This is a genomic window from Chryseobacterium hilariae (assembly GCF_051400735.1).
Lineage (GTDB): Bacteria > Bacteroidota > Bacteroidia > Flavobacteriales > Weeksellaceae > Chryseobacterium.
Genome location: NZ_JBLFFJ010000002.1, coordinates 230,687 through 288,357 on the forward strand (window position 1 = coordinate 230,687; position 57,671 = coordinate 288,357).

43 protein-coding genes, 3 tRNA genes and 2 riboswitches (2 of these 48 running past the window's edge) are annotated in these 57,671 nt (G+C 37.9%); of the genes, 16 read left to right on the forward strand and 30 right to left on the reverse strand.

Going from position 1 to position 57,671, the window contains the following annotated elements; genetic code table 11:
- Positions 1-121: the final stretch of a hypothetical protein gene (locus ACMGDK_RS07910; RefSeq protein ID WP_436807431.1), read on the forward strand. It extends 461 nt beyond the left edge of the window; 121 of the gene's 582 nt are visible here — the last part of the coding sequence; its start codon lies off the left edge, out of view; the stop codon is at positions 119-121.
- On the opposite strand, the gene ACMGDK_RS07915 is transcribed toward ACMGDK_RS07910, so the two are convergent.
- Both ACMGDK_RS07915 and trhO read right to left on the reverse strand, forming a co-directional pair.
- Positions 70-645, reverse strand: a complete 576-nt coding sequence (locus tag ACMGDK_RS07915) for a 5-formyltetrahydrofolate cyclo-ligase (RefSeq protein ID WP_495849244.1) — start codon at positions 643-645, stop codon at positions 70-72. The two genes, ACMGDK_RS07910 and ACMGDK_RS07915, sit on opposite strands and share 52 nt — an antisense overlap.
- A gap of 17 nt (positions 646-662) precedes the next feature.
- Positions 663-2,015 (reverse strand): oxygen-dependent tRNA uridine(34) hydroxylase TrhO, encoded by a 1,353-nt coding sequence (gene trhO, locus ACMGDK_RS07920; RefSeq protein ID WP_436807433.1) that lies wholly within the window; start codon positions 2,013-2,015, stop codon positions 663-665.
- Between the two features lie 369 nt (positions 2,016-2,384).
- Here trhO and ACMGDK_RS07925 point away from each other — a divergent pair, with 369 nt between their 5' ends.
- Positions 2,385-3,911: a trypsin-like peptidase domain-containing protein gene (locus ACMGDK_RS07925; protein ID WP_436807434.1), complete on the forward strand. Its 1,527-nt coding sequence runs from the start codon at positions 2,385-2,387 to the stop codon at positions 3,909-3,911.
- A gap of 59 nt (positions 3,912-3,970) precedes the next feature.
- On the opposite strand, the gene ACMGDK_RS07930 is transcribed toward ACMGDK_RS07925, so the two are convergent.
- The 3 genes from ACMGDK_RS07930 to ACMGDK_RS07940 form a co-directional block, all read right to left on the reverse strand.
- Positions 3,971-4,426 (reverse strand): hypothetical protein, encoded by a 456-nt coding sequence (locus ACMGDK_RS07930; protein ID WP_111957020.1) that lies wholly within the window; start codon positions 4,424-4,426, stop codon positions 3,971-3,973.
- Positions 4,426-4,806 (reverse strand): RidA family protein, encoded by a 381-nt coding sequence (locus ACMGDK_RS07935; protein WP_062700765.1) that lies wholly within the window; start codon positions 4,804-4,806, stop codon positions 4,426-4,428. Before ACMGDK_RS07935 ends, ACMGDK_RS07930 begins: the two co-directional genes overlap by 1 nt.
- A gap of 145 nt (positions 4,807-4,951) precedes the next feature.
- Complete coding sequence (locus ACMGDK_RS07940; protein WP_436807435.1) at positions 4,952-7,537, reverse strand: putative LPS assembly protein LptD; 2,586 nt, start codon at positions 7,535-7,537, stop codon at positions 4,952-4,954.
- Positions 7,538-7,588: 51 nt separating this feature from the next.
- Here ACMGDK_RS07940 and ACMGDK_RS07945 point away from each other — a divergent pair, with 51 nt between their 5' ends.
- The 9 genes from ACMGDK_RS07945 to ACMGDK_RS07985 all read left to right on the forward strand — a co-directional run bounded on the left by ACMGDK_RS07945 (position 7,589) and on the right by ACMGDK_RS07985 (position 12,931).
- On the forward strand, positions 7,589-8,878 hold the full coding sequence (locus ACMGDK_RS07945; protein WP_436807436.1) for an N-acetylmuramoyl-L-alanine amidase family protein: 1,290 nt from the start codon (positions 7,589-7,591) through the stop codon (positions 8,876-8,878).
- A 58-nt stretch (positions 8,879-8,936) separates the two neighbouring features.
- A tRNA-Glu gene (locus tag ACMGDK_RS07950) sits at positions 8,937-9,011 on the forward strand.
- An 11-nt stretch (positions 9,012-9,022) separates the two neighbouring features.
- Positions 9,023-9,343 (forward strand): hypothetical protein, encoded by a 321-nt coding sequence (locus tag ACMGDK_RS07955; protein WP_111957012.1) that lies wholly within the window; start codon positions 9,023-9,025, stop codon positions 9,341-9,343.
- Between the two features lie 67 nt (positions 9,344-9,410).
- Positions 9,411-9,665, forward strand: a complete 255-nt coding sequence (gene rpsT, locus ACMGDK_RS07960; RefSeq protein WP_040993501.1) for a 30S ribosomal protein S20 — start codon at positions 9,411-9,413, stop codon at positions 9,663-9,665.
- Between the two features lie 10 nt (positions 9,666-9,675).
- Positions 9,676-9,747: transfer RNA gene (locus tag ACMGDK_RS07965), tRNA-Glu, on the forward strand.
- A gap of 94 nt (positions 9,748-9,841) precedes the next feature.
- Positions 9,842-9,913: transfer RNA gene (locus ACMGDK_RS07970), tRNA-Glu, on the forward strand.
- Between the two features lie 149 nt (positions 9,914-10,062).
- Complete coding sequence (locus ACMGDK_RS07975) at positions 10,063-10,719, forward strand: FadR/GntR family transcriptional regulator (RefSeq protein WP_436807437.1); 657 nt, start codon at positions 10,063-10,065, stop codon at positions 10,717-10,719.
- Positions 10,720-10,773: 54 nt separating this feature from the next.
- Positions 10,774-11,979 carry an MFS transporter gene (locus tag ACMGDK_RS07980; RefSeq protein WP_436807438.1) on the forward strand — a complete coding sequence of 402 codons (1,206 nt, stop codon included), beginning with the start codon at positions 10,774-10,776 and terminating at the stop codon, positions 11,977-11,979.
- A 178-nt stretch (positions 11,980-12,157) separates the two neighbouring features.
- Entirely contained in the window at positions 12,158-12,931 is a 774-nt protein-coding gene (locus tag ACMGDK_RS07985) for a T9SS type A sorting domain-containing protein (RefSeq protein WP_436807439.1), read from the forward strand.
- 126 nt (positions 12,932-13,057) lie between these two features.
- On the opposite strand, the gene ACMGDK_RS07990 is transcribed toward ACMGDK_RS07985, so the two are convergent.
- The 17 genes from ACMGDK_RS07990 to ACMGDK_RS08070 all read right to left on the reverse strand — a co-directional run bounded on the left by ACMGDK_RS07990 (position 13,058) and on the right by ACMGDK_RS08070 (position 34,912).
- Complete coding sequence (locus ACMGDK_RS07990; RefSeq protein ID WP_436807440.1) at positions 13,058-15,346, reverse strand: T9SS type A sorting domain-containing protein; 2,289 nt, start codon at positions 15,344-15,346, stop codon at positions 13,058-13,060.
- A gap of 38 nt (positions 15,347-15,384) precedes the next feature.
- Positions 15,385-16,593 carry a cell surface protein gene (locus ACMGDK_RS07995; RefSeq protein WP_436807441.1) on the reverse strand — a complete coding sequence of 403 codons (1,209 nt, stop codon included), beginning with the start codon at positions 16,591-16,593 and terminating at the stop codon, positions 15,385-15,387.
- Positions 16,594-16,608: 15 nt separating this feature from the next.
- Positions 16,609-17,742: a YncE family protein gene (locus ACMGDK_RS08000; RefSeq protein ID WP_436807442.1), complete on the reverse strand. Its 1,134-nt coding sequence runs from the start codon at positions 17,740-17,742 to the stop codon at positions 16,609-16,611.
- Positions 17,739-19,712, reverse strand: coding sequence for a TonB-dependent receptor plug domain-containing protein (locus ACMGDK_RS08005; RefSeq protein WP_436807443.1), 1,974 nt, complete (start codon positions 19,710-19,712; stop codon positions 17,739-17,741). Before ACMGDK_RS08005 ends, ACMGDK_RS08000 begins: the two co-directional genes overlap by 4 nt.
- A gap of 166 nt (positions 19,713-19,878) precedes the next feature.
- A riboswitch (cobalamin riboswitch) is annotated at positions 19,879-20,065 on the reverse strand.
- A 168-nt stretch (positions 20,066-20,233) separates the two neighbouring features.
- Positions 20,234-21,235 carry a transporter gene (locus ACMGDK_RS08010; protein WP_436807444.1) on the reverse strand — a complete coding sequence of 334 codons (1,002 nt, stop codon included), beginning with the start codon at positions 21,233-21,235 and terminating at the stop codon, positions 20,234-20,236.
- A complete protein-coding gene (locus ACMGDK_RS08015) occupies positions 21,232-22,278 on the reverse strand; it encodes a cytochrome-c peroxidase (protein WP_436807445.1) in 1,047 nt (348 codons plus the stop codon). The genes ACMGDK_RS08010 and ACMGDK_RS08015 overlap by 4 nt, the downstream gene beginning before the upstream one ends.
- Entirely contained in the window at positions 22,271-23,098 is an 828-nt protein-coding gene (locus ACMGDK_RS08020; RefSeq protein ID WP_436807446.1) for an MbnP family protein, read from the reverse strand. The genes ACMGDK_RS08015 and ACMGDK_RS08020 overlap by 8 nt, the downstream gene beginning before the upstream one ends.
- A 245-nt stretch (positions 23,099-23,343) precedes the next feature.
- A complete protein-coding gene (locus ACMGDK_RS08025) occupies positions 23,344-23,712 on the reverse strand; it encodes a hypothetical protein (protein WP_436807447.1) in 369 nt (122 codons plus the stop codon).
- Between the two features lie 2 nt (positions 23,713-23,714).
- Positions 23,715-24,389: a superoxide dismutase gene (locus tag ACMGDK_RS08030; protein WP_436807448.1), complete on the reverse strand. Its 675-nt coding sequence runs from the start codon at positions 24,387-24,389 to the stop codon at positions 23,715-23,717.
- Positions 24,390-24,494: 105 nt separating this feature from the next.
- On the reverse strand, positions 24,495-25,178 hold the full coding sequence (locus ACMGDK_RS08035; protein ID WP_436807449.1) for an SCO family protein: 684 nt from the start codon (positions 25,176-25,178) through the stop codon (positions 24,495-24,497).
- On the reverse strand, positions 25,165-25,440 hold the full coding sequence (locus tag ACMGDK_RS08040; RefSeq protein ID WP_436807450.1) for a YHS domain-containing protein: 276 nt from the start codon (positions 25,438-25,440) through the stop codon (positions 25,165-25,167). Before ACMGDK_RS08040 ends, ACMGDK_RS08035 begins: the two co-directional genes overlap by 14 nt.
- Positions 25,441-25,596: 156 nt before the next feature.
- Complete coding sequence (locus tag ACMGDK_RS08045; RefSeq protein WP_436807451.1) at positions 25,597-25,959, reverse strand: hypothetical protein; 363 nt, start codon at positions 25,957-25,959, stop codon at positions 25,597-25,599.
- Positions 25,960-26,238: 279 nt separating this feature from the next.
- Entirely contained in the window at positions 26,239-28,203 is a 1,965-nt protein-coding gene (locus tag ACMGDK_RS08050) for a heavy metal translocating P-type ATPase (protein WP_436807452.1), read from the reverse strand.
- Between the two features lie 44 nt (positions 28,204-28,247).
- The gene (locus tag ACMGDK_RS08055) at positions 28,248-28,667 is read right to left on the reverse strand and encodes a Fur family transcriptional regulator (RefSeq protein ID WP_436807453.1); all 420 of its coding nucleotides are present in this window, start codon (positions 28,665-28,667) and stop codon (positions 28,248-28,250) included.
- A gap of 172 nt (positions 28,668-28,839) precedes the next feature.
- Positions 28,840-30,090 carry an efflux RND transporter periplasmic adaptor subunit gene (locus ACMGDK_RS08060; protein ID WP_436807454.1) on the reverse strand — a complete coding sequence of 417 codons (1,251 nt, stop codon included), beginning with the start codon at positions 30,088-30,090 and terminating at the stop codon, positions 28,840-28,842.
- A gap of 1 nt (position 30,091) precedes the next feature.
- On the reverse strand, positions 30,092-34,453 hold the full coding sequence (locus ACMGDK_RS08065) for a CusA/CzcA family heavy metal efflux RND transporter (protein WP_436807455.1): 4,362 nt from the start codon (positions 34,451-34,453) through the stop codon (positions 30,092-30,094).
- Positions 34,454-34,588: 135 nt separating this feature from the next.
- Positions 34,589-34,912, reverse strand: coding sequence for a DUF6660 family protein (locus ACMGDK_RS08070; RefSeq protein WP_436807456.1), 324 nt, complete (start codon positions 34,910-34,912; stop codon positions 34,589-34,591).
- Between the two features lie 333 nt (positions 34,913-35,245).
- On the opposite strand from ACMGDK_RS08070, the gene ACMGDK_RS08075 reads away from it, so the two are divergent.
- The 4 genes from ACMGDK_RS08075 (at position 35,246) to ACMGDK_RS08090 (ending at position 43,778) form a co-directional block, all read left to right on the forward strand.
- Positions 35,246-36,049, forward strand: coding sequence for a cell wall anchor protein (locus tag ACMGDK_RS08075; protein WP_436807457.1), 804 nt, complete (start codon positions 35,246-35,248; stop codon positions 36,047-36,049).
- A gap of 4 nt (positions 36,050-36,053) precedes the next feature.
- Positions 36,054-36,530, forward strand: coding sequence for a T9SS type A sorting domain-containing protein (locus ACMGDK_RS08080; RefSeq protein WP_436807458.1), 477 nt, complete (start codon positions 36,054-36,056; stop codon positions 36,528-36,530).
- A 100-nt stretch (positions 36,531-36,630) separates the two neighbouring features.
- On the forward strand, positions 36,631-43,386 hold the full coding sequence (locus ACMGDK_RS08085) for an RHS repeat-associated core domain-containing protein (protein WP_436807459.1): 6,756 nt from the start codon (positions 36,631-36,633) through the stop codon (positions 43,384-43,386).
- Positions 43,387-43,391: 5 nt separating this feature from the next.
- Positions 43,392-43,778, forward strand: coding sequence for a hypothetical protein (locus ACMGDK_RS08090; protein ID WP_436807460.1), 387 nt, complete (start codon positions 43,392-43,394; stop codon positions 43,776-43,778).
- Positions 43,779-43,919: 141 nt separating this feature from the next.
- Here ACMGDK_RS08090 and ACMGDK_RS08095 read toward each other — a convergent pair whose 3' ends face one another.
- Both ACMGDK_RS08095 and ACMGDK_RS08100 read right to left on the reverse strand, forming a co-directional pair.
- Positions 43,920-45,413, reverse strand: coding sequence for a RagB/SusD family nutrient uptake outer membrane protein (locus ACMGDK_RS08095; protein WP_436807461.1), 1,494 nt, complete (start codon positions 45,411-45,413; stop codon positions 43,920-43,922).
- 18 nt (positions 45,414-45,431) lie between these two features.
- Complete coding sequence (locus tag ACMGDK_RS08100; protein WP_436807462.1) at positions 45,432-48,365, reverse strand: SusC/RagA family TonB-linked outer membrane protein; 2,934 nt, start codon at positions 48,363-48,365, stop codon at positions 45,432-45,434.
- A gap of 83 nt (positions 48,366-48,448) precedes the next feature.
- A riboswitch (SAM riboswitch) is annotated at positions 48,449-48,545 on the reverse strand.
- Positions 48,546-48,781: 236 nt separating this feature from the next.
- Here ACMGDK_RS08100 and ACMGDK_RS08105 point away from each other — a divergent pair.
- Positions 48,782-49,198 carry a type II 3-dehydroquinate dehydratase gene (locus ACMGDK_RS08105; RefSeq protein ID WP_436807463.1) on the forward strand — a complete coding sequence of 139 codons (417 nt, stop codon included), beginning with the start codon at positions 48,782-48,784 and terminating at the stop codon, positions 49,196-49,198.
- Positions 49,199-49,352: 154 nt separating this feature from the next.
- Here the strand turns inward: ACMGDK_RS08105 and pckA are convergent, their stop codons facing one another.
- The 6 genes from pckA to ACMGDK_RS08135 all read right to left on the reverse strand — a co-directional run.
- Entirely contained in the window at positions 49,353-50,969 is a 1,617-nt protein-coding gene (gene pckA, locus ACMGDK_RS08110; RefSeq protein WP_436807464.1) for a phosphoenolpyruvate carboxykinase (ATP), read from the reverse strand.
- Between the two features lie 127 nt (positions 50,970-51,096).
- Complete coding sequence (locus tag ACMGDK_RS08115) at positions 51,097-52,002, reverse strand: GYDIA family GHMP kinase (protein ID WP_436807465.1); 906 nt, start codon at positions 52,000-52,002, stop codon at positions 51,097-51,099.
- 11 nt (positions 52,003-52,013) lie between these two features.
- A complete protein-coding gene (gene fabD / locus ACMGDK_RS08120; RefSeq protein WP_426047740.1) occupies positions 52,014-52,889 on the reverse strand; it encodes an ACP S-malonyltransferase in 876 nt (291 codons plus the stop codon).
- A 70-nt stretch (positions 52,890-52,959) separates the two neighbouring features.
- On the reverse strand, positions 52,960-54,909 hold the full coding sequence (locus ACMGDK_RS08125) for a LysM peptidoglycan-binding domain-containing protein (RefSeq protein WP_436807466.1): 1,950 nt from the start codon (positions 54,907-54,909) through the stop codon (positions 52,960-52,962).
- A 38-nt stretch (positions 54,910-54,947) separates the two neighbouring features.
- Positions 54,948-56,534, reverse strand: coding sequence for a bacillithiol biosynthesis cysteine-adding enzyme BshC (bshC, locus tag ACMGDK_RS08130; protein WP_436807467.1), 1,587 nt, complete (start codon positions 56,532-56,534; stop codon positions 54,948-54,950).
- 13 nt (positions 56,535-56,547) lie between these two features.
- A protein-coding gene (locus tag ACMGDK_RS08135) for a putative porin (RefSeq protein WP_436807468.1) crosses the window boundary here: on the reverse strand, positions 56,548-57,671 show its 3' portion. The gene runs 814 nt beyond the window's last position; 1,124 of the gene's 1,938 nt are visible here — the last part of the coding sequence; its start codon lies beyond the right edge, outside the window; its stop codon occupies positions 56,548-56,550.

Below are 57,671 nucleotides of genomic sequence, written 5' to 3' on the forward strand. Positions count from 1 at the left end.
AAATGCTCAATATATTTTGCTTTCTACTCCGATGATTAAAAAGGAATTTAAATTTTATTTCTTAGATTTTTACTCAGATCCGTTAAAGAAAGACAGCACATCTGTAGGTGTCACCAAATAGTCCAGCGGAATATCATTTTCCCAGATGTCATCGATATTTTCATCGGGGTTAAAGTAATTAACTCCGATTTTTTTTGTTTCAGAAGGAACCATTTCAAAAAAAGCATCGTAAAATCCTTTTCCGTAGCCCACTCTATTTCCTTTTTTATCACAATACAGCAAAGGAGTAATGACATAATTAAAATCTAAAAAACCGGAATCTTCATTAGAAACAGGCTCTGAAATACCCCAATTATTAACTTCGAATTTTGACTCATTAAAAATCTCCACAGAAATTAATTTTGCATCAACAATTTTAGGGACAAAGACTTTGATATTCCGGCTTAAAAAATAAGTAATGAATAATTGAGTATCAATTTCTTTAAACTTCACAATCGGAATAAAAACATGGACCTTCTGGCCTGGGACAGGCATAAAATAGTTAACAAAATTTTCAAAAATTTTTTCAGATAACAAGAAAGCCTCATCATTTGACAAGGCTTTTCTGTGTTGCATATATTTTTTTCTAAGTTCTGCTTTTAACATTATTATTGAGATTAAACTTACAGAATCTTATATAATTTATCTGACAAACGAACTCTGAAGGGAAGCTGAAAAGTGATCTGATCTCCTTTTTTTGCTGTTTCGCAAGGGCCTCCATTTGCAAAAAGCTCAGTAATGGTCAATTCCTGCTCACCAGTGGTTGGCCCTGAAATCAAGACCTTATCACCTACTGAAAGTTCTTTATTTTCAATTAAGAACTGTCCTATTTTTGATTTCGTATAATAATGTTCGGCCTTACCGATCAATACTTTTTTGATGGCTATTTTTTGTCGGATATTCTTCGTTTCTGCTTTTGCTAAAGGCTTATTAGGCAGATCACCTGACTTTTTAAATTTCAGTGCATCAGATTTTCCTTTTCTGAAAACTTTATTTCCAACCTGCAATCCTTTTCTTAATTTCAACTGCTCTTCCAAAGGTAAATGAATGGTTTCCAAACATTCTGTAGAACAGCAGTTTTCCATCGCAGCTTTACATTCATCACATTGAATAAATAATAAATGACAGGCATCATTAGCACAGTTTGTATGGTTGTCGCAAGGCTTTCCACATTGATGGCACTGCGCAATAATATCATCTGTAATTCTTTCGCCCAACCTGTGGTCAAATACAAAATTCTTTCCGATAAATTTACTTTTTATCCCTTCTTCTTTGATCTGACGGGTATATTCAATGATTCCGCCTTCTAATTGGAAAACGTTTTTAAAACCCTGATGTTTGAAATAGGCACTGGCTTTTTCACAACGAATTCCGCCTGTACAGTACATTAACAGGTTTTTATCTTCTTTGAAATCCTGTAACTGCTCGTTGATAATCGGTAAACTTTCTCTGAAATTTTCCACATCAGGAGTGATTGCCCCTTCAAAATGGCCTACTTCACTTTCGTAATGATTTCTGAAATCAACAACAATAGTATTCGGATCTTCAAGCAAATTATTAAATTCCTGAGCTTTTAAATGAATTCCTTTATTGGTAACATCAAAAGTATCATCGTTCAAACCATCAGCTACAATTTTATGTCTGACTTTTATGGTCAGTTTTAAAAAAGAGTAATCATCCTGCTCAACCGCTACATTTAAACGGATTCCTTTCATAAAGTCGTAAGCTTCCAGCGTATTACGAAAAGCCTCAAATTGATCCGCAGGAACACTCATCTGCGCATTAATACCTTCATGGGCAACATAAATACGGCCAAGAGCATCAAGCGCATTCCAGGCTATAAATAATTCGTCGCGAAATTTTTTGGGATCTTCAATTTTGGCATACGCATAGAAAGACAACGTAAGGCGTTCCTTACCAGCTTCATCAATAAGTTGAGCTCTTTCTTCTGCGCTTAAGGTGTTATACAGTTGCATGCTATAAACGTTTTAAGTGAGAAAAATATTTTTGCAAATATAATCATTTTCATTTGAATAGATTGATGCCACAGAGTAAATGGAAAAATCCGAAAATTGATCAATGAAGAACTTTTGGATTAATTGTTGTACCTTAAACATGAAATTTCATTTTCTCTGTCGTTTACGAAATGTGACATTTTTTCTTTAATAATTTTTTAAGTTCTGTTAATACGCCTTTTAAAATTATGACATAATGTATAAAATGACATAATAGCCGTTAAATTTTAGTTAAAATTGAAACACAGCATGTTAATTGCTTACTTATTTAGCATTAAATTTGTTCGCGAGAAAACAAGAATCAATAAATAAAAAAAAGAAAGATATACAATGAAGAGTACTTTAAAAAAACTATTACCATTTGCAGTAGTGGGAGTTGTCTCAGGAGCTACTACCGTTGGGACACTACAATATTTCGGTCAGCATTCAAATAACGGTGACCAGTCTTACTTCACAGCAGCAGCCCCTAATGCTTCATTTGTAGGAATGAATACAGCAACTGTAGGTGATGATTTCGTAAAAGCATCAAAAACTACGGTTCCGGCTGTTGTTACCATCAAAAATTATCAGAGCAGATCAACGAGCAGAGCTTCAGAACAGGATCTGTTTGATTTCTTCTTCGGAGATCCTTTCGGAGGCAGAGGCCAGCAGAGACAGAAGCAGCAGGTCCCGGACAATATGCCATCAGGGATGGGTTCAGGGGTGATCATTTCACCGGACGGATATATCATCTCCAACAATCATGTTGTTGCAGGAGCAAATAAGCTGGAAGTTGTTTTAAGTAACAAGAAATCTTACATCGCTACTCTTGTAGGGACAGATCCAAACACGGACATTTCTTTACTTAAAATTGAAGAGAAAGGGCTTCCTTATCTAAATTTTGCCAATTCAGATAATATTGAAGTCGGACAGTGGGTACTTGCGGTAGGAAATCCACTTGGATTGAATTCCACAGTAACGGCAGGTATTGTCTCGGCTAAAGGTAGAGGAATTGGTATCCTGGGAGGACAGGGCAAAGCTACCAATCCTATTGAAAGCTTTATTCAGACTGACGCAGCAATTAATCCGGGTAACTCGGGAGGAGCGTTGGTTAATGTAAATGGTGATCTAATCGGGATCAACTCTGCGATCCAGTCTACCACAGGATATTACCAGGGATACGGATTTGCTGTTCCGGCTAATTTAGCGAGAAAAATTGTTGAAGATATCAAGAAATTCGGAATCGTACAGAGAGGATTCTTAGGTGTTTCGTCTTTAGATCTTTCTAATGATCAGCAGGTAACGGCATACAATAAGCAGTTTAAAACTGATATCAAGGCCGGTTCAGGAGTATACGTAACAGGATTTGGCGATAACAGCGGTGCAGAGGATGCAGGCCTGAGAAAAGGTGACGTCATCACTAAAATAGATGCTTACGATATCACCGATTTCGCAGATCTTTCCATGTCTATCGGAAGCAAGCGCCCAGGTGATAAAGTTCAGGTGACTTATTTAAGAAATGGCAAAGCAAACACCACTACAGTAACGCTGAAAGATCAGAAAGGAGGGACTTCCACAAGAACCAAAGCTGATTTGAGTGTAACTGAAAAAATAGGGGCCGATTTTGATCCGCTTAATGAAAGATTCAAAACAGAATATGGTTTAAACAGTGGCGTTGTTGCTAAAAATGTAAGTGAAGGAAGCGAGATGGCTAAAATCGGAATCGTGGATAATTATATCATTATTGAGATCAACGGTAAGCCTGTCAATTCACAGAAAGATGTAGAAAAGATCCTGGATAAATACCAGGGCAATGTACAGGTAAAATTTGTGGATGATTACGGAAGAATCTATACGAAAGGATTTAAGATGCCTTAATAGCCACAGACAATAGTCTTTTATATCAACAAAAAAACGCTGCAGATTTGCAGCGTTTTTTATTTTGTTTTATTCATTTTATCAGCGATCTTCTTTTTCTTATTCCGTTCATAAATAATCTCTACGATCTTACCCCCAATCCATGAAAATGGGAAAAACGTAAGAAAAATAGATATTTTATAAAAGGTAGGATGGTATGGAAATACAATAACATCCAGCATGGCTATGAACAGCATAATGAAACCGATAAGAATAGCATACGCCACCTTGGCATACTTTACAATAAGTGCAGTAGCCACTCCTCCTATGGTTGTTCCCAGCCCTGAAATAAACAGCAGAAATCCGAAAAATGCATTATCGCCTCTCATACTGTAAAGAAATCTCTGCCAGTGCTCAAAAGGAGCAAAAGCTTCGAAAGTGATCCATTGCGGAAAAACCCTTATACCAAGAGTAATAATAAGCCCGGCTATTCCAAGGCCTACAAGAACCGCAATTGTATTTCTTATAAAATTCATTAATCCTGATGTGCGATCATAGAAATTTCAATATCAACATTCTTAGGCAGGCAGGAAACCTGTACAGTTTCACGAGCCGGATAGCTGTCTGCATCAAGGTATGAAGCATAAATATCATTCATTACTGCAAAATCGTCCATACTTTTAAGGAAGATGGTAGCCTTCACTACATTCTTAAATGTCATCCCCGCTTCAGTAAGAATAGCCTCAAGGTTTTTCATCACCTGATGCGTTTCCTTTTCAATTCCCTCTACCAGTTTACCAGTTGCAGGATCTACAGGGATCTGTCCGGAAATATATAAAACTCCGTTGGCCATATTAGCTTGTGAGTAAGGCCCGATTGCTGCAGGTGCATTAACTGTGTTGATTATTTGTTTCATATGTGGATATTTATTTTTTTCAAAGGTCATCATGTAATTACCATCATCTGCATTTGTTGGTTAACAAATTTGGGCGACAGTGATTTCATGAGAATTTATTTTGGTTGCAAATATAAAATTTATATTTACAATTGTCAATCTGATATTAGAAAGGTGCACCTGGCTGCGTAAAACTTCTGTCTTTGTATTTCAATGCATCACTTAAGATGTTAGCTTTGATACCAATAAAGAAGTCATATACCTTATACTGCCCGAAAGGAACCCAGTTGAAGTTGATCGTGAAACTTCGCTGATCTCTGGAAAACCCAATTCTTGTATAGGCCAGATCTTTCGTCACAAGATCAAAGTGCGTACTTCCGTTGATATTCCAGTACGGAGTAAGCTTGATGCTGCCGTCCAGACCTATTGAAGCAATCTTGGTACCAAGTGCCGAGAGTCCCTTTGAATAAGCATAGTTGGCATTGATATTCAAAGTCCATGCCTGGTCGAAATGGGCATAATTATCATCATCAAAGTAATAATTTTCATTTCTTATTTCTCCTTTTGCCGGATACTTTTTAGCATAATCTGTTTTTTCGCCAAAGAGTTCGCTGCTTAAAGGATATGATAACTGTACATTGAAACCCTGCACACTGAAATGTCCAAACTGCTCCGTTCTCACTCCCTGTGTCGCACCCGGAGCAAAGACGATCTTATAAGGCTCCAGTGAAAGACTGGTATTCACATTTAATTTATTATTAAAGAAAGAAGACTGCCCGTTGATGCTGAATACGGACCATGGATGATCTTTTGCTGCAAAATTGTAGTTCCCTGAAAGGTTAAGAGATTCAAAGATCTTTATTTTCTTTACGCCGGTAGAATCAGTTTTAGACTTCACTTTCATTTCGATATTGTTTCCAATATTAAAACCTAAGGCTCCTACTACCCCGCTTGACGGGCTTCCCACAATTCCTTTTTCAAAGATAGAATAAGGGGTCAAAGCACCTTCTGCATTATAATAGTTTTTATAATACCCGAAACCAGGGCTTGAGAAATCAGGAGAATAAGTGAAGCTAAGACTTGGTGTCATCATATGTCTTACTGCTTCTACCGCAGAACCTTTTTTAAACTTAAGCATACCATAAAGAGTAGTCTGAAGACTGGCAGATGAAGAGAAGGTAGAATATCCGGCAATATTTTTCTGAATTTCGTCCACATCCGCATTCTTTACAGGATCATAATATTTTTTAAGTGTTTTGGTCGTTAAAGCATTATCAATGTTCGCACTCAAGCTGAATGTAAAATATTTCGCTACCGTTGTATTGGTACCCAATGCAATATTATTTTTCAGTCCTGTCTGCATTTTATCCCACATTGCCTTTGTAAAAAGTTCGTTTTCCTGCGTACTTACAAAGTTGGTCAGGTTGAAACCTGTGTTCACCGTAATATTTTCAAGAAGTCCTTGTCTTACTCCTGTTTTAGACCCAAAGAGATAAAACTGATTGATCGCCACATTCATCTGAGGAAGACGAAGATCTGCAAGCCCAGTCGCAAAGTTTTGAGAATATGATGCTGTCCCGGTAATGGTTGCAGGCAGCTTCAAAAATCTTTTTGTGACTGTTACCGCTGAACTCTGCTGTGTATTCAGCACATTCTGGTTAAAAATATAATTGTTATTAAGCGGATTGTTGTAAAACTTGGTACTTACGATATCCACCGAAGCACTGAAGGTCAGGAAAGGATTCGCCTTTGTGTCCTGAGTGTGCGTCCATGCAATTCTGTATGTGCTGTTTTTGGTATAATCATCCAAACCTTTAATTCCTCTTACCATGGTTCCCACATCCGCTGTAAAAGTTCCGGAATACCTATATTTCTTCAGATAGTTCATCTGTGGCCTTAAGTTCCAGCTGCCTTTGGTATAAATATCGGCAAGTATTTTAAGGTCAAAATGTTCACCTATAGGCTGGTAGTAGCCCAATCCGTTAAGGAAAAATCCTACATCTTCCCTTTCCCCAAAACTCGGGATAAGAATACCGGCTGCCCTTTTATCTGAAAACGGAAGAATGGCAAACGGCAGAATAAGAGGAGTCGGCACCCTTTCTATATACATTTGGATAGGTCCTGTAACAATCTGCGATTTATTTTTTGTTTTGATCAGCTTAATGTTGGAAGCCCGCATAAAGTAATCCGAGGCCGTGTCTTTTTTCTTGATATAGTATTCATCTGTTGTATAATCTGCGTTTCTCATGGCAAAAACAGAATCATTATATTTTTTGGTTTTCTGTGCGGTGATTACCCCTTCGCTTTCTTCTGTTCTGGCATTAAAAGCAATGGCCTGCTTGGTTTTGGTATTATAACTGAACTCATTGGTCTCGTACTTCTTGCCAGCCTGAGTGGTAATTACAGGTTCTATGATCTTGCCTAAAGAGTCCTGCTTTCCGCGGGCGTAGATCAGGTTTTTGTTGTCATCGATAGAGATATAATCTGCATCAATCTGCATATCCTGGTATTTTACCTGGGCATTTTTATTCAGAAATGTCATTTTTTTTGGAACATCTCTACGCTGATCATCCGCTTTTGTATGAAGAATATCATCTAAAGCTTCCTTTTTTACAACAATGGTATCCTTTTTGGGAATAGTATCATTAACCACATTTTTAGGCAATTTTTCAGGGGTTTTCTGTGCTAAAAAATTGTTAAAAATTAGGATAATTAAAATTTGTAATATATTTTTGAGGACGGTTTTGGCCAATTTTATTCTTTAATTAAGGCTCAAAATTAGTATAATTTTTAAAACTGTAAGATGTACAAACAAAAATTTAAAATAATTTTATCATTTCTCCTTCTTCTTTCCAGCATTTTAATTTTTTCACAAAAGAAATTTACGATCGTTCTGGACGCTGGTCATGGGGGAAGTGACCACGGAGCGAACAGAACTTATGCAGATATCGGAAGGGTTGCAGAAAAAGACGTTACGCTTGCCGTTACTCTAAAAGTTGGGGCTATGTTGGAAAAAAACAGAGATTTCAAAGTTATATATACGCGTAAATTCGATGAATATCCTTCTCTTTCGGACAGAACCAATCTGGCCAACAGGAGTAAAGCTGATCTTTTTGTCTCTATCCACTGTAATTCTTCACAGAGACCTACAGCTTACGGAACCGAAACTTATGTACAGGGACCCAACCAGAATGATGAAAACCTGGAAGTGGCAAAAAGAGAAAACGATGTGATATTTCTTGATGAAAAAGACAGACAGACCTTCGGATCTTACAATCCAAGCTCGCCGGAATCTCTTATTGCACTAAAACTTCAGCAGAACAAATACCTTGAATCAAGTTTGCTGCTTGGCGGACTGGTGGAAGGTAATTTTGTAAACAAGGATAAAAGATTTTCAAGAGGTGTTTTCCAGAAAAACCTTCACGTACTTCGTATGAATGCGATGCCTTCTGTACTGATAGAAACAGGTTTCATCAACCATCCTGAAGAAAGCCACTATCTTGCTTCTGATAAGGGACAAACCGAAATTGCGGAAAGCATCTATAATGCGATCATCGATTATAAGAAAGCAATTGACAGAAAAACAGGCGGATCTTCTATTACTGCCAAAAAACCTGAACCTGAAAAGCCTGCTGAATCTCCTTTAAAAAATGATTTCAGGATTTTACTACTGAGCTCCCCTGTTAAATACAATGACGGAGACCCGGCTTTAAAGGGCTTAAACTATATTCTCCCTATTAAAGACAACGGACAGTACAAATATTACTATGGGGTTACCAATATGGCTTCGATCAGAGATATCAACCTTAAAACAGCTAAGGATGCAGGATTCAGAAATGCTTATGCAGTAGGATTTATGCCTAATCAAAAACTGTTGACGGGATATTATACCATTGAGGTCTATACAGGCGATAAATTAAATGGCAATTCGTTTATTCTTCAGACATTGAAAGATGTGGAAAGAAATAAAAACAATGGAGTGTTTTATTACACGTATGGTAAGGTATTTACTTTAGAGGATGCTGTAAAGCTTCAAAAAGACCTTGAATCCAAGGGAATCAAGAATACGATTATCCAAAAAGTTTTTAAATAACGTAAAAAATAATTTTGAAGTTAAAAAGTTAATCATTACTTTTGCAACCTCAAAATTTGGCCTATTCGTCTAGTGGTTAGGACTCAAGATTTTCATTCTTGCAACAGGGGTTCGATTCCCCTATAGGCTACCAAATTTGATATCATGCCGGATTTAAAAATACAGGAAGCAAAACTTCTTTTTAAGAAAATCCACTCTAACCCAAAAAGTTATGATTTACAAATCAATGAAGAGGGGATTACAGGCAGAGATGATAAGATAAGTTTCAGACTTTACAGGACAGGAGAACGGGTTGCCTTTGAAGTAACAATTGACGGACTTTCCTTTACCAATACCACTGGAGAATGGAACAATGCGATGATCATGCTAAGCAGCACGATCAAGAAAATAGAACGAGAACAAGAGAATTTAAAAATAGAACAAGCAATAGATAAACTCAGAAAATACCTGTCCGAAGAAAATTGAAAAATTTTAAAAAATAATTTGGCAGATTAAAAAAAAGTTTATAGTTTTGCACTCACATTTGAACGATATGGCAAATCATAAATCAGCATTAAAAAGAATCAGACAAAACGAAGTTAGAAAAGTTCGTAACAGATATTATCACAAGACTGCTAGAACAGCTCTTAAGGTCTTGAGAAATGAAGAAAACAAAGCTGCTGCTACAGAGCAACTGCCAAAAGTTATCGCTTTATTGGATAAATTAGCTAAAAGAAATATTATCCACAAGAACAAAGCGGCTAACTTGAAAAGCAAATTGACAAAGCACGTTAATAAATTAGCGTAAAAGTATAGTAGGCCCGTTCGTCTATCGGTTAGGACCTCAGATTTTCATTCTGGTAAGAGGGGTTCGATTCCCCTACGGGCTACAAAACTTAATCACTACTAACCGAGTGGTTAATAAGAATTGAAACTTATAAAAACAAAAATCTAACCCGCTAATTTATTTAGTGTTAGATAGATGGCCCGTTCGTCTATCGGTTAGGACCTCAGATTTTCATTCTGGTAAGAGGGGTTCGATTCCCCTACGGGCTACTTAAAAAGAGATTCTAATTTTTAGAGTCTCTTTTTATTTATTCTTTAAAATATTTTGTAACACACTCTATCCTCAAATATTTTCACATAAAACATTGTGAGTCTTATTATTTTTTATCTACCTTTGCAATCATCAGATGATAAGATGTATGCAAATTCAAAGAAGAACATTAGCGCAGGAAGTCGCAGACAGATTAATTCAGGGGATTACCAATGAAGAATACCCAGTAGGTGAGAAGCTTCCAATTGAGCCGGAACTGATGAAAATTTATGGAGTTGGGAGATCCAGCATCCGTGAAGCCATAAAAATCTTATCGATAAAAGGAGTCCTGAGTGTACAGCAAGGTGTGGGTACATTTGTTACTTCAAAGAATATTCAGGAATCACTGGAAACTCAGATTTATAACGCTGAATTCAACGAAGTATATGAAGTACGCTCTCTCTTGGATTCAAAAATAGCGGCGAGAGCAGCGGTTCACCACAGCAAAAAGGAACTAGAGACAATTAAAAAGTATCTTGACCTCAGAGATAAGTTTGCAGAAGAAAATCAGGCGTTGGAATGCTATCAGGCTGATATCAACTTTCACATATCTATTGCCGAAGCCTGCGGTAATAATCTCTTGAAAGAAATTTACAAAATAGCAAGTAAAAATATCCTCAGAACTTTTGAAAGCAGTCATAACAACAATACAGACTCTTTTAAGCTTTCTCAAAAGATACATACTGATCTTTATAGCTGTATTGAAAATAAAGACCCTGAAAATGCTGCCCGTATTGCGCAGCTCATTGTTGATAGAGTATACTAGAATAAATTTTTAATAAAATTCATCAGATGATACGATGAATTAAATTTACAATTCATGAAAAATCCACAGACCCAAACAGTTGATACCAATACAATTGTTTACCCTATCTTATTTATGATCAGTTTTTCTCATTTTTTAAATGATCTGATACAGTCTACAATCCCTTCATTATATCCTATTCTAAAAGGGGAATTCAGCCTGTCTTTTTCTCAGATTGGTATTATTACATTGGTATTTCAGCTTACTGCATCTATTTTACAGCCTTTTGTTGGGATTTATACTGATAAAAGACCCAATCCAAGATCTCTGGCAGTAGGAATGGGATTATCAATGGCAGGATTATTACTTTTGGCAGCAGCACATCAATATTATATGATCTTGGTTTCAGTTGCGCTAATCGGGATGGGGTCTTCCATTTTTCATCCTGAGGCTTCCCGAGTTGCACAATTGGCATCCGGCGGACAAAAAGGACTTGCCCAATCCATTTTTCAGGTGGGGGGAAATTCAGGGAGTGCTATTGGCCCTCTATTGGTTGCTTTAGTTGTGCTTCCTTTAGGACAGGGGTATGTCAGTCTTTTCGCTATAGCCGCTTTTATAGGAATTATAGTATTATGGAGAATTGGGAATTGGTATGCGGAAAGATTGTCTCTAAAAAAAACAACTCAGCATTCCAGTAATATTATAACTATAGAACTATCCCGTAAAAAAGTTATATTTTCTATTACAATTCTGCTGGCACTGGTATTTTCCAAATACATTTATTTAGCATCAATGACTAATTATTTTACGTTTTTTCTTATTGATAAATTCCATATTTCTGTAAAAGATTCTCAGCTATATTTATTTATGTTTCTCGCAGCAGTTGCTATAGGAACCATTTTAGGGGGAAAACTGGGTGATAAATACGGAAGGAAGAAAATCATATGGATTTCTATACTTGGAGCCGCCCCTTTCACACTTTGTCTTCCCTATCTTCCGCTAGTATGGACTGTAATATTTGCGGTTTTAATCGGGTTAATTATAGCTTCAGCGTTCTCTGCGATTTTGGTCTATGCCACAGATCTTTTGCCTAACAAAATTGGATTGGTAGCAGGACTATTTTTTGGCTTTATGTTTGGGATGGGCGGAATCGGCTCTGCTGTATTGGGAGCCCTAGCAGATGATACCAGCATTGAATATGTGTTTAAAATCTGTGCATTCTTACCCCTTATGGGCATAATAACTGCTTTTCTGCCTAATATTAAAGGTCGAAAAAAATAATGCCTTTGAAATAAAGTTGATGAACTAACAGATGCAGTATCCTGATAAAATCTCTGCTGAAAATATTTTAAAGATTACAAAACAACATTATAATTCACATTAAGTAGAAATAATATTGCTTATATACACTTTTATGCTTAAATTTGGATTAAACATTAACCAAAAAAACTCTACAAGTATGAAATCTATTCTATTTTCAAAGAGTCGCCTTTTTCAGGCCGCATTATTTTTAGCCTTTTTATTCCAATCAGGCAATACACAGGCGCAGAACAGAATCTATGCCCATGATCAGCTTTCCAATGTGTATGGGGTATGTCTGGCATGTGCTGTACAGAATCCTTTAAATGCCTTGGGAGATAACGAAGACAACTATTCTACCATGGTCATGGGTACCGTTTTACTGGGAGGCGTTGAACAGACCCTTAGATTCCCTGAAGTAAGGCTCAATACTAAATTAGTTATCGGTATCGGCACCAACAACATTCCCCTGACTGTTCAGCTCTTAAGCGGCGTATATATAGAAACGCTAAGCGGAACGACAGCTAATAATGACAGCCAAATGATAACCGGCAACCTGCTGAAGCTTTCAGACAATCCGGCCAGAGCAACTATTGAATTTGTTCCTGTAAGCTCATATGATGCAGTTAAAATAAGGCTGAGTGGTGGTGTACTAAGTCTGGGTGGCGGATTCAGAGTGTATTATGCATACCAGGATCCTCTTTCCACCATTATGGCTTACAGTAAAGGCGGACAAATCACTTTGGGAGGTACTGTTCCATTGGAAGGATCTGAAGTTACCCTAAGAAATACTTCCGGCAAAGAAGTACATCGCTCTACCCTTCGCTCTAAAACCTTTGAGTTGTCTTCCCCACAGCCTGAAGGAATTTATATCCTGACCGTAGAAACGAAAGATAAAAAGACCTATTCGCGTAAGATCAGAATCAATAATTAAAAAATATCAAGGAATCGGGCTGGCTTTTAGCCAGCCCGATTCCCTTTTTTACTGTCTGCTTTAAGCTAAAAAAAACCGGCGGCCCATTTAGGCCGCCGGTTCATTGAAATATATAGACTGTGATGGTTATTTTTTGATCAGCTTCTGCTGGTACATCGCTTTATCAGTTATAGCCTTTAAGATATACACTCCGTTCGGAAGCATACTTACATTAATCTGGCCGTTGTTCAACTGTGTATTTACCATTTTACCGGAAGCATCATAAACAGAAACGTTTAGGATTTTCTCCTGAGTTTTGATAGTCAGAATATCCGTTACAGGGTTCGGATAAATACTAAATTCAATTTTCTTCACTTCTGCTGTAGCCAAAGTAGAAGTTGTACTGGTTACGGTAAGCAGTTTTTCAACTACTTTTCCATTTGAATTAAAGCTGATCTTAATATCAGCCGTTCCCGAAGCAACCGGAGTTAAAACAAGTTCGTCATTCGCATTGATCACTGCAGAAACCACTGCAGGATTTGAATTTGACTTAATTGATTTTACAATAGCTGAGGAAAGATTGTCTTCGTCAGAAACTACTGTTTTCAGGTCAATTACAGAAGCATTATTCACATTAACCTGCGATGGAAATGTACTGCTCACCGTAGGAAGCGTATTATCCGGGAATACTGCCATTGCCGGAAACCAATAATAATCATTAAGCGATTTTGTATTGGTAATGGTTCCGTTAACATTAATAGTGTGGATCCAGTTTTTCTGATAATGCGCACCAAAACCACTTTCAGTAGTGTTTAGAATCAATTCATCAGTAGTTGGATTCACACGAAGTCCCGCACCGTATGGAATTTGCTTATAAGTACCAGCCTGGCCTGGAATTGTGGCAAAATTTTCGTTGAATGTCTTTGTTGTAACATCAAACTTTACAATCTGTGATCCTGAAACAAAGCTGTTAACCGAATTGATCCAGTATAACACATTCTGCTTGCTGCTCGCTGAAAAACTTCCTGCATTCCAGGCTCCCCAAGACCCTAAATATTTAGTGGCTGGAATGGTATATGAAGTAGTAACAAAAGTAGTTGGGTGAATATTCACCACTTTCTGATCCTGAATCGCCCAGATACTTCCGTCTTTCGCCTGAACAATAGAATGGAAAGCTCCCGGAATCGTATTGATAAGAGTATCAGTTGCAGGATCAATGACTAAAATTCCTGCAGACTGCTTCACAGCAAATACATATTTAGAGGAACGGATCATATTTCCAATCTGGCCGGCATATTGGCCGCCACCGCCTGTTCCGGCTATTGCACTTCCAACCTGTAAATTCGCAATATCAAATACATAAATACCGTTCGAAGCTCCGATGTATCCTTTGTTTTCGTTTACTCCAGCAAATGACCTTCCGTCACCTCCACCGATATTATTAAATCCTGCGATTTTCTGCATGGTTTGTGCATTGGCCACTACCAGCCTTCCTCCAGGAGTATATTGCGTATCTCCCCCATCTGCAGCTTGTTTTGAGATAAAATAAAATTTATCTCCGTAGATCGTTCCGTACTGTGTTGTAGCTCCAAAAGCATGATTGTTATTCGCATTGCTGTAGACACGGTAATTGACCTGTCCATTATTGCCAATGAAATTTACAGAACCGTTGGTATGTCCGAACCATTCTTCATTCACCATAAAGTAGCCATCAGTAAAATTGGTAGAAGCAGAAACAACAGCAGTATAAGCAGATACTGGCGTCAATGTTGAAGAAATAGGAAAAGAATTCATCCCCGGGCTGAAATTCCATACATCCCAGGAACCGTTCTGAAGCACACGGGAAGAAGCACCTACCCCTGAATATCCGAAATCGGCATCCGTAGGATCTTTTACCCAATAAGACCAGTAGCTGTTGTACCATCCTGATCCCCAATGATCTGAAGTATCGGCTGCCGTATAATCGTCAAAATCATAAGCAGCTGTATTTACAATACCGTTTGTAGGGTAAAGAGGATACGCTGTATTCCCGTTTTTATAAAGCGTGTTGGCATTTTGCCCGTTAAGATCAAATCCCATTCCTCCGATGGATGTTCCGAACTGTGTTCCCGGATAAAGCAATGTGAAAAATCTATGATCTGCCTGTGCAATGGCTTTCATCATATCTTCTCCGGTAGCATTTCCGTTCCATCGGAAGCCCCATACCAAAGCATCAGGATTCTTGCTGTCGTTCCACTGTACCACGAATGCAGCTTCATTCGTGCCACTTCCCACCCAATACTGGATGTCAGAGAAATTGATGTTGGCAGTTACTGTCGTATTCAGCTGATTGCTGTTGCCCTGAATATCATTTCGGGGCACACCCTGCACTTTTACCTGCGCATTCGTAAAGAACGCAAATAAGAAGAGCATGGTCAAAAGGTAAAACTTTTTCATTTTGAACTCTATTGATTAAAATTTTGTTTTCTGTAGTATTAATTGAAATGCAGGTCATAGGCTCCTGCCACTTCTGTAGAGACTTCTCCAAGCCATCCCGCTTCCTGATTGACTCCCGTGTACACTTTAATAAAATCGATGCCCGGAAGTTTTACATATTTCTCGTTTTTGTCCACAGCCCAGGAAATATCGATGTTTGAAGCTTCATCATTATTCGGAGCGTTGTCTGCATATCCATACTCGTAAGATGTTCCTACCCAATAAGCCCCCGTCCCGCTCTGGTCGTAAAAATTATCCTTCAATCTGGTTCCCGTCAGGCTGTAAGAAGCACCGGAAAGCCACAAAGGATAATAGCTTTGTGCATGGAAGGTATTTTTAGTTTTAAATCCTGAATTCCCAAAATTATCCTGCCATTTGATGTACTCCACATCAGTCTGCCAAAACTCACTTCCGGGAACGGGGGACTTGTTTTCATTGGGTTTGAAATAGGTTATGCTGTAATTTTTAGTGGTTGTATTTTTAAAATATTCGCTGCCGGCAATTTCGTACCATTCGTCTTCGTCGGGTTTTCCGTTTTTGTTTTTATCGTAACCAACCATAATAATTCCAGGCTCACAAGATCCCGATCTGGTTGTGCTGGTATTATTCCCCCAGAATGCATTGCCCAGAATTTTGAAATCCCTTCCCTCAAGATTGGGAATCGTATGATCAAAGCCGAAAGCAACATATCCTCCGAAACCACCAAGCGTGATCATGCTAGAATTTTCTCCTGTCAATGATTCTTTTGCTTTCTGGAGCATATTGGCTTCAGTATTTCCGGTGACGTATTCCGGAACCTCGTTCGTAAACTGCCCTACAGCCGGACGGAATTCAAAAACATTCGAAATATACTTGCTGTAAGGTGTTGATTCTTTATTAACAATGATTGTCGATTTATAGATTTTTACGACTCCTTTTACTTCCACTTTTAAGGTCAAAGGGTAAGTTTTTACAAGAGGACTTACAAAATCCAGCTGCAGATGATCCGAAATAACAGAATCATTGATACTCCAAGTCAGTTTTCCTTCAATTTTTGGATCTATATTCAACAGCTTAAGCCTGTCAACAGTATAGGATTCCTTAAGAGCTTCCGCAGGAAAAGTTACCTCTTCCACGACATCTTCACGATCACTTTTACAGGCTGCCGTTCCCAGCAGAACTGAAGAGAGAAGTATCGTTCTTAAAATATGTTTCGTTTTTCTTTCCATTTTTTTCTGATCCTATTATTTATATAAAAAAGCAAAATGAGCAGGGATATTCCCACCTTCGGTTTTCCACTTGAATTTCCCGCTCTTGTCGAAACAGTATACATATCCGGTGGTCACATAATTTTTTGCATCGGTTAGATAGATGTCTTCTGTATAAGGATTTACAGCAATTCCGTACGGAGCTTTGACCTCATCAACGTATGGCTGGTCAATAATTTTATTAGAAATAATTTGCTCAGTTTTTACATCGATGATTCCGAAGGTCTTGACGTAAGTATGGGTATTGTAATTAAATTCATTTCCATAATAATACAGCTTGTCATTCACGATCGTCATTCCGCTGACTGTCACATGAAAATCTTTTTTAACCGTCCCGGTCGAAGCATCTACAAGGAAAAGACTGGATGGAATATTGTAGTAATCTCCTCTGGAACTCACATACAGATCTCCGTAGTTGTCCTTTTTAATACGGTGAAGATTAATGGCTACATCAATTTTTTTTGTTTCCGTGAATGTATTGAGGTTGATGACAGAAACGGTTTTATCATAATTCGGAAATCTGTAACCTCCGGAATTGGCTACAAAAAGCTGATCTCCCATCACTTCTATCTCTTCCGGCTGATACCCGACTACTACCTGCCTTTCGATGTTCAGGGATGTTGTATCAATTTCCACTACTTTTCCCGAAGGAGAGTTAGGATTCAGTTCTACAGGGCCGGCATAGCTGCTGGCATAGACTTTATTACCTCTAAAAGCCAGATAACGGCAGTTCTGCAGCTGTATGGTTTTGATCCGTTTGGCTGTTTTGGCTTCCAGCACTTCAATTTTATTGGAAACATTCACCACCACATACATTTTGCTACCGTAGATCATGATATGATTTCCCACATCACCCAGTTCTTTTACCACAGAAGGATTGGTTTCTCCGTAAATATTCTTGCGGTAAGTTCCTGTCGCATAATCGAAATAATCGAGCGTACATTTGTTGCTGCCCATATTTCCTTCGTTCAGAAGATAAAAACCTTTAATGGGAGTATCTTCTCCGTTCCTTACCTCTTTTGTCTCCGAGGGAACTATATTGTCATCCGTTCTACACGAGAACAGAAAGAAAAGAGTAAAAGCCAGCAGGCAAAAGTTGAGTTTTTTCATAATGTAAAGCTTACAATAAGTTTAAAATTTCTTCCGGGCATCGGATAATTCCTGACCACATCATAGTATTGATTAAGGACATTATTGACTTCAAAACCGGCTTTAATCTGATGAGAATGCCAGTTGAATTTTTTCTGAACGGATAAATCATGGGTGTACCATGGCTGAAGATAATTGGCTTTGATATTATTCAGCTGGGCATCATAGCGCTCTCCGGTGTACATAAAACTGTAATTGAAACTCCAGTCTTTATAGTCTGCCATCATGGTAAAGGTCAATGCATGCCAGGGCACATAGGAGATCTGGTCCCCGTAATAATCGTCACTTTTATCAGTATAGTCTCCAGCACGCTGATAGGTATAGCTTACCAAAGGTTTCAGTTTCAATTTATTAATATCAAATTCAGCCTGAACATTCACGTCTGCCCCGATGATTTTCACTTCACCCAGGTTCACCATCATCCACCTGAAAAGATTGGTAGTAGGAACGGCGATAATCTTGTTTTCTACTTCATTATAATAGCCATCCACTTTCACATAGATTCCTTTAAAAACTTTATGGTCATAGAGTTTCTGATAGGTAAAACCGGCATCGTACTGATTTGTATATTCCGGTTTCAGCATAACATTCCCGATCATCGTGTAGTATAGATCATTGAAAGTAGGCATCCTGAACACTCTTTTGTAGAAAGTCCGTATGGTAAGATCTTTGGATTCAAAAGGCTGATAGCTCAGGAAAGCGGAAGGAGTCCATTCGGTTTTATCGGGAGATTTTGCATTCATTTTCACTTCTTCATGCACAAAAGTTCCCAGAACATTTCCCAAAAATTTAAACCGGTTCCACTGATAGGTTGTGGCCAAAGAAACGAGCGAAGTATATCGTGTAGGATATGAAAAATCCCTTAGGCTGGCATCCAGATTATTATACTGAAAGTCAAAGCTTGCACTTACATCCCAGTTTTGATTAATAGAATACATATTGGAACTGGAAAAATAAAGTTCTCTCTGAACATACGAATTATCTATCGGCAGAACGGTTGTTGCCACATTCGCCGTATCTAAAAACCGGGTGTAGTCATAGGCAAATTTAGCTTTGAACTGTGTTTCGAATTTTGGAAACAGCTTTTTACGGAAACTGGCCTGGACAAAATAATTTTCATCCAGCATCTGCTGACCTTTAGGCGTGAAATTATTATTAACAATAGCCGTAGGAACTCCACGATCGGAAATATAGCCGTATCCGCGTACACTCCAGCTTCCATCATTAATGGCTCCGTTTAAGGCACCTTCAAAACGTTTCGCCCGGATGTAGGAATCATATCTTCTTGCAATGGTATCATTGGCAACAGATCCGTCAGAATTTTTCTTTTCGTATTTATACTTATACAATCCATCGCTTTGTACAAATTCCGAGCTGAAACTTGCCGAAATTCTCTCTGAAAGCTTCTGTTCCACACGGAAGGAAGGGTTAAATAAACTGATGGTGCCTAATTTCAGCTTAAGCGTCAAGTTGGTCTTCTGATTCCCTTTAAAAACAGGTATTTTAGGTTGAAGATAAATAGATCCGGAAGATCCGAAATCCTTTGCAGGCTGAAAAATTTCACTTTTCTGACCGTTGTATAAAGAAATGGCTTCAAGATCATCCAATGAAAACTTTCCAAGATCCACTATTCCGTTCTGTACATTTCCCAGCTGGATGCCGTCATAGAAAACTCCCACATGCTGGCTTCCCATACTCCGGATATTCACCGTTTTCAGGCCGCCCATCCCGCCATAATCTTTGATCTGAACTCCTGAAAAATACCGTAAAGCATCGGCCACCGACTGACTGTTCAGCCTTTCAAGCTGTTCGCCGGAAAGTACCTGTGCAGGAAGAATTTCTTTAAAATCTTTTTTGTAAAGCTGGATAGGAAGAATAGTTTTCTCCCTGATTGTGTCTCCGGATTGAGAGAATATAAGTTGAGATGCCATCACAAATAATGTGATAACTCCTTTTTTAAACTGTGAAGCAGTACATTTTCTGACCATTAGCTCATTGAGAATAATGCTGACGCTAATGGATATAAGATAGCAAAGATAAAGCGCAGCTGTTACTGCACAGAATCGTTGTTGTCCTAAGCTTTATTCCACGAAAGCATCAAACGTTTATCTTCTGGCAGGTCTTCTGACTTACTCCGTTTTTGAAATCCTTCCCATTAAAAAAAACAGTGGATATACTCTTCAAAAACTTTGATGTGGAGCTTACAGCAGCGGGTCTGTCCCGGATTTTCACCAGGTTCCCTTTTAAGTGCTTTTCACAGCGCACCAGATTGCGGCAAAGATAGAAAATAACTTAATATATGCAATAACGGCATAATAAATTAATTCTCAATACGATGAAAAACAGCAGATAGATTAGAAGATGTATGAAAACCGGTGGCTTCGGGAGCCTCAGCCACCGGTTTTTAGAAATTACAATAAATTATAAAATTGATTTGTATTGTAATGAACATTCAAGAACCCTGACTTGGTGGCTGAGGGTCCGAAGCCACCATGATATTAAATTCCAAAATTGATAAAAACACTGAACCTGGATTTTGCTTCAATATCACTCCTGCCAAATTAGAATATGCAGGCAACATGACTTCACCACCCAGACTGAACTTTTTATACGAAGCCTCGAAACCGAGTTTTCCATATAAAGCACTTCCGGCTGTGTTAGGCAATGCCTCATCAAACTGTTTGTTTTGATCATAGACTTCACCCTGAAGTCCAGCCTTGGCAGAGAAAATGGTCTTTTCATTTCCTGCAAGCTGATAAAAACCTGTTGCAGCGTAATTCCACTGGTTTCCAAAACGGTAATTCTTTTTGTTTTCGGTTTTTACCGTGTAATCTGTGTTGATCAGTACAGCCAGTTTATTCTTTTGAAACTTATAGTTTAAAGCAGCCTGATAATCCCAGCTTCCCGTTCCCAGCTGAAAACTTGGATTGACGCCGGAAGCCCCTTTTTCATCAAATTTTCCCAAAGGAATTTTCACCCCTAAACCTCCGTTGAACTGATGAAAATTATCTTTGGAACTGATGATCCGGTAGATTCCCATCAAGTTCAGATCTCCGATACCATTAATGTTGATATCACCCTGCATGGTTCTCTTCTCATGAAAATGAAATGGCAGGCTGGCGTATACACTCAGCTTTTCTGTCAATGGAATTTTTCCCCAAACCTGCAGGGTATTGAAATACTGATCCTGTGTAAGATCTTTTACAAAAAGGTTTTCTTTGGCTTTATAATGCTGGACAAAATATTTGATCCCGATAAACTGCGGGTTCAGCAAAGACTCAAAACCGGAAGATCCGTTTCCTGCCGCACAGCCGCAAGCATCACAGTCATCAAATACAATACTGTTTATAGGATCTGCGATATACAGGCTGTCGTTGATTGTTTTAGCCTGAGAAACCCATGATAGTGTCAGGCTCAGTATAAAAATTATTTTTCTCATGTTCATGATGCTCATTCTGCAAATTTTGGATTAGAAATAAAGTTTTGATCGGATAAGGTTTTTAAAAAGGCGATGATCAACTGCTTTTCCTGCGCATTCATAGCAATTCCGACATGTCCGTTCTGTTTCAGCTGCGGATCCAGATTGGGATTGTCTTCCACACTATCGGAATAGAAATTAAGAACCGCGCTCAGCGTGTAAAATCTTCCGTCATGCATATACGGTGCAGTATATTCCACATTTCTGAGGCTCGGTACCCGGAATTTCATCCAGTCGTTCTGATCAAGAGTTACGCGATGACGTCCTGCATCTTTGAACTGGACATTAAAATACATCCCTGTATTCCTGAAGCTTTCATCCGTGAAAAATTCTCCGCTATGGCAGGAAGCACACTTCTGGCTAAAAAGGGCCATTCCCTGAGATTCCTCAGAGGTGAAGTTTTCTTTTCCCTGTTTAACTCTGTCGTATTTAGAATCTGCGGAAATCATGCTTATCATAAACTGTGACAAAGCCTTCAATACTCTTTCACCGGTTATGTTTTCGTCACCATAAGCTTCTATGAAAAGCTTTTTATACTTCGGATCATTTTTTAATTTAGAAATTACTTCAGGCATGGAGCTGTCCATTTCATTGGCATCCGTGATCGGAATGATCGGCTGTTCGTTCAGATTATGAATCACGCCGTCCCACATATACCTTTTCAGGAATGCCATGTTCTGAATGGGTGGTGCATTACGGATTCCAATTCTGTCATCAACACCATGGCTCACCGTATGACCATGATGCGTGAAAGCATTTTCCTGAATATGACAGAAACCACATGATATGGTGTTATTTCTGGAAAGTCTTCCTTCATAAAATAAATTTCGCCCCAGCTCTACTCCATTTTTCGTCACCGGATTGCCGGATGCATCGAAAGTCATTTCAGGAAAGTACGATGGAAACTGCAATGAATACGCCTCATCTTTTTCCAGCGGCTGCAGTACCTCATCTGAACAGGACAAACAGCTCAGAAAAGTAATGACCAGCAGCATTGTTTTTAATAAAATCCTAATCATTATGAACATGATCTACTTTAAACATCGCGGTAAGATTATTGGTAACATCCACCAAATGCTGGCTTGAACCCATCATCATATTGTTTTCTGTGGTAAGGGAAAGCGTTTTGCTTCCGCTCAGGAACTGATTAAGATCTACAAGAATGTGGATGGAAGGTCTTATCTGAGCTGTTACTCTGGCGGTTACCGGAAGATTCAACGTAATTTCCCGGTAAAGATCCGGAGTATTATTAGCCGTTACATTTCCCATGTTTCCGGTGTGATTCATAAATTCCGTATCTGCAGAAGCAATTCCATATTTTCCTTCCAGTTTTACAAAAACGTAACCGGCTGCCCATGACCACGACATTCCTTTCTGCTTGGCTTTTGTCCAGAACTCTGCCTGACCGTTTTGCCCCAACAGATAAGCCTTCTGACTGATCCCAAGTCCGAATTTTACTTTTTTGTAATTGTTTTTCGGAATTCCGTTCAGATCGAGATAAACAACTCCCGCAACGGCATCGGCCTGATCTACGATGAAAGCTCCTTTATCAGGATTATTTTCATTGTATTTGAATTCATTTCCGCTTTCGTCAATCAGCGTGATGTTACTGATGACATATTTTACTGCGGAGAAATTATGTTTCTGCCCGGCGGCTGAAGTTTGTACCGTTTGGTTGAGTACTATATTTCCCAGATTATTGAATCCGTTTTCAAATTTGATCTGAAGATTTCCGGTTGAAGTATCCTGCGGATCGTCATCATCGCTGTTTTGGCATGATGACAAAGTGAATAAACTAAAGGCAATAAAGAATAATGACAAAAATTTATAAATTTTCATTTTTGATTTTTTAAGTTGAAATTTTGAAATAGAAATGCTTTTGAATGCGTGAACATTCATTTTTTTTAACCACAAAAGTTTTTTGACACTTCAGTTATTTAAAGTGTATTGAAAACTGCATAGAAGAACAATTAAGCTTTTTAAAATCTTCGCTTTTACATACTTAACTTTAAAATAATATGTGTTGCAAATTGCTTAAGAAAATCCTTTATGTTCTTTGTGGTTGATAAAGATTAAAATTGAACTTAAAAAACTGGTGGTTTGAAAATAGGTTTGAGATACAGAAAAGAATAGGCTGTTTCGTAGAGAAAATTAAAATTTGCAGTAAGGAATTTTTCTGTATTTTGAATAGAAGTAATTTCAGGAAGTGTACAAATATCAAGAACTTTCTGTCCTGAATTTTTGGTTTTGTTTAAAGGTGAAGAATCAGAATTATTCGTTTTTGCGAGTTCTTTGCTCAGGTAGCATTTTCCGTTACAGTGAAGCTCCGGCTTGCTTTTATTGATGCAGAGAACGGTGGAAATATAATCATAATTTACAGCATACTCCATCAGTGGGATCAGAGGTCTGAACGCCATATAAAGAGTGAGGAATATGCTGCAAATTAAGTTCATCTTTATTTTTTGCTTATTGCATCATCATATCTTTTGCTTACCTCTTTCCAGTTAAGCACATTCCAGATGGCAGTAAGATAATCTGCTCTTTTGTTCTGATATTTCAAGTAATAAGCGTGTTCCCAAACATCAATTCCCAGAATTGGTGTTCCTTTTTCTTCCACTACATCCATTAAAGGATTATCCTGGTTAGGTGTAGAAGAGACGAATAGTTTTCCACTCTTATCCACAGAAAGCCATGCCCATCCAGAACCGAAACGGTCAGCACCCGCTTTGCTGATTTTTTCTTTGAAGGCATCCATACTTCCGAAAGTTTCTGTAATTGCCTTAGCCAGTTTTTCAGAAGGCTGTGTATTTTTTACTGGAGTAAGAACGGTCCAGAAAAGCTCGTGGTTGTAATGTCCACCTGCATTGTTTCTTACTGCCGGAGTCAATGTAGAAACACTGGAAAGGATCTGGAACAAAGTCTGTTTTTCCTGTGGTGTTCCGGCAATCGCTTTATTCAAGTTGGCAACATAGGCTGCAGCATGCTTTGAATAGTGAATTTCCATCGTTTGTGCATCTACCGAACCTTCCAGTGCATTGTATGCATAAGGAAGCGGTGTCTGCTTAAACTGCGCAAAAGCGAACTGTGCGGCAAATACGGCACTTAAAGCTGCTATTTTCAAAATCTTCATAATGTTTTGTTTTTATGGTTTAACAATATTTCTTTATTTATGGAAAGGAAGATATTTCATCTGAATGAAGCTCCAGCCTATGCCTTCTATCTTTCTTTCCGTACTTTATTTCAATAATTTCTTAATATCCTCGATTAATATTTCCCGGTCAGGATGGTATTTCCCGCTAAGTTTCGGAGTCTTTCCTTCCGGATCTTCATAATTCAGTCCGGAGTAATACAGGATCGGCATATTGTCCTTATTGTATCTGCAACGAATATTTCCTTCTTTATCTACCAAAGCGATCATTCCGCTGTGGTTAAGGCTTTCGCTGTCGTCTTCCTTATCTCCTACATAGATATTGAACTGGTCTGCCAATTTTCCGATATAATCTCTGTTTCCGGTAAGAAAATGCCAGTCCGGAGATTTTGCGCCTACGCTTTTAGCATGTGCTTTCAATGCAGCAGGTGTATCATTTTCCGGATCTATACTTATTGAAATGATCCCGAATTCAGGACTGTTCACCTCATCTTCAATAAATCTCATATTACGGTTCATCATAGGGCAAATCGTAGGACATCTGCTAAAGAAAAACTCTACCAGATATACTTTTCCCAGCATATCTTTATTGGTGATCTTTTTATTATTCTGGTCGGTGAGTTCAAAATCGGGAACCTTCATTACGGTGTACAGGTTCTTCTTGAAATATCCCATTCCTACACCTATTCCCAGAAACAAAAGAGCGAAAATTGCAATCGGAATAATCACTTTTCTCTTTGCTCCGTTTTTGGTCTTATTATTTTTGGGCATATTTCTCAGGATTTTTTTTGAAATCGTCCTTACATAGACTACTGCAAAAACCGTACGTTTTATTTTTATAGACTACCGTATCTTTCATATCATCTTCTGTTTTCATGTGACAGATGGGATCTTCTGCATTGGCAAATTTTACTTTCTTAGTCGTCGATTTTGAAGACGCAGTGCTCTTTTTATGCTTTACTTTAGGGATTTCCTGGCCACAGGCGAATAATGAAACTGACAATAATGCAGTCAAAATAATTTTTGATTTCATTTTAATGGTAAATTGAAATTGATAGTATTATGAATGTGTGAATTAATTTTTAATGCAAAGCTAACCTCCATTTCTACTGCAGATTGTTAAAAAAAACACCATTAAGCAATAAAAATCCGAGGATATTTTGAGAAAAAACTAAAAGAATAGTTGAAATTAGGCTAAAGGAGGATGAAATATTCTTGAAAAGTATTCCGAAGTATGATCAATATTATAATCTGAATGTATAGCCTCATCTTCAGGCTCAAATTCTTTCTGGCCTAAAAATGAAAGGATATCGTGGGAAACAAAAACATCCAGAACAGATATTTTGATGACCTGGGAATTGTTGGATTGCTTTTCTGTTTTCGCCAGTTCTTTGCTTACATAGCACTTTCCTTTACACGTGGACTGAGGAATATTTCTGTTCTCACAGAGATTTTTTACAATATAATCATAGTTCACGGCATAGTTCACCAATGGCAAAACAGGGCGTAGTGCAATGGTAAAAATGATGAATATGGAAATAAAAAGTCTCAATGATCAGTTCTGTTCTACAAATATACTACTCAAATTGGGTTTATGTATTATTTATGATGAATGTCATTGATTATTTTGGTTGAGAGATGTTAGGAATCAGGGAAAATAAACCTTCTTATAATTGTGATGATTTTTCTTTCGCAGATTCTAGGGATTTCGCAGATTTTTTGCTGTAATAAAAACCTTATAGGTTTTGAAAGCCTATAAGGTTGGGTTGTATTTATTTTTAACAGGTTTGTTTTAATTTAAAAAAAAAATCTATCATGAGCTACCTGCTACCTAACTAAACTTCATCCTCTGGATCCTCACTGCATTTAAAATCGCCAGCATTGCTACACCTACATCTGCGAATACAGCTTCCCACATGGTTGCTAAACCTCCGGCTCCAAGTGCCAAGACTACAGCTTTTACCGCAAAGGCTAAAACAATATTCTGCCATACGATCTTTTTGGTCTGTTTACCTATATTGATTGCCATTGGGATTTTGCTGGGTTTATCATCCTGGATAACGACATCTGCGGTTTCAATTGTGGCATCGCTTCCGAGGCCGCCCATGGCAATTCCTACGTCGCTGAGGGCAACTACCGGAGCATCATTCACTCCATCGCCAACAAAGGCTACGGTTTGATTTTTTGCTTTGATTTCTTTTACTTTATTCACCTTGTCTTCCGGTAAGAGATCTCCAAAAGCACTGTCGATGCCCAGTTGGTCTGCCACATATTTCACAACGGTACTTTTATCACCGCTGAGCATGGTTGCTTTTACACCCATTCTGTGCAGGTTGTCAACCGTTTCTCTGGCATCGCTTTTTATACTGTCTGCAATGGTAATGTAGCCTGCAAACTTTTGATCATAAGCTATGGCAATGAGCGTGTACACAATATTAGCATGATTAGTATCGTAGCTGATATTGAATTTATCCATCAACTTAAAATTACCAACCAACAATTCTTTTCCATTGACTGACGCTTTTAAGCCATGTCCTGCAATTTCTTCCACATTTTCCAGGGGAATAGAATGATCAATCTCTCCTGCATAGTTATGGATTGCTGTAGCCACAGGGTGTGTACTTTTACTTTCCAGGAGATTGACTAGTTTCAGAATCTCTTCTTTATTGAATTCAGGCTGAATGTTTACTTCCTGTACTTTGAATACGCCTTCAGTCATGGTTCCGGTTTTATCCATCACCACATTCTGGATTTCTGCAATGCTGTCCAAGAAATTACTTCCTTTAAATAAAATCCCGTTTCTGCTCGCAGCTCCAATTCCTCCGAAATATCCCAGCGGAATGGAAATCACCAATGCACAAGGACATGAGATCACCAGGAAGATCAGGGCTCTGTACAACCAGTCTCTGAACTGATAATCACTGACAAAAAAGTAAGGCAGAAGACAGATTCCTATGGCAAGAAATACAACAATCGGTGTGTATACTTTTGCGAATTTCCTGATGAATAGTTCGGTCGGGGCTTTTTGTGCGGTCGCGTTTTGAACCAGTTCCAGAATTTTACTCAGCTTGCTGTCTTCGTAAGCGGTATTTACTTTTACGAGAGCAATGCTGTTCATATTGATCATCCCGGCCAGTACGGTCTCACCTTTTGTCTTAGTATCCGGTTTACTTTCACCTGTGAGCGCTGCGGTATTGAATGATGCTGATTCAGTCATCAGTTCACCGTCAAGTGCCAGCTTTTCTCCGGGCTTCAGCTGAATGATATCTCCTATTTTGGTTTCTTTGGCTTTAATAGTCTTTGGCTGGCTGGCTTCCATGATTGTTACCTCATCAGGACGCTGATCCAGCAAGGCTTTGATGTTTCCTTTGGCTCTTGAAACGGCCATTCCCTGGAATACTTCTCCTACGGAATAGAAAAGCATTACGGCAACACCTTCGGGATATTCCCCGATCACAAATGCGCCTACTGTAGCGATTCCCATCAGGAAAAATTCGGAGAATACATCTCCCTTGATGATGCTTTCATAGGCTTCCTTTAAGACCGGAAGACCTACGGGAGCATAGGCCGCCAGATACCAGACCAAACGTACCCAACCTGTAAACCATTCTGTTTTTATATAATTGTCCAATGCTATTCCTACCAGCAACAGCACGAAAGAGATGATGGCAGGAAGAAACATCTGAAAAGGTGTTTTGTCTCCTGTGTCGTGAGAGTGATCATGCCCATCTCCTTCCGAATGATCATGTGTATGCTGTTCTTTCTTTTTGGGTTTTGTACTGCAACATTCTTCCATAAATACTATTTTGATGTAAAATTAAGGTTATACTCAATGCAATACTATTGCAAACTTTCAAGGCAGTTTTCGCAGATTCCTTTGGCAAAAAGTCTTATTTCATCGATTCTGAAATTGGACTGTATATTTTCAGGAAAGGAAATATCTTCCCTGCAGGTCGTCTGTTTACATATTTTGCAGTAAAAATGCAGATGCCAGTCTTTGTGGGTTTTCTCATCGCAGCCGTCATCACATAATTTATATTTTGTAGTGATATTTTCCTGTATGCTGTGGACAATTCCTTTTTCTTCGAATGTTTTCAATGTGCGGTAAATCGTTGTCCTGTCCGCATTATCAAAATGACTTTCCACTTCAGAAAGGGACAGTGCAGCTTCCTGTGTACTCAAAAAATCATACACCAGGATTCTCATGCTCGTAGGCTTGGTATTTTTATCGATAAGTTTGGTTTCTATATCTTTTTTCATTTACAATTAATTTTTAAGATGTACTCTTGCACCGACTATCTTTCATAATGTTTAGAAATACAGCATGTTGTATCTCTGACTCCTGAACTGTACCGTAAATACCCCTAATTTAGGCATAAAAATCGGTAGTTCTTCAGGCCAGTTTCTATAAATCAATGATCATTTCCTTATTTTAATGCTCATGCCCGCCGGAATTGGAAAGTTTAGCATTAACGAAAAAAGCTCCCTTCACTACAATTCTGGCGTCACCAGGAATTCCTTTGACAGGTGTAATGGCTGTATAGCCCATGTCTGATGTTCCTTTTATCACTTCTACCTTTTCAAAATTCAAAGTTTTTTGATGTTGTGCGGGTTCTCCTTTTTCATTTTTGTAGCTGTTTCCGGCTTCTTCTTCATGTTCCTCTGGTTTTTTATCTGTACGGATAAAGACGTAGTATTTTCCGTCTGCTTCTACAATGGCTTCATTAGGAACAGCAGGCGTTGTATTTTTATCAAGACTTACAATTCCGGTGATATTCATGCCGTCGATCAGACCTGCTTTATTACCCGTCACCGTGCCATGTACAGAAACAGTTTTGCTTTCGTTTTCAAAAGAAGATCCTACACTGTAAACCATAGCATCATATTCCGTTTCAGGATTATTGGTCAGCTTGAAATGCACAATCTGCCCTACTCTCATTTTGGGAAGATCTTTTTCAAAAACCTGGAGGTCAAGATGGATAGAATTATTGTCAATAATCTCTGCCACAGGTGATGAAACATCTACAAAGCTTCCAATCTGTGCTGAAATACTGCTTACGGTTCCGCTAATGGGAGCTGTAATGACCAATCCTGATCTCATATTGCCATTATTCACTTTTCCCGGGCTGATTCCCATCATCTGAAGCTGTCTCAGAAGGGAAGCTTTTTTCGTTCTCAGGGTTTTAAGCTCTGCATCTGAACTCTGCAGGTTTTTCTTTGCGCCAGCATCATTGTCAAAAAGCTCCCGCTGTCTTCTGTATTCTTGCTCTGCATAGGTAATTCTGCTGTTCGTCGTCAGATATTCTTCCTGTAACTGGATAAATTCAGGATTGGCGATGGTTGCGATCACCTGTCCTTTTTTTACGATGCTTCCTACCTGTACATTCAGGGTTTTGATTACTCCGCCGTACAAAGAAGTGATGGTGGCTTTATTATTATTGGGAACTCTCAGAAGTCCGTTGGCTTTGACAGTGGACGTAAGTTCCTTCATTTCTATGGGGCCTAAAGTTATTCCGACCGATTTGATCTGTTCTTCCGTTAATGAAGCGATAGTCTGCGGTGCTTCTTCATGACCGGTTTCAGTTTTTTCTTCGGTTTTTTCTGCCGGCATTTCTTTTTTCCCGCAGCTTAAAAGTAAAAGTGCCGTGACGGTCAGAGATATGATATTGTGCTTTATTTTCATGTTATTTATTGATGATTGAGTTAATGGTAACTACAGATTGATTGACCTGCTGAATGGATTCTAAATATTTCAACTGAATATTGGTGGCGGTCTGCAGGGCAAAAAGATATTCTACATAAGAGATTTCTCCTGTTTTGTAGCCTAACTGGGCTGCTTTGACAATTTTTTCCGCGTTCGGAATAGCCTGATTTACATAATATTCATACTGCTGTATATCCTGCTGATACTGTCCGAAAGCATTTTCGAGCTGTGTAGAAAGTTGCTTCTGCTGCATTTTTGCATTGGTTTCAGCGGCGTATTTTTCATATTCCAGAGACTGCATTCTTGCTTTTGTTGCTCCAAACGTCAAAGGAATGGCAACGCCTACAGAAAATGAATTGAAACGATCACCGGCATTATAGAATTTCTCCTGTCCGTTTTTGGTGTGTAAACCAATCAGCGACTGGCTCGTCAGACCAAGGCTGAATTCAGGAAGTCCCTGTGATTTTTCCACATTTTTGTTTTTTTCGGCTATTTCCATTTCATGATAAAAAGCTTTGACCGTAGGATTGTTGGCCACCGATGAACTGTCCAGAATATTTTCCGTCTTCAAAGGTTCATAGTCGCTTTTAAACGGAACTTCGAAATTCTCGGACGTATTCAGTAATGTCTTTAGATTTTTATAGGCATTATTTAAATACACCTCATTCTGTTTCAGCAGTAGGCTGATTTCTCCTTTTTGGGTTTCTGCTGTGTTAATTTCAATCTTCTTGATATCTCCCGCTTTAAATCTTACCGTTGCAATCCTGATAAAATCCTGATAAAGGCTGTCAAGATCTTTCAGCTTAAATTTATTGTACTGAAGATATTCGATCTGATAATAATACGTTCTTACCTGTTTTGTCAGTTCGTTCGCCGAAACTTCTTTATCGATCTGTCTGCTTTTTATATTTTCAGTAATTAATTCTCTCCTCGCCTTAAACAGCGTAGGAAAAGGAATGCTCTGCGAAATGGCAAATGACTGGTCAAATTTTGGACTGTTGTACTGTCCCAGCTGGGCTTCAAAATTTAATTTGGGAAGTTCTTTTGCCGTTCCTTTCAAAGCTTCAGCAGATTTTATATTCAGATCTTTTGATTTCAAAACCAGATTATTTTCGGCGGCTATTTCTACCGCCTGATCTACGGAAATTGGTCTGGTCTGCGCGTTGAACGTCTGTCCGAACATCAGAAATCCAAGAACAACAAGTGTTGTGATTGGCTTAATTCTATTCATCTTTCGTGGAATCTTTGAATTAAAAATAATATAGAGCATCGGCAGAACAAATAAAGTAAGGAATGTAGCGGTTACCAATCCTCCGATGACTACGGTTGCCAAAGGTTTCTGTACCTCAGCTCCAACTCCAGTGGAAATCGCCATCGGCAGGAATCCTAGTGAAGCTACCGTTGCAGTCATCAGAACGGGTCTTAGTCTGGTTTTTGTTCCTTCATATACTCTTTTCAGTACATCCGTTTCGCCCTCTTTTTCAAGTTGGTTAAAGGTTCCGATCAAAACAATTCCGTTAAGAACTGCGACTCCGAAAAGGGCAATAAACCCGATTCCGGCACTGATACTGAACGGCATATCTCTTAAAAGAAGGGCAAATACACCTCCGATGGCACTCATCGGAATTGCCGTAAAGATCAATGCAGCCTGCTTAAACGAGTGGAAGGTAAAATAGAGCAGCATAAAGATCAGAAACAGGGAAACCGGAACTGCGATCATCAGACGCTTGCTGGCTTCCTGTAAATTTTCAAACTGTCCGCCATAGGTAAAATAATATCCGGAAGGTAACTTGATCTGTTTATCTAATTTCGCCTGAATATCTTTCACTACGCTTTGCACATCGCGGTCTTTTACATTGAAACCGATCACGATTCTTCTTTTTCCTTCTTCACGGCTGATCTGTGCCGGACCCAGTTTATAGCTGACATTGGCTACCTGGGAAAGCGGAATCTGTGCTCCGGTTCCTGTCGCAATCATTAAATTATTCACATCATCAATATTCGTTCTGTGAAGGCTGTCGAGACGTACTACAAGATCAAAACGTCTTTCGTTTTCAAACACCTGCCCGGCTGATTTTCCGGCAAAGGCTGCACTTACGGCATTGTTTACGTCTTCTATATTTAAACCATAATTGGCCATTCTCGTTCTGTCGTATTCTACGTTGATTTGGGGAAGTCCGCTTATTCTTTCAATCTGCGGAGGCGTTGCGCCATCAACGGTCTGGATGATCTTTCCTACTTTATCTGCATAAATAGCCAGCGAATCCAGGTTTTCACCGAAAATTTTAACGGCAACATCCTGTCTGATCCCTGTCATCAGCTCGTTAAAACGCATCTGTATCGGCTGGTTCTTTTCAAAAAACACACCGGGAATGGTTTCTAATTTCTCACTGATCTCATCGGCAAGTTCTGTGTATGATTTTTTTGATTTCCATTCTTTTTGTGGTTTTAAAACAACAATCAGGTCGGTGGCTTCGGGAGGCATTGGATCGGTAGGAACCTCAGCGGAACCTGTTTTTCCAACAACCATTTTCACCTCATCAAACTGTTTGATAAGTCTTGAAGCCTGCATGGAGGTTTCGATACTCTGGCTAAGTGAACTTCCCTGCGGCAGAATACAGTGGAATGCATAATCTCCTTCCTGCAGCTGCGGAATAAATTCGCCACCCATATTTTTGAAAATAAAAGCACTGATGACGAAGATGAAAATCGTGGCTGACACAATGATATATTTTACTTTAACTGCTTTCTGCAACATCGGCTGATAGATCTTCTGCAGGAAGTTCATCATCTTATCTGAAAAGGTTTCTTTATGCGAAATCTTTTTGGACAAGAACAAGGCACTCATCATTGGAATATAGGTCAGTGAAAGGATCAATGCTCCTAAAATGGCAAATCCAACTGTTTTAGCCATTGGCGTAAACATTTTCCCTTCTACTCCGGCCAGTGTGAGGATCGGAATGTAAACGATAAGGATAATGATCTCCCCGAAAGCGGCACTGCTTCTGATTTTTGATGCGGAAAGGAAAACTTCCTCGTCCATTTCACTTTGGGTAAGGTTTCGTACAGATTTCCTTACGCCGAGATGGTGTAAAGTAGCTTCCACAATGATCACGGCGCCATCTACAATCAATCCGAAATCTATGGCTCCAAGGCTCATCAAATTGGCACTGACTCCAAAAACATTCATCATTCCCAAAGCAAAAAGAAGGGATAATGGAATGGCTGAAGCTACGATAAGCCCTGCTCGAAGATTTCCTAGGAAAACTACCAATACGAAAATAACGATTAATGCACCTTCAATCAGATTTTTTTCTACAGTATTGATTGCTCTTCCGACAAGATCTGTTCTGTCTAAGAAGGGCTCTATCACCACATCATCAGGAAGGGATTTCTGAATGGTTGGAATTTTAGCTTTAATAAGACTGACAACCTCATTACTGTTGGCCCCTTTCAGCATCATGACCACACCGCCTACTGCATCCACTTTTCCGTTGTAGGTCAATGCTCCGTAACGCACAGCGCTTCCAAGACGTACATCTGCAACGTCTTTTATAAAAATCGGAACGCTGCCTGTTTCGTTTTTAACCGAAATATTTTTAATGTCCTCCAATGAGGTTACAAATCCGATTCCACGGATGAAATAGGCATTCGGTTTTTTGTCTATATAAGCTCCACCGGTATTCTGGTTGTTTTTTTCTAAGGCTGTAAAGATATCGGAAATGCTTACGCCCATTGCTTTAAGGCGGTCTGGATTAACACCGACTTCATATTGTTTCAATTCTCCTCCGAAACTGTTGATTTCCGCAACACCGGGCGTACCGTTCAGCTGTCTGCGGACAATCCAGTCCTGCATGGTACGGAGTTCTTTAGCGGAATATTTCTTTTCGCTGCCTTTTTTCGGGTGGAGAATATACTGATACACTTCCCCAAGGCCCGTACTTACAGGCGCCAGTTCCGGCGTTCCCACTCCTTTTGGGATTTCTTCAACGGCTAGCTTCAGCTGTTCATTGATCAGCTGTCTGGCAAAATAAATGTCTACATTTTCTTTGAATACCACAGTGATCACGGAAAGTCCGAATCTTGAAATACTTCTGGTTTCCTGAATATCCGGAACATTGGCAATACTCTGCTCTATGGGAAAGGTAACAAGCTGCTCCACTTCCTGCCCCGCAAGTGTAGGACATGCGGTGATGATCTGTACCTGATTGTTGGTAATATCAGGAACCGCATCTATGGGTAGCCTTGTAGCACTCCATACTCCCCAGATAATGAGAAGCAGGGTCATGATACCCACTACCACCTTGTTTTTGATACTGAATTTTATGATTTTATCTAACACGATCTGTATTTAATTTTTTATTGGTAATAACTGCATACGACGATAATGCCGTTGCAAAAATATCACGGAGACCTCTGCAATGGTATTGCAAAGTTCAATAGATAGAAAGCCTGACTTTCTAATAATCAATAAAAATTAAATCTTAGGAGGTTGCCAGATATGGTCGTACATCTGGTAAGCAAAATTGTTTTTCTGGAAAAGAATTTTCTTTGAAAAGTAAGCCTGAACATGGCTCTGAATTTCCAATAAAGGATCCATTTTAAAAGAAGACACCGTCATTTGACAGCAGCTGCATGTACACAATGGTGAGCAGATATCTCCTTTATCTTTTGAATGGGATTCCTGAATATTGAAAGATAGTTTGATTTCTGAAGGCCCTGCAGGACGCTGCACATCTTCGCAAGGCACCAGTGACAATGCCATGAAATAGAATGCAAGTATCCATCTTAACAGGTTCATATAGACAAAGGTAAAGCTTTTTTCTAAATGGGAAGTTACTGTGAGTATTTAATATTCTTGACATTTAATGATTTTTAGGAAAAAAATCACTGATAAACAATGCCCACAATCAGAATTCATTTATTTCTATTGTGATTAATATTTTTTCATCAAATTGAGATTGCGATATCATATATCCTCTTTAGATGATTTATATCATTATTAACTGTTTTTCATGTATATATTATTTACTTTTGCAAAAACCACAGCTTCTTTACTTAAAAAATCTACAACCCTCAGTCACTTATCTAGTGAATATTACATTACCATTTTTGAAAACCAATTATAAAAATTATGAAACAGTCTTTATTATTTATTTTAAGCCTTTCGGCTTCTTCTTTATTTGCACAGAGCTGGAATACAACGGGTAATTCAGGAACTAACCCTTCCAATAGCTTTCTGGGAACAACAGATAATCAACCTCTAGTTCTGAAAACTAATAACAAGGAAGCTATGCGTATACTTCCTGATGGAAAAATATACGTAGGGATAAATGATCCAGGAGGAAGCGGTGAAGCATTTGTAAGAGTCTATAAGGCAGATAATCCTGCTTTCGAAATTGCCAGCTCACTTGGCTCATTCCAGATCACTAAATCTACTTGTGACGGATGCTGGGGAGGACTTACCGGTGACACGGTCCTTAGAAATAAAGGAAATACGCATAATATTATTCTTTCAATGCCCAATAATAACAATGACGGAAAATATTATATTGGTGTTCAAGACCATGCTAATGGGACCTGGATAAAATTCTTCAATAATGCCATTGCAAGATTTGACGGTAAAATTTTTGCGAAAGAAATTGAAGTAAAAGCAAATGTATGGGCAGATTATGTATTCAAAAAAGACTATAAACTGAATACTTTGGAAGAAGTAGAAAACCATATTCAAAAGAATGGACACCTTCCTAATATTCCATCAGAAAAAGAGATTCTCAAAAATGGCATCAACGTAGCTGAAATGAACGCTAAGCTTCTTGAAAAAATTGAGGAACTTACTCTATATTCTATTGAGCAGAATAAAAAGCTAAAAGCTCAATCTGAAAAGGTAGAGAAGATGGAGAAACAACTGGAAAAACTTCTTTCTGAAAAAAAATAAACACATGAAAAAAAAATTACTTTCTTTTTCCTCCCTGATGATAGGATTTTTAGGGTTTTCACAAACTGAGGTCTATTTCAAATATGACGAAGCCGGAAATCAAAGATACAGAGGCCCTAATGTTGCAGGAAAAACAGCTCCCACTGAAACAGCAAAACAAGAAACCAAAACAGTAGCTGCCCTGCAACAGCAACAAGCTCCTGCCATGGATGAAAAAACTTTCCTGAAACAGATCAGGCTTTACCCTGTACCCGTTAATGACTTTCTTACCATCGACTGGACTGAAGAAGCAGATGATCTTATAGAATCCGTTTCACTGTATCAGCACAGTACGATACATTGGAAATTCCAACAGCAGAATATTCCGGGATTGAACCGTCAGTTGAAGATTAACATGACGGGGTATGACTGGGGCGTTTATATTCTTCATTTTACTCTGAAAGACGGAAGAGTCTTCAGCAGAAATGTTACCAAACGATAGGTTTCTGGATTAAAGATTGATACATTGAAAAATTAAAATTTACCAATGCTATTGATTTTCTTTATTAACAACAATTCATTATAATTATTATACAATAAAAATGAAATTTATTTTATCATTTATACTGTCCTTATGTTCAGTTTTGGGCTTTTCACAGACCATACTCTACCAGGCAGAAAATACATCACGAACGGTACAGGATCCACAGACCGTCGTTTTGGCGCAGGGATTTCATGCAACATCAAATGTATCCAATCCTTTTGTTGCTAAAATTGGACCAAGTACAGAAAATCCGGGAGGAGGCCCTGTAGATTCTAATGCGGGAGCGAATAATCCCTCTTATACAGTAGAAACAGACATGGGTAACTTCCATGACACCAAAGGAAATATAGAAGTAACTAATGGTGGGCAGTTGCAGTTTACCTTGCCAATAGCTTTGCCACCTGCAATAAAAAGTGTTGCCCCACAGATAGATCTCATTTATACAAGCGGTGCAGGAAACGGAATCGCTGGATATGGATGGAATTTTTCGGGTATAACATCTATTTCAAGAACAGGAAAAACGATAGAAAAGGATGGTATATTAAAAGGACTACAGCTTGATTACTCAGACTATTATAGTTTCAATGGTCAAAGACTCGTTCTGAAGACTGGAGAATATGGAAAAGATGGAGCTGAATATGTAACAGAAAAATACTCTAACACTAAAATCAAATCATTAGGAAGTATTAGTGGAAAAAATTGGCAAGGACCTGAGTATTGGGAAATAACCTTCGAAGACGGTTCTATGGCATGGTATGGTTCTATAGCTCCAGGAGAAAGCTTTGCAAGAACTCCTTTAGAATATAATATTGTAAAATGGAAAGATAAAAAAGGAAACTACATTACATACAATTATCTTCAAAATAATAATATAAGTGTTATTTCCTCAATAGAATGGGGAGGTAATCAAACTTTAAACAAACCTCATTTCAATGAGATAAAGTTTGATTATCAACAAAGAAGTCTTACGGAAACCTCATATATAAAAGGAGAATTATTCATTCAAGGAAAAAGATTAAGTGATATTACTGTAAATGCTAGTAAAATTCTTTTCAAAAAATATACCGTTAACTATTCTATTGATCCAGCAATTTCTAAATATGATTTTGTACAAAGTATAACAGAAAGAACTGCTAATAATCAATTCCCAGGTAGTTACAGAATTGCAAACCCAGTCAAATTTCTAAAACCTCCTGTTAATCAGATTGCTAATAAACAAGAGCTAAATGCAAATTTAATTTCGCAAAATCAAAAACTAGGTGATTTTGATGGTGATGGAAGAGTAGATTTACTCTACTATAATACAGGAAGCCCTGGTTATTATGAATGCCTAGAGACCGATGATTACGGAAATTGCCAAAGTCAAGGAAATTATATCGAACCAACTTCAGGAGGAACCTACATAGTATTTAATAAACTAGATGGAGGATTTACCCCGGTAAAGGTTTCTGATGAAAATTTGAGTGGCGGAACAATTGCAGGCGGAATACTTGACAATGAAAATAAAATTTCTTCCAGCCAGGGAATTATCACTTACAAGGAAACTAATGATCCTTTGCCCAATAAAAAACTTGTTTTCAAAGCGTACGTATTAAAGAATAATATCTTAACCCTAGTTAAGCAAAAAGAGATTCCGGCTAACCTTTATGATAGAACAGGAACTTATCCTCCAAACCCAGGATTATTTGAAGGCTATGAGGATATAAGCACATCTTTAGGATCAGTAAAGGAAATAGATTTAAATGGTGATAGGATTTCTGAACTTGCTTTCTCAGTAGCAAATAACAGATGTACAACTTCCTATATTTATTCTGGCGGCCAGAACCAGATCCCTACTATGGAAACCAACTGTGATGTCTATTATCAGAATTATACTATTGATCTTTTCTCGGAAAATAATTCCAATCAGATCACAGAAATAGGTATTGGTAAAGATCTTGCCACCATCGATATTTTAGATATTGATGGTGATGGTAAATCAGATTTTATTGATAAAGGAAATGGATATTTTTATATATTACTAAAAGGCGGTAACCCAGCAGGCAATACACCCTTAGTTAATTTCAATGGAGAAAAGGAAGGTCTTGTATATGGTGATTTAAATGGTGACGGAAAAGTAGATTTTGCAGTTCCAGAAAAAGATGTTGAAGAGACAACTAACTGGAGGTTGTATATCAATAAAGGAAATGATAACTTTAAAGAACAGTATATAAGTAATTTCCTAACATACAGGAAAAGTCCATATGTCAGTGATTCGGGCCGCAGAAGGCAAATAATTTATAATAATTTTGCTAAAGATGTAAATGGTGATGGAAAGGATGATTTCATTAATATAAAATCTGAAACTTATAGAAAACATGACCTTGGCGCAAATAGAGATTCAAGCTTCGGCTTAAAAGTCAAAGTGAATGAGGGCAGTGACTCAGCAGGGACTATCATTTTTAGAGAGAGCTATAATGATAATTTTGAATCTACCAGTGATGCTCATTTTGTTCCTATTAATATTTCAGCAAGGGTACACAATATTGACAGGTTTATTATGATCAAGCATGGAGATACTTCCTTATTTACTTATGATTATTTTAACCTGCCACAAAAATATGCTGTCAGCAGTATTACTCAGGGAGAGGTAAGCATCTCTGTTTCATATAATGATTTAGATTCAGGAAATAATAATACATCTGCTTTTTATCAGTCAGATAACAATGCTACTTATCCTTATTCAAACATAAAAAATATTTCCTCAAAATCTGTTGTTACACAACTTCTGCAAGGAAGCAGAAAACAAGATTTCAGATATCGTGATTTAATAGCAAATTTTCATGGAAGAGGAATAATTGGATTCCGCCAGATAGCCCGATCATCATGGTATACTGATGAACTTATTAACTCAAAGGTTTGGTCAGGTTCAGAAATTCATCCTACCGAAGGACTTCCTGTCAAAGAATGGTCTATTAAGACAACTGACCCTGCTAAAGCCATCCCTCTTGATATTTCTGAAAATAACACTCAGCTTTTATCATTTAAGTCAACCAAATATAAGATAGACAAATTATTAAATGGGCAAGTCATTACTAATATTCAGCAAAGTGACCAGCCTAAAATTGTAACTGCTATTGTACCGGAAACTACTAAAAGTAAAGACTTCTTAACCAATACTGTTACAAATAATACCATCACTTATGGTGATTATTACCTCCCCGCACAAGCTGTATCTACATTTAATGGAAATTATGCGATCAACACTTCCTTATTTGAGTATACCCATAATCCATCAGGTATTGGATCTGACTATTATATTGGCCGTCCAAAGTTAAAAAATGATATTGTTCAGGCCTATGGCGACACTAAATCCGCAAAGGAAGAATATAGTTATGAAAATAATCTTTTAAAAACGCTTAAAACATGGAACAGAGATAATACAGGCTATCTACTTGAAACCTATAATTATGACGGTTTTGGAAATATAACCCAAAAGATAATCAGTAACAGTATTGATTCACAAACACAGACAAGTACCAACCAATATGATCCAAAAGGTAGGTTTGTCGTAAATAAAGTTGATAATTTAGGACTAGAGACTAAGATTGAGTATAATGACTTTGGACAGGTTTTAAAACAAACTGATCCCTTAGGCAATATTTTGATTAATACTTATGATGAATGGGGAAAATTAATGAAGTCCAAAACAAATATCGGAGGTACAACAACTTATGTGTATGCCCGTGAATCATTTGGATATACCAAAGTCACCGAATACACTCCCGATGGAAATGAAAAAACAACTTTTACAAACTCAATAGGGCAAAATTACAGAACAACCGTAAAAGGTTTTGAAAGAGATAAATTTGTAAGCCAAGGATTTACTTATGATGATATTGGAAGAAAGCGTGGTGAAACTGAGCCTTACTTTGGAAGTTATCCCTCACTGGGTAATCTGATCACTTATGATGATTCTATATTTCCGGCAAAAGCAAAAGCAGTATTATTCAATGGTAAGGAAATAGAAACAAGCGTTTCAGGAAATACTACAACAATAAGAGAGATTAATAATTACAATAAAACAACATCTAAAACAACAGATGCATTAGGTAATGTAATTTCAAGTACAGATAAGGGAGGCACAATTCTTTTCACTTACAATGCTGCCGGGGAGCAAATCAAGGCTCAATATGCCGAAAACGTAGTTACAACAAAATATGATTCATGGGGCAGAAAGTCAGAAATCCATGACCCTTCTAATGGCACTTATAAATATGAATATACTGGCTTTGGATTAATCAAAAAAATAACCAGTCCTAAAGGGACCAAAGAATATACTTACAATAGTGTAGGTCAGCTTATATCTCAAAAAGAAATTTCTACCACTGATGCCGGTCAGGCTACTGATAAGAATATTTCTTATACTTACGACAATAAAGGAAGAGTAATTTCCCGATCAGGAACTTCAAAAGGAAAAGCATACAGCTCGGCTATTTCCTTTGATCCACAAGGACGAGTTTTGTCTACATCCGAAAGCAGTAATGGTAAATATTTCATCCAGAAAGGGATTACGTATGATGATAAAAATAGAGTTATTTCTTATGAAAAAAACCTCTATTCTTCCGGTGTCCTGACCAAAATAAATATAGAGAATATTTACAGTACCTGGAACGGACAACTTTACCAGATAAAAGATAAAAATTCAGGAAAATTACTTTGGGAGCTCAATGAAACCAATGAAAAGGGACAGGTTATCCGGGCAAAGCTGGGAGCAACAGATATTAACAATAGGTACGACAGTGCTGGTTTCCTGGCAGAAATAAAACATAGTTCACCAATTAATTCAAGTCTTTTAAATATCCTCTATAAGTTTGATGCTATTAAAAATGAACTAAACAGCAGAACTACAGGAGGAGACTTCAATATTACGGAAGCCTTCGATTATGATGACAACAACAGACTAGTAAACTGGACCAATCCTGTAAATGGAATTAAGCCATTAGCCAACCGAAATATATATGATGCTAAAGGAAGAATTTTAGAGAATGATCAGGTAGGAAAAATTAAATTTGATAATTCAGCGAAGATCTATCAGCCAACAGGAATGACCCTTAATGCTGCAGGAACACAGAATTACAATAATGACCTTATCCAAAGCATTGCTTATAATGAAAATAATGACCCTGTCTTTATTAACGGTGAAAAAGGGGATGTAGCCTTTCAGTACGGACTCACCAACATGAGACAGAAAGTAAGCTACGGTGGAAATTTTGATCCCGATCAGGAAGGTAAATTCACCAAATACTACAGCGAAGATGGAAGCTTTGAAGTTCTTAAAGATAATATAACCGGAAAAGAAAAACATATTCTTTATATTGGCGGAACACCATACGAAAGTAATATTGTTTATTTAAAGAACTTTACTGAAACCAGTGGTTCATATAAGTTCCTTCACAAAGATTATTTAGGAAGTATTTTGGCTATCAGTGATGAAGCCGGAAATAAATTAGAACAGAGACATTATGATGCATGGGGAAATTTCACTCACCTTCAAATTGGAACCGGAGCAATTGTCACTGATAAAAATATTATTGATAATACTTCGTTGTTAATAGATAGAGGATACACCAGCCATGAGCATTTTGCTGAAGTTGGTATTATTCACATGAACGGTAGATTATACGACCCTTTATTAAGAAGATTTTTAAATGCAGATGAGAATATTCAGGAACCGTACAATACTCAAAACTATAACAAGTATGGCTACGTACTGAACAATCCTTTAATGTACAATGATCCAAGTGGAGAAATTTTTGGTCTTGGTGAATTTTTATCGGCCGTTATTATTGGTGCAATCATTGGAGCAGCAGCCTACTCAATTGGAGTTTTAGTATCTGGCGATTACTGGAATATAGGAAATTTCCTAAAATCCACCATATTTGGGGCTGTTTCAGGAGCCGTCACTTTTGGTATAGGCCAGCTCTTTCAGCCGGCATTGCAAGTAGCGCAGGCTGCGAAAGGCTTTTCCGGATTTATGATGGAAGCCGGGCTAAGTGTTGCACAGGCAGGTTTACATGGTTATGCTCAGGGAATATTATCTTTAATGCAGGGTGGAACTTTTGAACAGGCTTTTGTAGCAGGAGCATTAGGAAGTTTGGGAGCATCAGCTTTTAAGGCCGTAGCTGGTAGTTTTTCGCAAAGTGGTGTTGGAACAATACTTTTTGGTGCTGTTTCAGGAGGTGTTGGCTCAGAACTTTCAGGAGGTAACTTTTGGGAAGGAGCATTAATCGGGGGTATTGTTGCTGGGTTAAATCACGCGATGCATTCTGGGGATATGGAACCTGATAATGGTTACGATGAAAATGGCAAGAAAATAAATGATGTTGGTGGGGATAAGACAGATTATATTCTACAAAAAACTCAATTTGGAGGAAAAGATGTTTACGTAATATTAGAAAGCACAGATGTAAAACATACTTATGGGCCGTACGGAAATCAAGAAGGTTATGGATATAGAATGCACAATCAGTTACAAAGCCCCGCATTGTATGATCCAAGTTTTGATATTATGTCAAATTACGTTGGAGGAGCAGCTCTAAATAGATTTATTTCTGGAGCGAAATTTATGTATAGTACAAAAGTAGGAGGCCAATTTAGTTTAGGTTATTTAGACAAACCAACTAAATTTATGATTAGATTTGAAAAACATAGTTTGCCTAAAATTGGAGGAGGAAGAGGATATCCAGTACATTTTAATATTGAAAAAATGGGAAGCTTCAATAAACATATTTTTCCAAATATTAAAGATTGGGGGAAATATAAAGTTAAATAGATAATATGGAAAATTTTATTGAAAGAAAATTTAAGTATCTTGAACGAATAGAATACCGATTTAATGAAAATGACAATTTAGATAAATCCTCAATTTATTTAGAAAAAGAAACTAATGAAAATCTTCTTGTGATAGACTTGAAAAAAGACTCTATTAAAATTCAGTTTAACCTTAACGAAAATTATTTTTTTGAAAGTATCGAAGAAATATTTGAAAACTTTTTTAAAGGAAATTATTTTATAAAACTTTATAGTAATAATGAAGACTTATTGTATTCTAAATTAATATGGAAAAAAAAAGAAATGAGAAAATATAATTTTCGAACAAAATATGGTTTTTTGCGTTGTAAAAAAATAAATAAAATAGAAAATATCCAGGGGGTAGCCTGGTAAAAATAAAATATATCAGCTATTAATTTAGTTTCTTTATATGACAATCTAATCACAGGCTGCCTGATTTACAGGCAGTCTTTTTATTACCACAAAAAAACCACCGCAAAAACGATGGCTAAAAAAAATCAAATCTAAATAAAACTACAAATTCGGATTATTCTCCACCTCCTTCTGCGGAATATTGAACAAATAATATCTACTGTTCGGTGCAAAAGCAGACTGATCCGGGAAATTAAAAACAGAATGCCCTCTTCCGTTCACTGTTTTCACTGTTCCATCAGGAGTGGTAATCTGTACTTTTATCGGTTGGCCGCTGGCATCTACATAAGGCTTTCTCACTATAGTTCCCTGTGTTCTGATAATATCTGAAAGAGAGAATCCTTCCCCGAAAAGTTCTTTTCTTCTTTCAATCAGGATTTCTTTTACTACCTCATCCTGGGCAAGAGATCCAGTGTAAGGATTGGCATTTCTAGCTGTTTTCATTTCATTTAAAACTGTAACGGCATTGGTAATATTTCCGTTTCTTGCCTCTGCTTCAGCTTCGATCAGGTACATTTCTGCGGCTCTCATCAGTACAATATCTGCGATAAGTCCTGTTTTAAATTTAAACTTGGAATACCTTAACAGCCCTTCCCTGCCCGGCAGACCATCCCACTGAAACAGCTGGGACCTGATGTCATTTGTATCAAACAGATCTTTGAAAAACGGATCTGCCATAAAGCTGTAATAATAACTTCCCGAAGACGATACATCAAGATAGTGGAAAGCATAGCTCGCTCCCGACTGTTCCTGAGTCTGTCCGTGTCCCCAGATCCATTCTCCGTTGTTAATGTCATTGAATCCCTCCTTATATTTTTCAGGCGACATTAATGGATAGCCTGCTCTGGCTATTTTTGCTGCAGCAGCAGCTTTGCTCCATTCTCCGGTATTCAGGTAGGTTCTAGCCAAAAGTCCGTTTACGACAGCTTTGTTGATCTTATCTTTGTTGTTTCGAGTATAATTAACCAGTAGATTATCCGCGTCTGTAAGATCACTTTTAATCAGGGTATAAATTTCTTCAAGACTTGCTTTTTTCTTCGGTACAGAACTGATTGTTGATGGCTCCGTATAAATCGGGGCCGTAAGAGCTGTTTTGTCTTTCAGGTAACTGAACTGGTAAAAGCTGGCCAAATTCAGATAACAGAAAGCACGCAATGCCTTAGCCTGTCCCTTTACCTGGTCTTTTTTCTCCTGGCTTCCTTCGGTCTGGTCAATACGAGTGATCACATTATTCATATTATTAATTGTTGAATATAATGTCGACCATATAAACTGCGGTCTGGAAGCTGTATTGTTGATCATTTCCGTAAAGGCATAGGCAGACGGAAACCCGTATTTATTGGTTAGAACCGCTACATCATTTCCCATAGCATCACTTGTTCTCAAAACCGTTGAATAACCAATATTTGCGTAAGTTGGCCCGTCATCATTCAATTTTGCCCAGGCACCATTGATCACCGTTTCTGCGCTTTCGGCCGTTTTGAAAACCTCTGCACCGTTAGCCTGATCTGTAGGAGCTGTTTCCAGTTCGTTTTCACAGCTTGTCAGTGACCATGCTGCGATCAGGGCAAAAGATATATATTTTAATTGTTTCATTGTTTCAATTTTAATAGGTTAAAGAGTCGCCTGAAGACCGAAAGTTATCGTTCTCATGGCGGGATATCTGTAATAGGTTGTTCCATCCAGTGCCTGTTCCGGATCCATTCCTTTATGCTTATAGAAGGTCAGAAGATTTTCTGCCTGAACATAAATTCTAAACTTTTTCAGGCCCAGCTTTTCAAAATAATCTGAAGGAAGGGTATAGCCCAGACTCACATTTTTAAGTCTTGCATAGGTTCCGGAATATAAAAATCTTGAAGAAGTGGAAGTCCAATTATTCGTTGTTGTACTTAATGCAGGAACATCGGTATTTGGGTTTTCCGGAGTCCATCTGTTCAGCATTTCTGCACTCCATGCACGTCCGCCAGCGCTTCCGTTAGACATTAATGATGTATAATCCGTATCAAGGATTTTTCCACCGATGCTGAATGTCAACAATCCCGATACATCAAAGTTTTTATAGGCAACACTTGTAGTAACTCCTCCCGTCACTTTAGGAAGTGCAGATCCCTGTACTGTTTTTGTTGCCTTTGCATATTCTGAGGTTGTTCCGTCCACTGTATTTCCGTTCGCATCCTGGTAGATATATCTCCACAAAGGCTTTCCATTGGAAGGATCAACGCCCATCCATTCAGGAATAAAGAAATCATAGATCGAACCGCCCACTTCCAGACGCTTTGTTCCGGTAATTACAGACCCTTTAGGAAGCTTTGTAATCTTATTGCTCAAAGTACTCAGGTTCACATCCACATTCCACTGGAAATTATCATTTTTGATTGGCGTTGTGAACAATGAAAACTCAAAACCTGTATTCTGTATTGTTCCGACATTAAACGGGAAATCACTGATCCCAAGGGATGGCGCAACCGGCATATTAAACAGAAGATCCTGGCTTTTTCGTTTAAAATATTCTACGTTACCTTTCACCCTGTTATTAAGAATGGCAAACTCAAGGCCTACATTTAAATTAAGATTGGTTTCCCATTTTACATCATTGGTCTGTACTTTTTCAAGTACAGTTCCCGGCTCGCCAAGATTATTATAAAATTTATATAATTCCTGATAAGCATAGTATAGTGAAGATCCATTAGGCCTCCTTAATTTATCATTTCCCTGACCACCATAACTTGCACGTAATGTTAGCTGATTAAAGACATTTAAATTTTTAATGAAATCTTCATTTGAAACTTTCCATGAACCTCCAACTGACCAGAATTTTCCCCATCGGTTATCTGCAAAGAACCTTGAAGAGCCGTCCGCCCTTCCAGATACTGATAAAAAGTAAGTATTGTTGAAATCATACTCCGCTCTTCCCAGGAAACTCAATAAAGAAAATTTATCCCTGTTTCCACTGAAGCTTCCCAACAAAGCAGCTGCATCAGGCTCGTAATAGTAAGGAAGAGAAAACTGGCTTCTGGAACCGGATATCGTCTGATAATCATATTTATAAAATTCCTGCCCTCCCAACACATTAAGGTGATGTTTCCCGAACTTCTTATCAAAAGTCAGAATATTACTTGTGGTATAGGAAAGCGTTCTGCTGTTTGATCTCGTTACAGAGCCTCCGATCTCACTCCCCTCTCCAACAAGTGGATTTGAATAATAATGACCGTTATAATTCACGAGATCAACTGAAAAGCTGGTTTTAAATTTCAGTTCCGGAAGGAAAGTAAAATCTAAAAATCCTTTTCCCGAGAAATTGTCTTCTTTATTTTCATTTTTATCTAAAGGAAGCGTTGCCGCTGCATTTTGATTCTGTAATGCACTTGTGGGCCTGTATTTCCCGAAATCATAAATTCTATTTCCTCCCGCATCCAGCACATAGCTTCCATCTGCATTTCTTTCATAATACGGATAGAAAGACGGAATAACTCTTGCTGCATTGATGATATTGTCGGTTCTGGAATCTGAAGACGGCGGGGCATTCTGGATACTGTTTGTATAACTTAAATTAACTCCTGCATTCAGCCATTTCTTTACTTCTGAATTAATTTTTAGCCTGGTTGCAAATTTTTGAAAGCCGGACTCTATAGCAATCCCTTTGTCATCAAGATATCCTAATGAAAAGAAATAATTACTTTTTTCGCTGCCTCCGCTGATATCAAAATCAACCTGACTTCTGGAAGCTGTTCTTTGAAGAATATCCCGCCAATCATCATTCCATAATGCTTTTGCTCCAGGGAGAAGCTTTCCGTCTGCTCCCACAGGATTTGGAAATCCGGTTCCGTAAGGATTTATCCCCAGAGCATTCACAAGATTATTACTTGCCATTTGCCCGGCCTGCTGGGAAGATATCTGTCCGGATTTGTATCCGTTTCTCAACGCTTCCCAATACAGCTGGAAATATTCATCTGTACTTACCTGCTTATAATCTTTTACCGCTCTGCTGGAAAATCCCTGACTGATATTAAAATTGATTCTTGATTCTCCCTTCTTACCGGATTTCGTTGTAATGATGATAATCCCGTTAGCTCCTCTTGAACCGTATAATGAACTTGCCGTAGCATCTTTCAGAACACTGATGGATTCTATATCATTCGGGCTGATGGAGTTGATATTTCCGTCAAAAGGAATCCCATCTACCACATAAAGAGGATCACTGGAAGCACTGATAGAACCTACTCCCCTTATTCTTACAGAAGCCGTTGAACCGGGTTGTCCGGAAGCACTTACAGCCTGAACACCGGGAACCTGGCCTTCCAGAGCTTTTGTAATATTGGTAACCGGTCTGTTATTGATCTTATCGCTGGAGATTGTGGCCACTGAACCTGTATAGCTTGTTCTTTTTGCTTTACCATAAGCAATGACAACCACTTCATCTATTTCCTTTTCGTTAATCGTATCTTTTTTCGGCTTTACTTCTTGTGCATTGACACTGAAGATTCCTAAGAAAAATACGGCAACCGGAGGAATCCAAATTTTAGAGTTAATTAAATTTTTACTAATCATAATCAATTTTATTTATCACATATTAAAAATTTGCCCTTTGCAGAAAAGACAGCAAAGGGCATCGATAAATACGATTAACCAAATGCTTATTTTTCCTTTAAAGGCTGAATGTAACACCTTGCTCGGGGCAGGTTGTTAAGATTTCACAGGGTCAGTTCCCTCCATCTTTCTTTATAAGCCGATCGAAATATGTTTACAAATCTAAAAACAATTAGTCTACAAAACAAGTAGACTTTAAAATTTATTATGAAATATTTTCAAAAATTAACTTAAAAACTTAATCAATGCTCGCTGTAGCAAACAGTTACAGAATTACGAAATAGCCAAACATGATAAATATCATTATAGATAATGCAATTTACCTAAAACTGAAAAAAAAGGTTCGAAAATAGAACTAAACTATTTAAATTTATAGAATGAAAGTTTTAATTGTAAATGGTCCCAATCTGAATCTTTTGGGCACAAGAGAACCTGAGATCTACGGAAGCATATCCATGGAGGAGTATTTGGAAAAATTAAAAACTGAATTTCCATCTCATGAATTAAGCTATTATCAGTCCAACATTGAAGGAGAGATTATCAACAGGTTACAGGAAGATGACTTTGATGCTTTGGTAATTAATCCCGGAGCCTATACTCATTATTCGTATGCCATCTCGGATTGTCTGAAAAATATCAGAAAACCGAAAATAGAGGTCCATATCAGTAATATTTACAAAAGAGAGGAATTCCGTCAGAAGTCTGTAACAGCAGCCAATACAGATGCAGTATTATCAGGCTTTGGAATGGATGGGTACAAGTTGGGGATTTTAAGCTTGAAAACAGTAAGCTAATAAGGACCTGGTACTTTAAAATGCTTCGATTCCACTAAGCATTTCTAAGACTAAATGTTTCGTTTTATGACTGGCAATAATATCGTTCTCAGAAAATTGAGATAATTTTAATATATAAATAAAAAGCCTCATCGATGATGAGGCTTTTATTGTATTAGATAGTCTGCTGCTGAAGCTGAGGTCCGGAAGCAATTAATTTCCTTCCTTCTTCAGTATCGCAGTACTGCTCAAAGTTTTTAATATATCTTGCAGCAAGATCTCTTGCTTTTTCTTCCCATTCTGAAGCATTGCTATATGTTTCTCTTGGATCCAAGATTCCTTCAGAAACATTCGGAAGCTCTGTAGGAATTTCAAGGTTTATGATTGGAACTCTGGTTTTAGGAGCATTTTCAATAGAACCGTCAATGATTGCATCAATGATCGCTCTTGTATCTTTCAGAGAGATTCTTTTTCCTGTTCCGTTCCATCCAGTATTTACTAAATAGGCTTTCGCTCCATGCTCCTTCATTTTACCAATCAATGTTTTAGAATACATTGTCGGGTGAAGAGTAAGAAACGCTTCTCCAAATGCAGGAGAGAAAGATGGTTCCGGTTCAGTAATTCCTCTTTCTGTACCAGCTAATTTGGAAGTATACCCGCAAAGGAAGTGGTATTGTGCCTGGTTTTCATCTAAAATAGAAACAGGAGGCAATACTCCGAATGCATCTGCAGAAAGGTAAACAATCTTCTTAGCATGTCCTGCTTTAGAAGGAAGAACAATCTTATTGATATGGTAAATTGGGTAAGATACTCTTGTATTTTCAGTGATAGAACCGTCGGTATAATCAGCGATTCCGTTGTTTACCACTACATTTTCAAGAAGCGCATCTCTTTTGATCGCTCTGAAAATATCCGGTTCTTTTTCTGCTGAAAGGTCAATTACTTTAGCATAGCATCCTCCTTCATAGTTGAATACACCATTGTTATCCCAACCGTGCTCGTCGTCACCGATCAGGAATCTCTTAGGATCTGCAGATAAAGTTGTTTTTCCAGTTCCGGAAAGACCAAAGAAAAGAGCTACATCACCATCTTCTCCAACATTGGCGGAACAATGCATAGAAGCCATTCCTTTCAATGGAAGGTAATAGTTCATCATGGCAAACATCCCTTTTTTCATTTCACCTCCATACCAAGTACCTCCGATGATCTGTAGTTTTTCAGTAAGATTGAACATAATGAAGTTCTCAGAGTTCAAGCCCTGAGCTTCCCAGTTTGGATTGGTTGTTTTGGAACCATTGATTACTGTGAAATCCGGCTCTCCAAAGTTTTCAAGCTCATAGTGAGACGGACGGATAAACATATTAGTAACGAAATGCGCCTGCCACGCTACTTCTACAATAAATCTTACTTTTAATCTGGTATCTGTATTGGTACCACAAAAAGCATCAACGACATAGATTTTTTTAGCTTCAGAAAGCTGGTTCAGCACTAATCCTTTACAAGCATCAAAATTTTCTGCTGTAGTAGGAAGGTTTACTTTCCCATCCCAGAAAATTGTGTCTCTTGTAACATCATCCTGAACTATGTATCTGTCTTTAGGTGAACGACCTGTGAAAATTCCGGTTTTTACTGATACTGCACCAGATTCCGTAAGTTCAGCTTTCTCAAAGCCTTGATTTTCAGGAGCTACCTCAGCCTGATATAACTCTTCGTAAGACGGGTTATAGACGACTTCATAATTCCCTTTAATCCCTAATTTTTCTAAATCCTGGATGATTTTAGCGTGTTTCATTTTACTTATATTTTCTATTTCTTTATTGGGCTCAACAAAATTAATATTAATTATTTGTTAAAGGTGGTTTAAATATAATGATATAAGTCAGAATGACAAATAAAAAAACGGGATTGTAAATTACTGATTATAAATTAATTATATCAGACCATTCAAAAACAGTATTGAAACCTTTTCCCCAAAAATAGTCCTTATAGCCGTGAAATTTGGCACTCATCACAAAATCTCCACCCCAGGCTCCCAAACTTTTGACAAAAACGGGACAGTCTGAAAAAAACTTCTCTTTAACTGTGGGTATTTCAAGGAATTCTGATATTTTTTGCTCATGAATCATCATCAGTTGAGAAAAATTTTCCAATTCTCTGCATAACAAAACTTTCTTTGTGATATCCGAAAATTCATCAACAAGGATTTGAGACTTTGGCTTCGACTTGTAAAAACTGATTCCTTCCCGGCTGTCCTGTTTCTGATTTAAATGGATAAAAATCAGTTCATTTTTAAATGATGGATTGAAATCTGCTTTTTCATAACTGATGTCAGGTTTACTTCGAAAAAGGACAGCGGATTTTTCTTTTGCAACCGCAATATCATAACCGCTTCCGCCCAGACTTATCCTGTTGAGGTGAAAAGGGTCAATATCTGCCCACTCCGCAAGGTTGGTCATTAGGGTAGAACTACTCCCCAGTCCGTAGTCTGCAGGAAATTGAAGATTCGTCTTCAGATGATAGGTAAAATTACTCTTGAATCTGAATTTAGAAAGCTGCTGAACATTTTTTAAGGTTTTCAGAATAAATTCAGCGCTTGAGAGAATATTGGCTTCGAGGATCTGCCAATTCTTATAATCAATGACAGCCTTCAGCCATAGTTTGTTCTGATGATAAGCTTCCCAAAAGATTAGGGATTCGCCATTGTCTTTTTCATCAAAAAAAAACTCTTGTCCAAGCTTGGTGGGTACCGCCAGGACAAGAGCTCCGTCTATCGCGAAATATTCTGAAGTAAGCATAAGCTTTCCCGGTGAAAATATTCCGCTCATATTTTTTTTAATTAGATTGCAGAAGCAACATCTACAGAACCGTCAATTTTCTTGATCAGTCCCTGAAGGGTTTTTCCAGGACCCACTTCTACGAAATTGGAGGCACCATCTTTGATCATATTCTGAACAGACTGTGTCCATTTTACAGGGCCTGTAAGCTGAGCGATTAGATTTTGTTTAATCTCCTCAGGATTGGTCACGGCTGTAGTTGTAATATTCTGGTATACCGGAATAGTTGCTTTTCTGAATTTTGTTGTTTCAATCGCAGCTGCCAGCCTTTCTTGCGCCGGTTGCATTAGCGGAGAATGAAATGCTCCGTTTACAGGAAGCAGCAATGCTCTTTTTGCTCCTGCTTCTTTAAGCTTTATGCAGGCTTCTTCTACTGCAGGTGTTTCTCCTGAAATTACCAATTGGCCGGGACAGTTGTAATTGGCCGGTACCACAATACCGCTGATCTGTGCACAGATCTCTTCAACTTTAGCATCTTCAAGACCTAAAATTGCAGCCATAGAACTCGGATTGGCATCACAGGCTTCCTGCATTGCTTTTGCTCTTTCGAATACCAGTTTCAGGCCGTCATCAAAGGATAAAACTCCATTGGCTACTAAAGCTGAAAATTCTCCTAAAGAATGTCCTGCAACCATTTCAGCTCCAAGACCGTTCACTGCTTTTAAAGCAGCTACTGAATGTATAAATATTGAGGGCTGGGTAACCTCTGTTTTCTTAAGATCTTCATCCGTACCGTTGAACATCAAGGTAAGAATATCGAAACCTAAAATTTCATTGGCAGATTCCATTAAGTCCTTAATGTCTTTTCTAGAATCGTACAATTCTTTTCCCATTCCTACGAACTGAGAACCCTGCCCAGGAAATACAAGTGCTTTCATGTATTGAATTAAATATTATGCAAATATAAAGATAATGTTAAAAATATCCTTTTAAAAAGGCATAAATCGGTTAAGGAACTAATCTTATCACACGGTATCCGGTATTTACGTAAGCTCCGTTTGCCTTAGATTTTACAAATTCGAACTTGGTAGCAAGCTGGGTCTGAACTTTATTCATCTGTTTAAAGATCTCTCCTTTTTTATTTTCTCTGGTCAGCATGTCATTCACAACATCAAAACCTACGATTGCATATTTTGGAGGTGTTTTACAGTATTTGCTTTTATAAGCAGCTAAGATTTCTTTCTCAAAACTACCTTCTGCATTAATCTTTCTGTCCATCAGATACACAAGGCTTGCCTGGCTCAGCTCATCTACTTTCTTCTCAAAAACAGGAGAATAATACATGCTGAATGCTTTTACTCCCTGTACTTCTTTGGAAAGAGCAATTGTTTTATTGGCAAAAGCTTCTCCGGCGGCATCGTTATCGCTGGCCAGAATTGCAATAACCGGAGCGGATTGTCCTGTCATCATATTCTTATCCAACTGAATTTCTGCAGGAGAATTCACCACCATTATATTTGGATTTTTAACGGCTTTTTCAAGACCTCCTTTAATGTAGTTTGCAATTTCTTTTTTGCTGTCAGCCACTACATATATTTTCTGATCCGAATAAACAGCTTTAACTTCTTCAACAATTTTATCTGCATAAGTCTGGTCATTGGTTTCAACAATGATCAGGTTATTATAATTGTACAGTTCAGGAGAGTTAGCAAAAGGTGCCACAACCGGAATTTTCTGGTTCTTGGTAAAATCAAGAACATCAATCACATTGGATTTAAAGAATGGGCCGATAATCAGATCTGTATTATCAGGATTGATCTGGGCCATTGAGTTTTTAAATGAGGCTTCGTTTCCAGAATCCACAATTTTAATATCAAGCTTCTGCCCGCCTCTTGCATTTCTTTCAATGGCTAGCTTAGCTCCGGTAAGGAAATCCAGCGCCATTGATCTGTACTGGGTTTCATTTGTACTGTATCCGAAAGGGAGCATTAAAACAACGCTTAATGCATCTCCGCTTTTCTTCACATAAGCCGGATCCTGTTTTTTAATCTTTAAAACCATCCCTGCTTTCAATCCTTTGGAAAGATCAGGATTCAGAGCAATCAGCTCATCAATTGAAACTCCGAATTTATTAATTATAGAGAATACAGTATCTCCCTGCTGAACGGTATAGGTAACGTAATCATCAGCCACAGCAGTTACAGTTTCTGTAGTAGATTTTTCGCTTCCTGAATCTATTTTTGTTTTCGGATTTACGGGTTCGGAAACCACGCCTGCATCCGTATTTGTTCTTTTTATTTTGATGGTTTCGCCTGGCTTAAGACCTTTTTCTTCCAATCCTGGATTTAAGGCAAAAAGTTCCTGCTGACTGATTCCAAACTGTTTTGTAATTCTGTAATAATTATCTTTTGACTGGATCACATATGCTTCTCCTTCTACTGATGTTGTCACTGCTGCGGATGTCTCTTTATGAGTTTCCGTTGGTTTAGTAACTACAGCCGCAGGAACAGCCTGTTGCTCTCCGCCATATTTTTTGATGCTTTCAAGAGGTAAAGTGATCTCATCCCCTATTTTCATGTGGGTATCAAGTTCCGGATTCAGCTTTCTTAAGTCTGTTTCAGAGATACGGTATTGTTTGGTAATTCCGTAAATGGTCTGTTTAGGCTGAAGAATAATTTTTCCAACCTGGGCATTTGAATGGCTTGGTTTTGCTTTTTCTACAACTGCAGGTTTGGAAACCGGATCAGTATGCTTTTCAGCTCTCACTTTAACCACGTCTCCTATTGCCAGCTTACCGTCTTTGAATTTTGGGTTCAGCTTTAACAGTTCGTCTACAGTAATGCCGTATTTTTTTGCAATATTATAAGGATTGTCTCCTTTTACAACGGTGTGTGAGTTCTGGGCAGACATCCCCAAAACCATACATAAACTGGACAAAATAAAAAACCTCTTTATCATACTCGATAATTATAATTTACAAAAATACTTCTTTAAAATTAAATGGCAACAATTATTAATTTGGATTCTTGAACCACCATTTCTTCCCAACAATTTTCAAGCCATGAATAGCCATAGTCTGAAAAGAATACGCTAAAGTTATAGACTCTTTCCTGCCATGTTTTTGAAGGATGAACATCTAAAAACAGGTTTTCCAGTCTTTCAAGCAGCTCGCCCTGTTTAATTTTTTCGGCATGCAGCAAACGTTTTTTCATTCTTTTAAATGATTTCAGCTGTCTTACTTCTTCTGCTTTTACCATATTTCCGAAAGAACGTTCTGTAGTTTCTGCTATCGATTTCAGTTCGGAAAAGTTTTTCTCTAAAAGTATTTCTTTTTCTTCCAGTAGCGATAATATATTGCTCTCTTTTAAAATTTTCTGATTGGTAATAGCCGTAAAGTTTTCAAAGAAATCCTTGATATTAAGATTCAGTTTTTCAATTTTCCCAACTGTTTTTTCTTTAATGAAAAGCATGGAATTCCTTGGAATCAAAACAGGAAAAGGAATATTAACTGCTTCAAAGTAGTCTTTAAGTTCCAGCCAGTACATAATCTCAGCATTTCCTCCGATGTATGCTAAATTGGGAAGCACTTTTTCCTGATAGACAGGACGCATTAAAGCATTCGGACTGAATTTTTCCGGATGATTTTCCAGCTCCAGAAGTATTTCTTCCCGCGTAAATCTTTTATCAGTGTCTACTACTATATATTTTTCACCATCAAAATCGATTCTGTCTCTTGTTTCGGAAAGATAAAAAAGATTGATATCACGTGGATTAACCTGTACTTTTCCATATTTCTCCGTTAGAAAATCTACTTTTTCCTTTGAGCTTTTCTGCAAGCTGGAATTCAGCAGTTCATCTTTGAAAATATCCTTGATCTGGTTTTTAAGTTCTTTGGAATCACCATCGATAATCAACAGTCCAAATTCAGAAAAAAGCCTGTTCACTAAAATTTTAATGGCCTCTGTCAATGTATTGCCGAGTTTATATGCTTCTTTCATCATCAAAATCAGCTCTGTCCCGAATACGGAATCTTTAAATTCTTTTTCAAATTCAGAAATAAAGAATGTATCGCTGATCGTTATCCTGCCTACCGGACCGCCGGATTTCTCGTTGATCTCGTAATAATTATGCTCGGTTTTAAAATGGTTGATTTCTGCAAAATCATGATCTTCGGAAGCCATCCAGTATATAGGAACAAAATTAAAATCCGGAAAGTTTTCTTTCAGGTAAGTACATGTTTTAATGGTCTGTAAAATTTTATAGACAAAAAAAACAGGTCCGGAAAACAGATTTAACTGATGTCCGGTAGTTATAGTAAATGTGTTGGGTGACTTCAGGTTTTCCAGATTTTCTTTCTGTTTTGAAGAAAGGGTAAGCTCTGAAAGTTGTGTTTCCAATACATTGGCTAAGATTTGTCTTTGATCCTGTGTAAAAGAATTCTGTTTGAAATGAAGCTGATCTTTAAAGTGATCTAAAGAAAAGGTGTTTTTTTCAAAGCCCTCAATTTTTTGATTCAGAAAATCTTTTACCAATTGAGGAATGCTTTCTATATCATTAAATGATATCTTATTTATTGTTTTCAACGCTGTTTTGCTTTTAGTTGAACAAATACCACACAATACCAATGTTTAATCTGAAATCATAAACCGGATAATGTGGAAATGCGTATGCTTTATTGTTGGAAATTAACGTTCCTATCTGCTGCCCTTCTACATAGAAAAACATTTTTTTAACCTTCATATTAATATAAAGATCTACAATAGGCTGTCCTCCGATAGAGAATGAATTTGCATCAGGAAGAATATATTCGTTTAAAATAGGGAAATAATCTCTTGAAGCAAATTTTGAGAAATAATAGACCTTCAGCCCTGCCTGAATTTCTGCTGCTTTTTTAAATGCCTGGCTTTGGAAGAAGAAATTGGCTCTTCCTATAAAACTTGGCATTGGTAGCAACTCTTTATTCGTCAGTGCGTTTTGGAAATGCAGCCTTGTATTAAGATGGAATTTTCCATAACTGAATGTAGCGTCTCCTCCGATCTGGGAAATGTTCAGCGGGTTGCTGCTCTGTGCCGGCGTTCCGTCAGCATTGAAATAAGTGTAATTATCTATTCTGAAATAGTTGGCAAAAATCTCTGTTTTGAACCATTTTAGATTAATGCTCCCTCCGATCTCTGTAACAGTCTGATTTTTGGCATTTTCCAGATAATAATTGTATTTATTGTAAACGGAAGTATTTAAAAGATAATTAAATGATGGATAAGCACTCTGGAAGTTTACTTTTGCATTTACAAAATAATCTTTTACCGGCTCAAACTTTATGTTATTGGCAGTTCTCAGATAGCTCCCGAACTGGCTTCCATTAGAAAATTCTAAAAAGGACTTCAACTGGAACTTGTCCCAAAGTTTAATCTGTAAGTTTCCAACGGCTCCGATCCTGTTTTCTTTAAACTCACCCGGAAGAGCTGTACCATTTACTGTATTAATGTCTCTCACTCCGAATTTCAGCATCTGATAACGTACCCCACCATCAAGCTTGAATTTTTCATTATCGAAAACAAGGCTGACAGTATTGCTGAAGTTATCTGAATATTTTTTTGTAGTAAGGGGGAAACCGTTAGTTAATTCTGAAACGTTATCATACCAGTAGGGTTCTACTGCTCCCTGATTGTAAAAATATTTATTACCCTGATGAGACAAAGTATGTCTTATACTGAATGGAA

What these genes read in the sequence shown, in the direction of transcription:
- ACMGDK_RS07990 (WP_436807440.1), bottom strand. Translation starts at nt 15,346, where the DNA reads ATGAAAAAGTTTTACCTTTTGACCATGCTCTTCTTATTTGCGTTCTTT.
- fabD (WP_426047740.1), bottom strand. Translation starts at nt 52,889, where the DNA reads ATGAAAGCACTTGTATTTCCTGGGCAGGGTTCTCAGTTCGTAGGAATG.
- ACMGDK_RS08085 (WP_436807459.1), top strand. Translation starts at nt 36,631, where the DNA reads ATGAAATTTATTTTATCATTTATACTGTCCTTATGTTCAGTTTTGGGC.
- ACMGDK_RS07935 (WP_062700765.1), bottom strand. Translation starts at nt 4,806, where the DNA reads ATGAAACAAATAATCAACACAGTTAATGCACCTGCAGCAATCGGGCCT.
- ACMGDK_RS07980 (WP_436807438.1), top strand. Translation starts at nt 10,774, where the DNA reads ATGAAAAATCCACAGACCCAAACAGTTGATACCAATACAATTGTTTAC.
- ACMGDK_RS08100 (WP_436807462.1), bottom strand. Translation starts at nt 48,365, where the DNA reads ATGATTAGTAAAAATTTAATTAACTCTAAAATTTGGATTCCTCCGGTT.
- ACMGDK_RS08030 (WP_436807448.1), bottom strand. Translation starts at nt 24,389, where the DNA reads ATGAAGATTTTGAAAATAGCAGCTTTAAGTGCCGTATTTGCCGCACAG.
- ACMGDK_RS08015 (WP_436807445.1), bottom strand. Translation starts at nt 22,278, where the DNA reads ATGATTAGGATTTTATTAAAAACAATGCTGCTGGTCATTACTTTTCTG.
- ACMGDK_RS08010 (WP_436807444.1), bottom strand. Translation starts at nt 21,235, where the DNA reads ATGAGCATCATGAACATGAGAAAAATAATTTTTATACTGAGCCTGACA.
- ACMGDK_RS08000 (WP_436807442.1), bottom strand. Translation starts at nt 17,742, where the DNA reads ATGAAAAAACTCAACTTTTGCCTGCTGGCTTTTACTCTTTTCTTTCTG.
- trhO (WP_436807433.1), bottom strand. Translation starts at nt 2,015, where the DNA reads ATGCAACTGTATAACACCTTAAGCGCAGAAGAAAGAGCTCAACTTATT.
- ACMGDK_RS08105 (WP_436807463.1), top strand. Translation starts at nt 48,782, where the DNA reads ATGAAAGTTTTAATTGTAAATGGTCCCAATCTGAATCTTTTGGGCACA.
- ACMGDK_RS07915 (WP_495849244.1), bottom strand. Translation starts at nt 645, where the DNA reads ATGTTAAAAGCAGAACTTAGAAAAAAATATATGCAACACAGAAAAGCC.
- ACMGDK_RS08050 (WP_436807452.1), bottom strand. Translation starts at nt 28,203, where the DNA reads ATGGAAGAATGTTGCAGTACAAAACCCAAAAAGAAAGAACAGCATACA.
- ACMGDK_RS08060 (WP_436807454.1), bottom strand. Translation starts at nt 30,090, where the DNA reads ATGAAAATAAAGCACAATATCATATCTCTGACCGTCACGGCACTTTTA.
- ACMGDK_RS08005 (WP_436807443.1), bottom strand. Translation starts at nt 19,712, where the DNA reads ATGGCATCTCAACTTATATTCTCTCAATCCGGAGACACAATCAGGGAG.
- ACMGDK_RS08025 (WP_436807447.1), bottom strand. Translation starts at nt 23,712, where the DNA reads ATGAACTTAATTTGCAGCATATTCCTCACTCTTTATATGGCGTTCAGA.
- ACMGDK_RS08125 (WP_436807466.1), bottom strand. Translation starts at nt 54,909, where the DNA reads ATGATAAAGAGGTTTTTTATTTTGTCCAGTTTATGTATGGTTTTGGGG.
- ACMGDK_RS08035 (WP_436807449.1), bottom strand. Translation starts at nt 25,178, where the DNA reads ATGCCCAAAAATAATAAGACCAAAAACGGAGCAAAGAGAAAAGTGATT.
- ACMGDK_RS07930 (WP_111957020.1), bottom strand. Translation starts at nt 4,426, where the DNA reads ATGAATTTTATAAGAAATACAATTGCGGTTCTTGTAGGCCTTGGAATA.
- ACMGDK_RS07985 (WP_436807439.1), top strand. Translation starts at nt 12,158, where the DNA reads ATGAAATCTATTCTATTTTCAAAGAGTCGCCTTTTTCAGGCCGCATTA.
- ACMGDK_RS07925 (WP_436807434.1), top strand. Translation starts at nt 2,385, where the DNA reads ATGAAGAGTACTTTAAAAAAACTATTACCATTTGCAGTAGTGGGAGTT.
- ACMGDK_RS08080 (WP_436807458.1), top strand. Translation starts at nt 36,054, where the DNA reads ATGAAAAAAAAATTACTTTCTTTTTCCTCCCTGATGATAGGATTTTTA.
- rpsT (WP_040993501.1), top strand. Translation starts at nt 9,411, where the DNA reads ATGGCAAATCATAAATCAGCATTAAAAAGAATCAGACAAAACGAAGTT.
- ACMGDK_RS08055 (WP_436807453.1), bottom strand. Translation starts at nt 28,667, where the DNA reads ATGAAAAAAGATATAGAAACCAAACTTATCGATAAAAATACCAAGCCT.
- ACMGDK_RS08090 (WP_436807460.1), top strand. Translation starts at nt 43,392, where the DNA reads ATGGAAAATTTTATTGAAAGAAAATTTAAGTATCTTGAACGAATAGAA.
- ACMGDK_RS07945 (WP_436807436.1), top strand. Translation starts at nt 7,589, where the DNA reads ATGTACAAACAAAAATTTAAAATAATTTTATCATTTCTCCTTCTTCTT.
- ACMGDK_RS08070 (WP_436807456.1), bottom strand. Translation starts at nt 34,912, where the DNA reads ATGAACCTGTTAAGATGGATACTTGCATTCTATTTCATGGCATTGTCA.
- ACMGDK_RS08040 (WP_436807450.1), bottom strand. Translation starts at nt 25,440, where the DNA reads ATGAAATCAAAAATTATTTTGACTGCATTATTGTCAGTTTCATTATTC.
- pckA (WP_436807464.1), bottom strand. Translation starts at nt 50,969, where the DNA reads ATGAAACACGCTAAAATCATCCAGGATTTAGAAAAATTAGGGATTAAA.
- ACMGDK_RS07955 (WP_111957012.1), top strand. Translation starts at nt 9,023, where the DNA reads ATGCCGGATTTAAAAATACAGGAAGCAAAACTTCTTTTTAAGAAAATC.
- ACMGDK_RS08115 (WP_436807465.1), bottom strand. Translation starts at nt 52,002, where the DNA reads ATGAGCGGAATATTTTCACCGGGAAAGCTTATGCTTACTTCAGAATAT.
- ACMGDK_RS07995 (WP_436807441.1), bottom strand. Translation starts at nt 16,593, where the DNA reads ATGGAAAGAAAAACGAAACATATTTTAAGAACGATACTTCTCTCTTCA.
- ACMGDK_RS07975 (WP_436807437.1), top strand. Translation starts at nt 10,063, where the DNA reads ATGCAAATTCAAAGAAGAACATTAGCGCAGGAAGTCGCAGACAGATTA.
- ACMGDK_RS08095 (WP_436807461.1), bottom strand. Translation starts at nt 45,413, where the DNA reads ATGAAACAATTAAAATATATATCTTTTGCCCTGATCGCAGCATGGTCA.
- ACMGDK_RS08020 (WP_436807446.1), bottom strand. Translation starts at nt 23,098, where the DNA reads ATGAAAATTTATAAATTTTTGTCATTATTCTTTATTGCCTTTAGTTTA.
- ACMGDK_RS08075 (WP_436807457.1), top strand. Translation starts at nt 35,246, where the DNA reads ATGAAACAGTCTTTATTATTTATTTTAAGCCTTTCGGCTTCTTCTTTA.